The sequence below is a fragment of the Jezberella sp. genome, assembly GCF_964834465.1.
Window position 1 is genome coordinate 172292 of the sequence record NZ_CBAZRM010000002.1, and the last position, 56093, is coordinate 228384.

General features: G+C 53.9%; 60 protein-coding genes (2 of these 60 running past the window's edge). 31 read left to right on the forward strand and 29 right to left on the reverse strand.

Going from position 1 to position 56093, the window contains the following annotated elements; all coding sequences use genetic code 11:
* Positions 1-2591, reverse strand: the 5' portion of a protein-coding gene (locus AC1W8Y_RS02130) for a DUF3683 domain-containing protein (RefSeq protein ID WP_482012809.1). Its footprint begins 1348 nt before the window's first position; 2591 of the gene's 3939 nt are visible here — the first part of the coding sequence; its start codon is at positions 2589-2591; its stop codon lies off the left edge, out of view.
* Positions 2592-2743: 152 nt separating this feature from the next.
* Between AC1W8Y_RS02130 and ilvA the strand changes: the two genes are divergently transcribed.
* Positions 2744-4252, forward strand: coding sequence for a threonine ammonia-lyase, biosynthetic (ilvA, locus tag AC1W8Y_RS02135; protein WP_482012810.1), 1509 nt, complete (start codon positions 2744-2746; stop codon positions 4250-4252).
* A 3-nt stretch (positions 4253-4255) separates the two neighbouring features.
* On the opposite strand, the gene AC1W8Y_RS02140 is transcribed toward ilvA, so the two are convergent.
* Together AC1W8Y_RS02140 and purT are read right to left on the reverse strand one after the other, a co-directional pair.
* Positions 4256-4816 carry an adenine phosphoribosyltransferase gene (locus AC1W8Y_RS02140; RefSeq protein WP_482012811.1) on the reverse strand — a complete coding sequence of 187 codons (561 nt, stop codon included), beginning with the start codon at positions 4814-4816 and terminating at the stop codon, positions 4256-4258.
* Positions 4813-6054: a formate-dependent phosphoribosylglycinamide formyltransferase gene (gene purT, locus AC1W8Y_RS02145; protein WP_482012812.1), complete on the reverse strand. Its 1242-nt coding sequence runs from the start codon at positions 6052-6054 to the stop codon at positions 4813-4815. Before purT ends, AC1W8Y_RS02140 begins: the two co-directional genes overlap by 4 nt.
* Positions 6055-6184: 130 nt before the next feature.
* Here purT and AC1W8Y_RS02150 point away from each other — a divergent pair, with 130 nt between their 5' ends.
* The 6 genes from AC1W8Y_RS02150 to hpf all read left to right on the forward strand — a co-directional run bounded on the left by AC1W8Y_RS02150 (position 6185) and on the right by hpf (position 10291).
* A complete protein-coding gene (locus AC1W8Y_RS02150) occupies positions 6185-7171 on the forward strand; it encodes a KpsF/GutQ family sugar-phosphate isomerase (RefSeq protein ID WP_482012899.1) in 987 nt (328 codons plus the stop codon).
* Positions 7172-7177: 6 nt separating this feature from the next.
* Positions 7178-7777 carry a KdsC family phosphatase gene (locus AC1W8Y_RS02155; protein WP_482012813.1) on the forward strand — a complete coding sequence of 200 codons (600 nt, stop codon included), beginning with the start codon at positions 7178-7180 and terminating at the stop codon, positions 7775-7777.
* A gap of 3 nt (positions 7778-7780) precedes the next feature.
* The gene (gene lptC, locus AC1W8Y_RS02160) at positions 7781-8398 is read left to right on the forward strand and encodes an LPS export ABC transporter periplasmic protein LptC (RefSeq protein ID WP_482012814.1); all 618 of its coding nucleotides are present in this window, start codon (positions 7781-7783) and stop codon (positions 8396-8398) included.
* Positions 8395-9018, forward strand: coding sequence for a lipopolysaccharide transport periplasmic protein LptA (gene lptA, locus AC1W8Y_RS02165; protein WP_482012815.1), 624 nt, complete (start codon positions 8395-8397; stop codon positions 9016-9018). The genes lptC and lptA overlap by 4 nt, the downstream gene beginning before the upstream one ends.
* A gap of 8 nt (positions 9019-9026) precedes the next feature.
* The gene (lptB, locus tag AC1W8Y_RS02170; protein ID WP_482012816.1) at positions 9027-9818 is read left to right on the forward strand and encodes an LPS export ABC transporter ATP-binding protein; all 792 of its coding nucleotides are present in this window, start codon (positions 9027-9029) and stop codon (positions 9816-9818) included.
* A 146-nt stretch (positions 9819-9964) separates the two neighbouring features.
* Entirely contained in the window at positions 9965-10291 is a 327-nt protein-coding gene (gene hpf / locus AC1W8Y_RS02175; protein WP_482012817.1) for a ribosome hibernation-promoting factor, HPF/YfiA family, read from the forward strand.
* Between the two features lie 62 nt (positions 10292-10353).
* Here the strand turns inward: hpf and AC1W8Y_RS02180 are convergent, their stop codons facing one another.
* The 4 genes from AC1W8Y_RS02180 to AC1W8Y_RS02195 all read right to left on the reverse strand — a co-directional run bounded on the left by AC1W8Y_RS02180 (position 10354) and on the right by AC1W8Y_RS02195 (position 15550).
* Positions 10354-11109 carry a bestrophin-like domain gene (locus AC1W8Y_RS02180; RefSeq protein ID WP_482012818.1) on the reverse strand — a complete coding sequence of 252 codons (756 nt, stop codon included), beginning with the start codon at positions 11107-11109 and terminating at the stop codon, positions 10354-10356.
* A 28-nt stretch (positions 11110-11137) separates the two neighbouring features.
* Positions 11138-12976, reverse strand: a complete 1839-nt coding sequence (locus AC1W8Y_RS02185; RefSeq protein WP_482012819.1) for a hypothetical protein — start codon at positions 12974-12976, stop codon at positions 11138-11140.
* Positions 12916-13737, reverse strand: coding sequence for a two-partner secretion domain-containing protein (locus AC1W8Y_RS02190; RefSeq protein WP_482012820.1), 822 nt, complete (start codon positions 13735-13737; stop codon positions 12916-12918). Before AC1W8Y_RS02190 ends, AC1W8Y_RS02185 begins: the two co-directional genes overlap by 61 nt.
* A 103-nt stretch (positions 13738-13840) precedes the next feature.
* Positions 13841-15550, reverse strand: coding sequence for a ShlB/FhaC/HecB family hemolysin secretion/activation protein (locus AC1W8Y_RS02195; RefSeq protein ID WP_482012821.1), 1710 nt, complete (start codon positions 15548-15550; stop codon positions 13841-13843).
* 205 nt (positions 15551-15755) lie between these two features.
* On the opposite strand from AC1W8Y_RS02195, the gene AC1W8Y_RS02200 reads away from it, so the two are divergent.
* Genes AC1W8Y_RS02200 through AC1W8Y_RS02215 form a run of 4 tightly spaced genes read left to right on the forward strand, consistent with a single transcriptional unit; the run spans position 15756 to position 19106 of the window.
* Complete coding sequence (locus tag AC1W8Y_RS02200) at positions 15756-16211, forward strand: PTS sugar transporter subunit IIA (RefSeq protein WP_482012900.1); 456 nt, start codon at positions 15756-15758, stop codon at positions 16209-16211.
* Between the two features lie 36 nt (positions 16212-16247).
* Positions 16248-17177, forward strand: coding sequence for an HPr(Ser) kinase/phosphatase (gene hprK, locus AC1W8Y_RS02205; RefSeq protein ID WP_482012822.1), 930 nt, complete (start codon positions 16248-16250; stop codon positions 17175-17177).
* Positions 17174-18046 (forward strand): RNase adapter RapZ, encoded by an 873-nt coding sequence (gene rapZ, locus AC1W8Y_RS02210; protein WP_482012823.1) that lies wholly within the window; start codon positions 17174-17176, stop codon positions 18044-18046. Before hprK ends, rapZ begins: the two co-directional genes overlap by 4 nt.
* A gap of 1 nt (position 18047) precedes the next feature.
* The gene (locus AC1W8Y_RS02215) at positions 18048-19106 is read left to right on the forward strand and encodes a septal ring lytic transglycosylase RlpA family protein (protein WP_482012824.1); all 1059 of its coding nucleotides are present in this window, start codon (positions 18048-18050) and stop codon (positions 19104-19106) included.
* A gap of 25 nt (positions 19107-19131) precedes the next feature.
* Here AC1W8Y_RS02215 and rsmI read toward each other — a convergent pair whose 3' ends face one another.
* Positions 19132-20073, reverse strand: coding sequence for a 16S rRNA (cytidine(1402)-2'-O)-methyltransferase (gene rsmI, locus AC1W8Y_RS02220; protein WP_482012901.1), 942 nt, complete (start codon positions 20071-20073; stop codon positions 19132-19134).
* A 79-nt stretch (positions 20074-20152) separates the two neighbouring features.
* On the opposite strand from rsmI, the gene AC1W8Y_RS02225 reads away from it, so the two are divergent.
* The 7 genes from AC1W8Y_RS02225 to slmA are packed head-to-tail and all read left to right on the forward strand — an operon-like array spanning position 20153 to position 24809.
* Entirely contained in the window at positions 20153-20677 is a 525-nt protein-coding gene (locus tag AC1W8Y_RS02225; protein ID WP_482012825.1) for a YraN family protein, read from the forward strand.
* Positions 20678-20704: 27 nt separating this feature from the next.
* Positions 20705-21295, forward strand: a complete 591-nt coding sequence (locus tag AC1W8Y_RS02230; RefSeq protein ID WP_482012826.1) for a phosphoheptose isomerase — start codon at positions 20705-20707, stop codon at positions 21293-21295.
* The gene (locus AC1W8Y_RS02235) at positions 21295-22041 is read left to right on the forward strand and encodes a BON domain-containing protein (protein WP_482012827.1); all 747 of its coding nucleotides are present in this window, start codon (positions 21295-21297) and stop codon (positions 22039-22041) included. Before AC1W8Y_RS02230 ends, AC1W8Y_RS02235 begins: the two co-directional genes overlap by 1 nt.
* Positions 22038-22538 (forward strand): TlpA disulfide reductase family protein, encoded by a 501-nt coding sequence (locus AC1W8Y_RS02240; protein ID WP_482012828.1) that lies wholly within the window; start codon positions 22038-22040, stop codon positions 22536-22538. Before AC1W8Y_RS02235 ends, AC1W8Y_RS02240 begins: the two co-directional genes overlap by 4 nt.
* Before the next feature lie 19 nt (positions 22539-22557).
* Positions 22558-23454, forward strand: a complete 897-nt coding sequence (gene argB / locus AC1W8Y_RS02245; RefSeq protein ID WP_482012829.1) for an acetylglutamate kinase — start codon at positions 22558-22560, stop codon at positions 23452-23454.
* A gap of 5 nt (positions 23455-23459) precedes the next feature.
* Positions 23460-24206, forward strand: coding sequence for a pyrimidine 5'-nucleotidase (locus AC1W8Y_RS02250; RefSeq protein WP_482012830.1), 747 nt, complete (start codon positions 23460-23462; stop codon positions 24204-24206).
* A 3-nt stretch (positions 24207-24209) separates the two neighbouring features.
* Complete coding sequence (gene slmA, locus AC1W8Y_RS02255; RefSeq protein WP_482012831.1) at positions 24210-24809, forward strand: nucleoid occlusion factor SlmA; 600 nt, start codon at positions 24210-24212, stop codon at positions 24807-24809.
* A gap of 22 nt (positions 24810-24831) precedes the next feature.
* Here the strand turns inward: slmA and AC1W8Y_RS02260 are convergent, their stop codons facing one another.
* The 4 genes from AC1W8Y_RS02260 to gpmA form a co-directional block, all read right to left on the reverse strand.
* Positions 24832-25590: a HesA/MoeB/ThiF family protein gene (locus AC1W8Y_RS02260; RefSeq protein WP_482012832.1), complete on the reverse strand. Its 759-nt coding sequence runs from the start codon at positions 25588-25590 to the stop codon at positions 24832-24834.
* A complete protein-coding gene (locus tag AC1W8Y_RS02265) occupies positions 25587-27080 on the reverse strand; it encodes a S41 family peptidase (RefSeq protein WP_482012833.1) in 1494 nt (497 codons plus the stop codon). The genes AC1W8Y_RS02260 and AC1W8Y_RS02265 overlap by 4 nt, the downstream gene beginning before the upstream one ends.
* Positions 27081-27141: 61 nt before the next feature.
* Entirely contained in the window at positions 27142-28422 is a 1281-nt protein-coding gene (locus AC1W8Y_RS02270; protein ID WP_482012834.1) for a murein hydrolase activator EnvC family protein, read from the reverse strand.
* A 49-nt stretch (positions 28423-28471) separates the two neighbouring features.
* Complete coding sequence (gene gpmA / locus AC1W8Y_RS02275) at positions 28472-29224, reverse strand: 2,3-diphosphoglycerate-dependent phosphoglycerate mutase (RefSeq protein WP_482012835.1); 753 nt, start codon at positions 29222-29224, stop codon at positions 28472-28474.
* Positions 29225-29314: 90 nt separating this feature from the next.
* Here gpmA and AC1W8Y_RS02280 point away from each other — a divergent pair, with 90 nt between their 5' ends.
* From AC1W8Y_RS02280 to AC1W8Y_RS02300, 5 genes are read left to right on the forward strand one after another with little or no spacing between them, the layout of a single operon-like run.
* Positions 29315-29728 (forward strand): rhodanese-like domain-containing protein, encoded by a 414-nt coding sequence (locus AC1W8Y_RS02280; protein ID WP_482012836.1) that lies wholly within the window; start codon positions 29315-29317, stop codon positions 29726-29728.
* Positions 29729-29737: 9 nt separating this feature from the next.
* Positions 29738-30019 (forward strand): glutaredoxin 3, encoded by a 282-nt coding sequence (grxC, locus tag AC1W8Y_RS02285; RefSeq protein WP_482012837.1) that lies wholly within the window; start codon positions 29738-29740, stop codon positions 30017-30019.
* A 28-nt stretch (positions 30020-30047) separates the two neighbouring features.
* Entirely contained in the window at positions 30048-30563 is a 516-nt protein-coding gene (gene secB / locus AC1W8Y_RS02290; RefSeq protein ID WP_482012838.1) for a protein-export chaperone SecB, read from the forward strand.
* Positions 30564-30599: 36 nt separating this feature from the next.
* The gene (locus AC1W8Y_RS02295; RefSeq protein WP_482012839.1) at positions 30600-31652 is read left to right on the forward strand and encodes an NAD(P)H-dependent glycerol-3-phosphate dehydrogenase; all 1053 of its coding nucleotides are present in this window, start codon (positions 30600-30602) and stop codon (positions 31650-31652) included.
* A 20-nt stretch (positions 31653-31672) separates the two neighbouring features.
* The gene (locus AC1W8Y_RS02300; protein WP_482012902.1) at positions 31673-32635 is read left to right on the forward strand and encodes a Bug family tripartite tricarboxylate transporter substrate binding protein; all 963 of its coding nucleotides are present in this window, start codon (positions 31673-31675) and stop codon (positions 32633-32635) included.
* 14 nt (positions 32636-32649) lie between these two features.
* Here AC1W8Y_RS02300 and AC1W8Y_RS02305 read toward each other — a convergent pair whose 3' ends face one another.
* Positions 32650-33120, reverse strand: a complete 471-nt coding sequence (locus AC1W8Y_RS02305) for a tRNA (cytidine(34)-2'-O)-methyltransferase (protein ID WP_482012840.1) — start codon at positions 33118-33120, stop codon at positions 32650-32652.
* Positions 33113-33700, reverse strand: coding sequence for a ComF family protein (locus AC1W8Y_RS02310; protein ID WP_482012841.1), 588 nt, complete (start codon positions 33698-33700; stop codon positions 33113-33115). The genes AC1W8Y_RS02305 and AC1W8Y_RS02310 overlap by 8 nt, the downstream gene beginning before the upstream one ends.
* A gap of 244 nt (positions 33701-33944) precedes the next feature.
* Here AC1W8Y_RS02310 and AC1W8Y_RS02315 point away from each other — a divergent pair, with 244 nt between their 5' ends.
* Complete coding sequence (locus AC1W8Y_RS02315) at positions 33945-34859, forward strand: methyltransferase domain-containing protein (RefSeq protein ID WP_482012903.1); 915 nt, start codon at positions 33945-33947, stop codon at positions 34857-34859.
* Here AC1W8Y_RS02315 and AC1W8Y_RS02320 read toward each other — a convergent pair.
* Positions 34852-35667 carry a sulfite exporter TauE/SafE family protein gene (locus AC1W8Y_RS02320; protein ID WP_482012842.1) on the reverse strand — a complete coding sequence of 272 codons (816 nt, stop codon included), beginning with the start codon at positions 35665-35667 and terminating at the stop codon, positions 34852-34854. The two genes, AC1W8Y_RS02315 and AC1W8Y_RS02320, sit on opposite strands and share 8 nt — an antisense overlap.
* Before the next feature lie 93 nt (positions 35668-35760).
* Between AC1W8Y_RS02320 and AC1W8Y_RS02325 the strand changes: the two genes are divergently transcribed.
* The gene (locus tag AC1W8Y_RS02325; RefSeq protein ID WP_482012843.1) at positions 35761-36744 is read left to right on the forward strand and encodes an XdhC family protein; all 984 of its coding nucleotides are present in this window, start codon (positions 35761-35763) and stop codon (positions 36742-36744) included.
* Between the two features lie 24 nt (positions 36745-36768).
* On the opposite strand, the gene AC1W8Y_RS02330 is transcribed toward AC1W8Y_RS02325, so the two are convergent.
* The 4 genes from AC1W8Y_RS02330 to rsmB are packed head-to-tail and all read right to left on the reverse strand — an operon-like array spanning position 36769 to position 41727.
* On the reverse strand, positions 36769-37452 hold the full coding sequence (locus AC1W8Y_RS02330; RefSeq protein WP_482012844.1) for a response regulator: 684 nt from the start codon (positions 37450-37452) through the stop codon (positions 36769-36771).
* A gap of 38 nt (positions 37453-37490) precedes the next feature.
* Complete coding sequence (locus AC1W8Y_RS02335; RefSeq protein ID WP_482012845.1) at positions 37491-39773, reverse strand: sensor histidine kinase; 2283 nt, start codon at positions 39771-39773, stop codon at positions 37491-37493.
* A complete protein-coding gene (locus AC1W8Y_RS02340) occupies positions 39770-40381 on the reverse strand; it encodes a DUF4390 domain-containing protein (protein WP_482012846.1) in 612 nt (203 codons plus the stop codon). Before AC1W8Y_RS02340 ends, AC1W8Y_RS02335 begins: the two co-directional genes overlap by 4 nt.
* 14 nt (positions 40382-40395) lie before the next feature.
* Positions 40396-41727: a 16S rRNA (cytosine(967)-C(5))-methyltransferase RsmB gene (rsmB, locus tag AC1W8Y_RS02345; protein ID WP_482012847.1), complete on the reverse strand. Its 1332-nt coding sequence runs from the start codon at positions 41725-41727 to the stop codon at positions 40396-40398.
* 87 nt (positions 41728-41814) lie between these two features.
* On the opposite strand from rsmB, the gene rimO reads away from it, so the two are divergent.
* From rimO to AC1W8Y_RS02360, 3 genes are all read left to right on the forward strand, one after another.
* Complete coding sequence (gene rimO, locus AC1W8Y_RS02350) at positions 41815-43131, forward strand: 30S ribosomal protein S12 methylthiotransferase RimO (protein WP_482012848.1); 1317 nt, start codon at positions 41815-41817, stop codon at positions 43129-43131.
* 8 nt (positions 43132-43139) lie between these two features.
* Complete coding sequence (gene fmt / locus AC1W8Y_RS02355; RefSeq protein WP_482012849.1) at positions 43140-44087, forward strand: methionyl-tRNA formyltransferase; 948 nt, start codon at positions 43140-43142, stop codon at positions 44085-44087.
* A 146-nt stretch (positions 44088-44233) separates the two neighbouring features.
* Positions 44234-44947: a hypothetical protein gene (locus AC1W8Y_RS02360; RefSeq protein WP_482012850.1), complete on the forward strand. Its 714-nt coding sequence runs from the start codon at positions 44234-44236 to the stop codon at positions 44945-44947.
* Positions 44948-45005: 58 nt separating this feature from the next.
* Here the strand turns inward: AC1W8Y_RS02360 and AC1W8Y_RS02365 are convergent, their stop codons facing one another.
* Genes AC1W8Y_RS02365 through def form a run of 3 tightly spaced genes read right to left on the reverse strand, consistent with a single transcriptional unit; the run spans position 45006 to position 46295 of the window.
* The gene (locus AC1W8Y_RS02365; RefSeq protein ID WP_482012851.1) at positions 45006-45485 is read right to left on the reverse strand and encodes an N-acetyltransferase family protein; all 480 of its coding nucleotides are present in this window, start codon (positions 45483-45485) and stop codon (positions 45006-45008) included.
* Positions 45469-45783: a SemiSWEET family sugar transporter gene (locus AC1W8Y_RS02370; protein WP_482012852.1), complete on the reverse strand. Its 315-nt coding sequence runs from the start codon at positions 45781-45783 to the stop codon at positions 45469-45471. The genes AC1W8Y_RS02365 and AC1W8Y_RS02370 overlap by 17 nt, the downstream gene beginning before the upstream one ends.
* Complete coding sequence (gene def / locus AC1W8Y_RS02375) at positions 45783-46295, reverse strand: peptide deformylase (RefSeq protein WP_482012904.1); 513 nt, start codon at positions 46293-46295, stop codon at positions 45783-45785. Before def ends, AC1W8Y_RS02370 begins: the two co-directional genes overlap by 1 nt.
* Before the next feature lie 142 nt (positions 46296-46437).
* Here def and dprA point away from each other — a divergent pair, with 142 nt between their 5' ends.
* Genes dprA through azu form a run of 3 tightly spaced genes read left to right on the forward strand, consistent with a single transcriptional unit; the run spans position 46438 to position 48815 of the window.
* The gene (gene dprA, locus AC1W8Y_RS02380; protein WP_482012853.1) at positions 46438-47373 is read left to right on the forward strand and encodes a DNA-processing protein DprA; all 936 of its coding nucleotides are present in this window, start codon (positions 46438-46440) and stop codon (positions 47371-47373) included.
* 18 nt (positions 47374-47391) lie between these two features.
* Positions 47392-48300 carry a hydroxymethylglutaryl-CoA lyase gene (locus AC1W8Y_RS02385; protein ID WP_482012854.1) on the forward strand — a complete coding sequence of 303 codons (909 nt, stop codon included), beginning with the start codon at positions 47392-47394 and terminating at the stop codon, positions 48298-48300.
* Entirely contained in the window at positions 48300-48815 is a 516-nt protein-coding gene (azu, locus tag AC1W8Y_RS02390; RefSeq protein ID WP_482012855.1) for an azurin, read from the forward strand. Before AC1W8Y_RS02385 ends, azu begins: the two co-directional genes overlap by 1 nt.
* Before the next feature lie 26 nt (positions 48816-48841).
* Here azu and AC1W8Y_RS02395 read toward each other — a convergent pair whose 3' ends face one another.
* From AC1W8Y_RS02395 to AC1W8Y_RS02425, 7 genes are all read right to left on the reverse strand, one after another.
* The gene (locus AC1W8Y_RS02395) at positions 48842-50113 is read right to left on the reverse strand and encodes a phenylacetate--CoA ligase family protein (RefSeq protein ID WP_482012856.1); all 1272 of its coding nucleotides are present in this window, start codon (positions 50111-50113) and stop codon (positions 48842-48844) included.
* A gap of 61 nt (positions 50114-50174) precedes the next feature.
* Positions 50175-50993 (reverse strand): ABC transporter ATP-binding protein, encoded by an 819-nt coding sequence (locus tag AC1W8Y_RS02400; protein WP_482012905.1) that lies wholly within the window; start codon positions 50991-50993, stop codon positions 50175-50177.
* 77 nt (positions 50994-51070) lie between these two features.
* Positions 51071-52396, reverse strand: a complete 1326-nt coding sequence (locus tag AC1W8Y_RS02405) for an ABC transporter substrate-binding protein (protein WP_482012857.1) — start codon at positions 52394-52396, stop codon at positions 51071-51073.
* 70 nt (positions 52397-52466) lie between these two features.
* Positions 52467-53531, reverse strand: coding sequence for a branched-chain amino acid ABC transporter permease (locus AC1W8Y_RS02410; protein WP_482012858.1), 1065 nt, complete (start codon positions 53529-53531; stop codon positions 52467-52469).
* A gap of 19 nt (positions 53532-53550) precedes the next feature.
* On the reverse strand, positions 53551-54480 hold the full coding sequence (locus AC1W8Y_RS02415) for a branched-chain amino acid ABC transporter permease (protein WP_482012859.1): 930 nt from the start codon (positions 54478-54480) through the stop codon (positions 53551-53553).
* A 12-nt stretch (positions 54481-54492) separates the two neighbouring features.
* Positions 54493-55308, reverse strand: coding sequence for an ABC transporter ATP-binding protein (locus AC1W8Y_RS02420; RefSeq protein ID WP_482012860.1), 816 nt, complete (start codon positions 55306-55308; stop codon positions 54493-54495).
* Positions 55305-56093, reverse strand: the 3' portion of a protein-coding gene (locus tag AC1W8Y_RS02425) for an AMP-dependent synthetase/ligase (RefSeq protein WP_482012861.1). 1155 nt of this gene lie beyond the right edge of the window; 789 of the gene's 1944 nt are visible here — the last part of the coding sequence; the start codon falls outside the window, past its right edge — the gene reads right to left on this strand; the stop codon is at positions 55305-55307. The genes AC1W8Y_RS02420 and AC1W8Y_RS02425 overlap by 4 nt, the downstream gene beginning before the upstream one ends.

Below are 56093 nucleotides of genomic sequence, written 5' to 3' on the forward strand. Positions count from 1 at the left end.
CGAGGGACGTGCGTCGCACAAACGGGCTTGCACTTACCGCAACGCAAACAATCTTTGATCGAATGACTGATCGCCCCGATGTCGCTTTGCTGCATGATCAATGACTCATGCCCCATCAGACCGAAACTGGGCGTCCAGGCATGACGCAAGTCAGCCCCCGGCATTAACTTGCCCGCATTGAAATGATCGTCCGGATCAATGTCGCGTTTGTATTGCTGAAAGGGGTCGAGCTCTTCTTGCGTCAAGAATTCGTATTTGGTTAGGCCAATACCATGCTCGCCTGAAATGACGCCATCCAGCTTACGGGCAATCTGCATGATCCGCACAACCGTTTCGTTGGCCTCTTGCAACATTGCATAATCGTCAGAATTGACAGGGATATTGGTATGTACATTGCCATCGCCCGCATGCATATGCAGGGCGACGAACACGCGACTCTTCAACGTTTTTTCGTGCACCGCGTATAAATCGGTGAGTACCGGTGAGAAATCCGTGCCACCAAACAAACCCTCGAGTACGGTTTTGACCTCGAGTTTCCATGAAACACGGATCGTCCGGTCCTGGACCAGATCAAAAACTCGAGCATCGGGTTGCTGACTCAGGCGATCATGCAGCACGGGTAACAATGCTGCGTAGCCGACCTGCCCCAATGCCTCAGATGCCGTGTCCAGTGATTGATCCAGATGATCCAAGACCCATTGCCAGCGAATCCGCACGTTGCCCAACATATCAAGGGCGGCATCGCGTTTTTCGTTGAGCGCTTCTTCGATCGACACACCCTCTTCCGTCGCGCGATTGAGTTTCGCAATCGGCAAGTGACCCGACAGCGCCGCGCGCAAACCTTCGAGCAAGCGCAACTTATTTTTGACGGATAGTTCGATATTGATGCGTTCAATTTCGTCTGTGTACTCACCCATCCGATCCAAAGGAATAACGACGTCCTCATTGATTTTGAAGGCGTTGGTATGCCGCGCAATCGCCGCTGTGCGCGAACGATCCAACCAGAATTTCTTGCGTGCTTCGGCACTCACGGCAATAAAGCCTTCACCGTGGCGCGTGTTGGCTAGCCGTACCACTTCGCTTGTTGCCGCAGCGACCACTGACTCATCGTCGCCCACGATGTCGCCGAACAACACCATCTTGGGCAATAGCCCACGCTTGCTCTTGGTCGAGTAACCGACGGCTCGCAAATAGCGCTCATCCAAGTGCTCAAGACCGGCTAGTAAAGCGCCTTTCGCTCGACCTTCACCATCAAGGTAGTTTTTAATTTCAACAATCGATGGGATCGCATCTCGGGCTTGACCAAAGAACTCAAGACAGACAGTACGGGTATGACTGGGCATACGATGCAACACCCACGTCGCCGCCGTAATCAAACCATCACACCCTTCTTTTTGCACACCAGGCAATCCAGACAGAAACTTATCAGTGACGTCTTTACCCAGCCCCGCTTTACGAAACCGTGCGCCCTCTATCTCAAGGATTTTTGTTCGCAGCACTTTCTCGCCTGCCGGCCGCAATCCATCAGACCACTTCAGCTCAAAACGCACCATGGGCGCATCATGAATCTTCCCTAAGTTGTGCCCAAGGCGTGTGACATCGAGCCAATTGCCATCAGGGTCGACCATCCTCCACCAAGAGAGATTGTCGAGCGCGGTACCCCAAAGCACGGCCTTTTTACCGCCAGCGTTCATGGCGACGTTGCCACCCACACAAGAGGCCTCAGCAGAGGTAGGATCAACCGCAAACACAAAACCAGCCTGCTCTGCCGCCTCAGACACTCGCTTGGTGACGACGCCCGCGCCTGCTCTGACGGTCGCCACTTTGGTGTCGACCCCCGGGAAATCGCTCAGTTCGACCGTGCCCAATGTATCGAGCTTTTCAGTATTAATCACGGCTGACTTCCAGGTCAGCGGGATCGCGCCACCGGTGTACCCCGTCCCGCCGCCTCGGGGGACAATGGTCAGCCCGAGTTCGATACACCCACGCACAAGCCCAGCAATTTCAGCTTCTGTATCCGGCGTCAAGACCACAAAAGGATATTCAACTCGCCAGTCGGTCGCATCCGTGACATGCGACACGCGCGACAAGCCATCGAATTTGATGTTGTCGCGTGCGGTGAGCTTGCCCAACACTCGCTTGACCCGAGCCCGTAGCTCAGCCGTGCGGTCAAACTCTGCCTCGAAGGCCATCACCGCCTGCCGAGCTCGATCAAGGAGCGCGGCAACTTTATCGTCTCGCGCGCTGATGTCGAGATCACGACGCTTATCGATTTCAGCCAAACGATGTTGCATCGCCTGGATCAACAAGCCGCGCCGCTTGGGATTATCGAGCAAGTCATCTTGCAAGTAAGGATTGCGACGAACGACCCAGATATCCCCGAGCACCTCATAGAGCATGCGCGCGGATCGCCCAGTCCTTCGCTCACCGCGCAAATCAAACAGCAGTGCCCACGCATCTTCACCCAATAAACAACGAACCACTTCTTTATCGGAGAAAGAGGTGTAGTTGTAGGGGATTTCACGTAACCGTGCCTGTCCGTCAGACTCGGGGGACGCTATCAATAAATGGCTGGAAAGGGGGGCATTCATGCGCTGGGAAGCTCTTTTTTCTGGTGCAAACCCTAGTGTAAGTCATCCATCTACATTGCTAGAAATAACCCCATAGCGGGCTTGGCTGTTAGTACCCGCCTTGGGCGTGGGATAATCAGGACAACTCTTTCTTAGCACAGAAGCTTGCAGCCATGGCCTACGACTACCTCAAACGCATCCTGACCTCTAAGGTTTACGACGTTGCAATAGAAACCCCACTCGAAATTGCACCTCAAACGTCTCAGCGGTCCGGCAACACCATTCTCTTGAAGCGCGAAGATACGCAAGCCGTCTTCAGCTTCAAATTGCGAGGTGCCTACAACAAAATGGCACACCTGCCAGGCTCGACGATTGCCAAAGGGGTCATTGCAGCGTCAGCCGGCAACCACGCTCAAGGGGTCGCGCTCTCTGCCCAAAAGCTGGGCTGTAAAGCCGTTATCGTGATGCCAACAACGACCCCTCAAGTCAAAATCAATGCAGTCAGAGCGCTAGGCGCCGAAGTCATTCTCTGGGGAGATAGCTTTTCTGATGCGTACAGCCACGCCGTCACGCTAGAGAAAAAGCTTCAACTGACCTTTGTTCACCCGTTTGACGATCCAGATGTGATTGCCGGCCAAGGGACGATTGGCATGGAAATCCTACGTCAACACGCCGATCCGATCGATGCCATTTTTGTAGCGATTGGCGGTGGGGGTCTGATCAGCGGGATTGCCGCCTATGTCAAACAGTTACGTCCTGAAATCAAAATTATCGGTGTGCAAACCTTTGACTCAGACGCGATGATGCGAAGCGTGCAAGCGGGCAAGCGTGTTCATTTGAACGAAGTCGGGCTGTTTTCAGATGGCACTGCCGTCAAACTGGTGGGCGCTGAGACGTTTCGGCTGGCAAAGCTTTATGTCGATGACTATATCTGCGTTGACACAGATGCGATTTGCGCAGCCATCAAGGATGTTTTTCAGGATACGCGATGCGTGCTCGAGCCTGCCGGCGCATTGGCCCTCGCTGGCGCCAAGCAATATGCCATCGATCACAAAATGAAAGGCCGCACACTCGTCGCCATCGCTTGCGGTGCAAACATGAATTTCGACCGCTTGCGTTTCGTTGCCGAGCGGGCCGAGGTGGGTGAGGCTCGCGAGGCGGTTTTCGCAGTAACACTGCCTGAGCAGCCCGGCAGTTTTCGCGCCTTGTGCGAACTGGTCGGCAATCGTAACGTGACTGAGTTCAATTATCGAATGTCGGATACCAAGCAAGCCCATGTGTTTGTGGGTATTCACATCAACAACGCGTCAGAGCCAGACCGCATCGCGGCGAGTTTTCGCAAGCATGGTTTCGACACGATCGACTTGACCCAAGACGAAATGGCCAAAACGCACTTGCGCCATATGGTCGGCGGCAAATCTGGCTTATCGACCAATGAGGTGCTTTACCGGTTTGAGTTTCCCGAGCGACCCGGGGCTTTATTGAGATTTTTGAACTCAATGAAACCCAGCTGGAATATCAGCCTGTTTCACTATCGCAATCAGGGGGTGGATTTCGGGCAAGTGTTGGTCGGTATCCAATTACCGTTCGGCCAAAAGAAGGCCTTCAGACTCTTTCTAGAAGAGGTGGGCTACCCCTATTGCAACGAAACTGAAAACCCTGCTTATCGGCTTTTTCTGTAGCGGTTAGTCATGCGAGAACTGGCACACGCTATAAAACGGCGTACCCGTGTCAGCGATGGCGCGCGACCCGCCGAGCGCAGGTAGATCTACAATCGAACCAGCTTCAACGACGTTACTACCCAGTTTTTGCAGCAAATGAATAGCGGCCAACATGGTGCCACCCGTTGCGACCAAATCATCGAGCAGTAAAACTCGTTGGCCAGGTTTGACTGCATCGCGATGAATCTCAACCGTTGCCTGACCATATTCAAGACTGTAAGACTCGGTAAAGGTCTGGGCAGGCAGCTTACCTTGCTTACGCACAGGCACAAACCCCGCCCCTAGCGCATAGGCAAGCGCACTGGCAACAATAAAACCCCTCGCATCAATCCCAACCACCAAGTCAATGCGGCTACCCATATAACGATAAACAAACAGATCGATCAACACTCGGAATGCGTGAGCATCTTGTAAGAGCGGCGTAATGTCTCGAAACGTCACGCCTGGCTGAGGCCAGTCTGGGACCGCTCGAATCAATGAGCTCACCCGAACGACGGGCGATTGATCAAGCGACGCTTGGTTCATACGACCACCTTAACTGCGCGAGCGACAGCGCGAGCGCGGGTTCGCGCCAGTGCCACAGTTGGTGCATAGGCTAATCCGACACCCATACGCCGCTTCGTGAAAGACTCGGGTTTGCCAAACAAACGGATATCGGTACCCGGTTCAGCCAAGGCCTCTGCGACGCCCTCGAATTTAACCCCTTGGGCATCGACACCACCATAGATCACGCTGCTAGCAGCTGGGCTGCGCAAGGAAGCATCGACTGGCAACCCAAGCATGGCCCGTGCATGTAACTCAAACTCGCTTTGCATTTGCGAAACCAGTGTGACCAGACCCGTATCATGAGGTCGTGGGCTGACCTCTGAAAACCAGACATCGTCCCCCGACACAAATAACTCAACACCAAAAATACCCTGTCCGCCGAGATTATCCGTGACCTCAGCGGCAATTCGACGTGAACGCTCAAGCGCTAAGGGTGACATCTGCTGAGGCTGCCAACTTTCAACGTAGTCACCATCGACCTGAAGATGCCCGATGGGCGCACAGAAATGCGTCGCGATTTTGCCATCCGCGCCCACCGCACGCACGGTTAGCAGAGTGATTTCGTATTCAAACTGAATAAATCCCTCGACGATCACACGGTCGGCCCCGACTCGCCCACCTTGCTTGGCCTTGGCCCAGGCTGAATCTACATCTTCTGGGCCACGCAGCACAGACTGCCCTTTACCAGAGGATGACATCACTGGCTTGACCAAACAAGGATATTTGACGTGAGCCGCCGCCTCGCGCAATTGCTCAGGTGAGTCTGCAAAGCGATAGGGTGAGGTGGGTAGCCCAAGGGTTTCTGCTGCCAATCGCCGGATTCCCTCGCGGTTCATGGTGAGCTGCGCCGCTCGGGCCGTCGGCGTCACCCGGATCTTGCCCGCAGCTTCGAGCTCAACCAGCAGATCGGTGGCAATCGCCTCGATTTCTGGCACCACCAAATCCGGCTGCTCAAGTTCAATGATGCGCTTGAGTTCGTTGCGATCGGTCATCGCGATCACGTGCGCGCGATGAGCGACTTGCTGTCCGGGCGCGTCAGCGTATCTATCGACCGCGATCACTTCGACCCCAAGCCGTTGCAGGCAAATAATGACCTCTTTGCCAAGCTCACCCGAGCCCAGCAACATGACTTTCAGCGCGGACGGCGAGCCTGGGGTGCCCAGCACGGGCTTGAACACAGATGAATTGCTAGAAGAAGCGGCACTGGCAGCAGACATAATACTCTCGATAAATGAAGTCAAGATGAATTGCAACGAACCCTCGGGGGAGATTTCAAATCGCCCGATTCGATACTGTAGCCTGCCATTCATGGCTCGTCCGCTGATCAAAGGCTAAAATGGCCGAATGTTGCCATTTAACCCTGATCAATCAGCCAAAACGCTCGCCTGCGGCCTTCAAACGCTACAGCTCGAAGCGCAAGCCATTCTTGAGCTGCGAACCCGCTTGGGCCCGACCTTTGTCACCGCTGTAGAGACCTTACTCGGCTGTACCGGCCGCGTGGTGGTGTGTGGTTTGGGCAAAACTGGTCATATCGGCCGAAAAATTGCCGCAACACTTGCATCGACAGGGACTCGCGCCTTTTTTTTACATGCCGCAGAAGCCATTCATGGCGACATTGGGATGTTAGCTAACGATGATGTCCTGTTAACGGTGTCTTACTCTGGCGAAGGTCATGAGATTTTGACCATCTTGCCCGCGGCACATCGCCTTGGGGTGAAAGTGATCGCCATGACCGGCAATCCGCAATCAGAATTGGCGAGGCTCGCCGACATTCACTTAGATGCGTCGGTCAGTCAGGAAGCTTGTCCGTTGAATTTGGCACCGACCTCTAGCACCACAACAGCCTTGGCATTAGGTGATGCGCTGGCCGTTGCCTGCCTTGAGAGTCGCGGGTTTGATGCGGCCGATTTTGCGAGATCACATCCTGGCGGCGCCTTAGGTCGAAAGTTGCTCACGCGCGTTGCTGACGTGATGAGAACTGGGCCCGCCTTGCCGATCGTTCAAGAGAACGCGACAGTTTCTCAGGCACTTGAAGAGATGTCACACAAAGGCATGGGCATGGCCATTGTTTTAGACCACGCAGGCAAACCCGTTGGGGTTTTTACCGACGGCGATTTGCGTCGCCTCATCGAGCGAGCCGGCGACGTGAGGGGCCTACTTGTCAGCGCTGGGATGGGGAAAAATCCTCGACAGATCAAAGCCACCGCACTGGCTGTCGATGCCGCCGCCCTGATGGACAGTCAGCGGATTAGTCAAATGCTGGTAATAGACGACGCTGAACACCTGGTGGGGGCCATTCACATGCACGATTTAATGGCTGCTAAGGTAATCTAACTGCTTATGCCAATCAAAAAGCCCTTACCTCATCCTGCTGAATCCCTCGTTTTAGCGAAAATCGCGCCAGCGGTGCGCACCTGTTTAGCAAATTTGCGCTTGATGGCGTTCGATGTCGATGGTGTGTTAACCGACGGCAGCCTCTGGTATTCGGATCATGGCGAGGTCATGAAACGATTCAATGCGCTTGACGGTCATGGGCTTAAAATGCTGTCGACGAGCGGCATCGTGGTGGCCCTGATCACAGGCAGAGAAGGGCCTATCGTCGAACGACGTGCTGCTGAGCTGGGGATTGCAGAAGTCAAGCAGAACGTACGCGATAAGGGTGCGGCGCTCGTTGAAATTGCGACCAGACATGGCATTGCGCTCAGTCAAACTGGGTTCATGGGTGACGATCTGATTGATATCCCGGCGATGCAGCGTGCCGGCTTTGCCGCGACGGTTGCTGATGCGCCTGGTTATATTGCCCAGGCAGCTCATTGGGTATCGACCCGCTCGGGGGGGCAAGGGGCCGCTCGCGAATGCGCAGATTTGATCCTGGCGGCACAGCACAGACTCGGCGTTTATTTTCAACCTCACGGCCTCGGTGCCGGGACCATTCAGTAATCCATGAAAGAACGCTTCTCTACCCTTTTCTCTCTCGGGCTCATGATCGCCTTGGTGCTTGGCACTTGGTGGGCGTCCGAGTATGCTCAGAACGCAGTTCAAGTTGACCCGCCACCAAGATTGACGCACGAGCGTGACAACTGGTCTAAAAACTTTGTGATCTTGCGCACTGACGTTGACGGCATGGTGATTCACCGTTTCGAGGGGGACTTGATGGTTCACTACCCCGATGACTTGTCCTATGAAGTTACCACCCCCCGAGCCTACGGCTTACGTAAAAGCAACCCATTAACGGTGGCAACCGCGAAAAGAGCGACTATTTATGACGACGGCAACCGCATCGTCATGGATGGGGATGCGGTGTTGTTGCGACTGGCCGATCCGAAAAGACAGGCGCTCAACTTTATCAGCCAGCAAATCACCATGCTGGTCAAAGAAGATATCACCTACACCACGCTGCCCGCGGTGATGGTCAGTGGAAGATCACGAATGAATGGCATCGGAATGCGTTACAACAACAATACGCAACAGCTGGACGTGCTTAAATCCACCGATGTTGATATTGTTCCCAAAGACTCCCGAGACCGCTTAACGCCCGCTGAATCCAAGAAAAAACCATGACTACTACCTTGCCTTCACTTTCCCGTATTGTCCTTGCGCTTTCCCTCTGCGTCCTCTCTGGCCTGACCCATGCAGCGACGCTTAAAGAGGCGGCCTCAGGTAAACCCGGCGATCCACCAAAAGAAGATCCAAGCACGTTGATTGTGTCTGACACGCTGCATTACGATGACACCAAGAGCGAGAGCACCTTTACCGGTAATGTTGTCATGACCCGTGGCTTGCTGACCTTGAATTCAGACGTATTGAAAATGCACGAAGACAAAGATGGTTTTCAATTTGGTACGGCAACGGTCGATAAGGGCAAGCGTGTCTTTATCCGGCAAGAACGTCCCGAGACGTTCGAGGTGCTCGAGGGGATTGGTGACCGTGCTGAATACGATGGGAAAGAAGAAATATTCGATTTGATCGGCCACGCCATTGTGACGCGCTACATCTGTGGTGACCGTTTCGATACCATCAACGGGCAAAAGGTCAGATACCATCAGAAGACAGATATCTATGAAGCCTTTGCCGGCCCAGACGCAGGCACCAATGGTGGTCGCGTGAGATCTGTCGCACAACCACGATCTAAAGTTGACGCAGCCATTGCCGCTTGCAAAATCAAAAAAACAGCAAACTAGTCTCACACATGCAACAAAAAAATCGCTCGTCGACGTTTGAAAAAATAGCCCTTGATCGCCCTGGTAGCCTATTGGCGACCGGACTTCGTAAATCCTATGGGGGCAGGATGGTGGTGCAAGACGTCTCCATCTCAGTCGATAGTGGCGAGGTTGTCGGCCTACTCGGCCCCAATGGCGCCGGTAAAACCACCAGTTTTTATATGATTGTGGGCCTCGTCCCCGCTGATGCTGGTCGCATCGAGATCGATGGCACGACGATCACGACGATGCCCATCCATAAGCGTGCACATCGGGGGTTATCCTACCTGCCTCAAGACGCTTCGATTTTTAGACGACTCACTGCCGAACAAAATATTCGTGCTGTACTTGAACTGCAGATCGATGAAAAAGGTGAAAAGTTTTCCCGACGTCAAATTGAAGCGCAGCTTGATGTACTTTTGGATGAGTTGCAGATCACGCACATTCGAGGTAACGGGGCCTTATCCCTATCCGGCGGGGAACGCCGGCGGGTGGAAATTGCCCGTGCCTTGGCGACACGCCCGAGATTCATCCTGCTAGACGAGCCGTTCGCAGGGGTAGACCCTATTGCTGTGATCGAAATTCAACGGATTGTGCGTTTTTTGAAAAGCCGCGGGATCGGCGTTTTGATTACCGATCACAATGTTCGCGAGACACTTGGCATCTGTGATCGGGCCTATATCATCAACGAAGGGCGGGTGCTGATTACCGGCAGCCCAAAAGAGATCGTCGAAGATGCCGATGTTCGTAAGGTTTATCTGGGCGAGCACTTCAAGATGTAAGGAGTCGTGCCTCAGTATCAATAGGCGCTTGATTTTCTTATCCAAGTGGGTAAACTGGAACTGTCACAAAATTGCAAAGGAGCACTGACAGTACCAACACCGCGCAGCCGCGCAAAAAACCCACCATCTGTGCAGGAGTGCAGTCCATGAACATTAGCATCATTGGTCATCATCTCGAAGTCACACCTTCCATCCGGGAATACGTTCACACGAAAATGGCACGTGTGGCTCGTCACTTCCATCAACTCATTGATATACAAGTCATGCTTTCGGTCGAACCCCTAAAGCACCATGCAGAAGTCACCTTGCATGTCCCGGGTAAAGACATTCATTGCGAATCGAGTGAAGAGAATCTCTACAGCGCAATTGACATCGTCGTCGACAAAATCGATCGCAAGGTCATACAGCATAAAGACCGAACCCATCATCACGGCCATATGGCTGCTAAGCGACAGGCGCTAGAGGCAGCGTAAGCGCGAAGCGCAGACAGAACGGGGCTTTGGCATTGCTCACCGGCCGGGTCCCGTTCGTTGTCTCACCAACCGGGAATACTCCAGGGATCGACGGCGCTCTGCCCAACAAAGACACCCGCCGCCTGAATCAACAGCGTCAGTAAGACTGAAAATCCAGTGATTACCCCACCCGCATAGCCAACAAGGCGAGGCAACGGGGTTTCCAGCCACCCTAGTACGATCACCAGTATGAGCGCAAACGTAATGGCCTGCTGCAAATAATCTGGTAGTCTCACTTTCGCGGCTGCTAACCGTGCTTGCCTTGCATCCGTTAGCTGACTGATGGTGAGACCAATTTCGACTCGAGCCATTTGTTGCTTGGCGTTTTCGGGGGTTAATAGCCCGATTCCCTGCGTCAGGTCAGCCAAGAGGCTGGCCGTCACATCACTGGACTGTCCCTTTGCCATCAGTGGCCACTCATCTTTGGCGACGGAGTAGGTGTAATTTTTCAAATCTTCGACAGATTCTTCCGCATCCGGTCCACCAAAAACAGATAAAGCACCCGTTAGCTTCAGTGTCAGTGCGACCTCTTTCGCGGCGATATCCTCGGCATTTCGATGATCGCCTTGCACCCGTACCAACGAGACCGCAAACAATAAAAGCGTAATGGAAACGGCAATCTTGTATGCCTCAGCAGCCCCCTTGGAGAGCGGGTCGTTGGGTTGCAACTTAAATTTCCAGCGAATAAAAAACGGGATGACAACGGCTACCAGGAGACCCGAGGACATAATCACAAAGAAGAGCGCCACATTGGGTAGCGTGTGAAGATAGTCAAGCATATCCATATCCTATAAAAACCATGTCACTTTAAGGAGCCACTAAAACATTCAAGGTTGACATCAAATTCGTTGACTCAGTGCTTTCAAACGCACTTTGAGATCCACTTCCTTTTTTGTCGCTACCCGTTTTGACGTTACTGCCAGCGCCCGTTTCAATCGTCGAGCCAGACACTTGACCCGCAACCATCAACATCGCCGTTGAGTCGAGCCCACCCTTCACCTCAGGGACAGGAAGGGCTGGATTGAAGCCAGCACTGGTGAAAGCTCCGCCACTAAAGGTAATCACGTTAGCAGCATTCGGGTCTGTTCTTCCCACATATTTTTCTGCCCGACCGGCGACAGCAACCGCTGCAGCCGCGGTTCTCGGCGTTGCCGCTGCACCGTTACGTGCCCCACTGGCATATTTACCGGTGTATTTGGCAGAAGGTGCGTTGGCAGCGGTCGCTGCTTTGTTCGTCGTCGCCGTTGCCGCGCTCGTCACTCTTTTGCCATCTGCATCGGTGGCATATTTGCCCGTATATTTAGCCGATGGTGCGTTGGCAGCGGTCGGTTTGGCGGTTGTTGCCGTTGTCGGCGCTGCCAACCGTTTGCCGTCCGCACCGGTGGCGTATTTCCCAGTGTATTTTGCCGAAGGTGCGTTAGCAGCAGCAGGTTTGGCGCTCGTCGTTCCCGTCGTTGCCACTCGTTTGCCATCAGCCCCAGTTGCATACTTGCCCGCATATTTTGCGCTCGGGCCAGTGGTACTCGACGCACCCGACCTCGTGGCGCCGGCGCCAGCGTTAGGACCGGTCGCCGTACCGCCTGTGGTCGCCCCGGCATTGCCACCTGAGGCCGGTGTGCCGCCTGAACTCGCAGCGCCAGAGGTAGCTCCAGGCACAGTCGCATCAGACGCGGAAGAGGCACTGGTCGCGCCGCCGTCAGCGCTAGAGGTCGCCGCAGCTGCACTTGACGACGCGCTGGCCGTTGCACCATCGGTCGCAGGCGACGAGGCAGATCCGTCGCCTGCGTTGCTAGCAGCTGCATTGGCAGCAGTCCCGTTTGAGCCAGCGACTGATTCTCCCCCTGTGGGCGACGTTGTTTGACCAGCAGCAGTGGCAGTGCTAATGACGGCGTTCGTGACTGTCGACACGATATTTTGTGTGGTCGCGACAATTTGCGAGACCACAGGTATCACGGTGTTGACCGCCTGGACGCTGGTTGTCGTCGCCGCCACCAGTGTGGTAGGCGTCGCGGTCGTCGACACGGTGGTGGTTGAAGTAGTTGGTGTCGACGAACTCGTGTTGCTCGATGAGGCGCTGGATGAGGCAACGACAACACTCGACGTATCAGCCACGGGCAGTGCGTTGATCACGCCGGTCACTGAACTTGCCGTGGGAAGTACATAATTACTGGCCAAACCCACGCTGCCGGACGTCCCGTTACCTAAGGTCAGCCCCCCGAGCGTCGTAAACGCATACGATCCCACATTGGCGCTCGAACTCAAGGCTGAAAATGGCCCGTAAGTCGTCAGGCTCAACGTTTCACCATTGACACCGGCCGCGGTAAACATGGATGGCGTAAAGCTATTTGTGCCGTCATAAGTTTTGACCGCAGAGACGCTTGCCGTTGCGGGAATAATCATATAGTTCACCGAACTCGGCGTTGGCAATACGTAGTTGCTTGCCAAACCCATACTACCGATGGTGCCATTGCTCAGCGCGAGGCTACCCAACGACAAGAAGGTGTGCGATCCAGCATTCGCACTTGATCCCACCGCCAAAGACTCGCCGTTATTGACCAAGGTGAGTGTTTCGCCATTGACCCCAGCTACCGTGAACGCCGAGGCTGAAAAAGTACTGGTGGTGTCATACGTTTTGGCAGTCGACAAGAAGGCCGTGGCCGGTGTGATCGTATAACTGTGTGTGGTGCCAGACACAAAGACTGTATTTTCAAGGTGACTTTCTGACCTGACACAAGGGCAATCGCATTACTGCCAGACAACGTGGCACTGAGCACCCCCTCATTTTTAACCTCTGGCGCCATTAACGCAATGTAGCCATTGAGGCTGTTGATATTGATCTTGCCTTTGTTGACCACCTTGCCTGTGCCGTTACCGGAGTAACTCATGGTTCCATTCAAGTAGTCAGCGTCCCTGATGTCCATCGTGGTGGCTGTGATGGCCCCAGTGTTGATTTCTGCGCCTTTGCCGAACACCACGCCATTCGGATTGACGAAAATGATTTGACCATTTGAATTGACCGCCCCATTGATCATCGACTTGGTCGCGCTGTTCACGCGGTTCAAGGTTGAGGCGTTGGCATCGGGCTGATTAAAATTGACGGTCGCGTTTTTGCCGACGTCAAAACTATTCCAGCTGACAATCGCTTTGGACGTTGTTTGATTGATCGTTAACGTGTTGCCTGACTGCGTAATACTTGCCTGCCCAGCTTTGACCGTGCCACCCACCGGCAACGTATTGGGTGGTGGGGGTGCCGCGTGAGAGATGGTTGCCATCAGCAAGACCCAGACTGTGGCGATTGATTTGAGTGCCGCGATGAAGGCATATAAGCCTGCCTTCCGCTCAAGGCCATGACCGAGAGAGCGAAAATTGAAACCACTTGACCTGAAGATTTCAGTATTGAGCTTCAATCGGTGGTGCTACCCAACCATGCACATGCCCTCTACCTTACATAGAGCCAACCGATTGAGCTATGGGATAAATTCGCTTTTACGTGTAAGGTAAAAACCATTTTTAAAAGGCGTAGCTTGCTTTGACCCACAATTGCACCGTCTTGTAGGCATTGTCCGCATTGAGTTGTTCACCTGAAGCGTTATACAGCGGGTTGTTACCCAAGCGCAGCGCGAGCGCCCCGCTTATCTGCAATTTTTCGTACTCAAACTTAAGCGTGGGCCCCAAAGCCGCTAAAAAATAGGTGTTGTCAGCGTTCGTCAGCCCCTGCCAACTGCTGTAAAGGTTGACGTATTGCTGCACCAGACCGACGTCTACAAAGACCCCTACCACCCAATTTTCATTGAGACGATGTTGTAACTCGTTTGTAAAGATTGCCCCTTGCGACCCACCACCCTGTCCCGACGGGTAGGCTCTGACCCCATAGGCACCGCCCAGATAAATCTGTTCTGAACTGTTTAAGTTCGCATTGGCCAGTTGACCGTTCAAGGACATGAGCCAGGTCGTGCCCGGCAGCTGAGTGAGTGTGTCGGTGCGACTGATGTTGAGCCCCACCTTCTTGTACGTACCAGCAGTGCCGGGGCCGCCGGCATCTTGTCCTGCCTGTGTGGCATTGTTAATGACAAGATTGCCCAAGACGCCGGTTAGGCTGTAGCTCACCAACGAGTGGCTCGTGTCTGCATAGCTGCCATTGAACCCTGTCGAAAACGCGACGATCTGATAGTTGCTGATGTTGGTGCCTGACTGGCTGTTGCTGTATCCCCGACTCTCCAGATTGAGCCGCAAATTAACAGTGTTACCGGGCTCTCTCAATAATGGATAAGTCGCATTCACACCCACCGTATCTGCAATGCCCTCTGCTTGCGTTGAACTCCAGCCAGCAAGCGTTTGGTAGGTGAGCGCGTTGGCTTGCGCACCGAGGCGCCAGCCATCGTGCCCCACAGGGATTGAATAACCAACTTGACCGTAGGTCGAACCGAGAGATTGAATCGCATCAAGGGAGATTTGATCACCAAAGCCGAGAGGATCATTGACACTGAGGTTGGCGATGACTTGCCCGATGCCAGTGCTGGCCGACCCATAATTACTGGCCGCTACTTGTCCAGCGAACAGCGGGCCATCGTTTAATTTGACGCGAAAGTTACTTTCGCCCGGATTGGCGCCCGCTTCGAACCCGCCTGTGGCCTGAACACCTGGCAATTCGTTTAACAAGATCAATGCTCTGTTCAGTGGTCTGGTATCGATGTAGGGAGTTCCATCGCTTGCGCGACCGAAATACTGCTGTGCATGACCGATTTGCACTCTTAAGCCTTGGCCTTCGGTTGCAGGCTCAATCATTACTTGCCCGAGTTTGCCTTCAACTATTTTGATCAGGATGATACCGTCCCGAATTTCTTGTGGCGGCACCGTCGCCTGAACAACACGCCCCTCTTTAGCGTATAGATTTCGAATGGCCGTCGTCACGTCGCTGAGGTCGCTGAAACTAACTTGCGTGTTCGACCACGGTTTAACCACCTCCTGCAATTGTGACTCGGTCACCAGCGTGTTGCCTTCGAACTTAAAGCCTTTGACCTCTCGTTTCTGTTCAAGCGGCTTGAGTGGTTTAGGCGTTCGGGGAGATTCTGGTTGAGCGGGGGGGGAGGGATTGGACCGCTCGAGCTGTAATTGCAACTCGCGTTGCAATGTACCAGCATCTTGTGCATTGACTTGAGCAGCAGTCAATACCCCCGCCAAGCAAACTAAAAAAGCAAAAAAATGAATGAGGCTGCGCATAAAACCCTAGGTTTGAAGGCGGATCACTTCGGTGCGAATTTCGCACCAAGCGTAGCATTGTGATTTCAGTCAGACAATGGCAAGGACAAGAAAGTTGTTTAATGTGAGGCAATGTTGATCGAACGGGGTGGCTTAGCCCCTCGAAAACTAAGACTTTCATAGATTCGCCTTGTCAACGAACCAAACTTTCCGCAATAATGAATCCATGCCGCTTCTTGCCAAAACGCTCAAATTGAACAACGTTCTGCTCGCTTTACCTGCGACAAGCAAAAAGAGAGTCTTTGAACAAGCTGGCCTACTTTTTGAAAACAATCACGGTCTTGAATCGTCTGCGGTCTACCAAGCACTGTTCGAGAGAGAACGGCTCGGTTCGACCGGACTCGGCTACGGCATCGCCTTACCTCACGGTCGAGTCAAAGGCCTCAAAGAGCCGATTGCGGCCTTTCTGCGAATACCCCAGGCGATCCCGTTCGACGCGCCCGATGGTCAACTGGTCAACCAATTCTTGATTTTGCTGGTGCCAGAGACGGCGACGCAACAACATCTGGATATACTCGCAGAAATCGCTGAGCGACTGTCGAACGAAGCGCTTCGTATCAAGCTGAACCAAGTGGCCGATACTAAGATTGTTTTCAATCTTCTAACAACCGGCTCTCTTTGAGCCGCCTTCATATCTCCGGGCAAACGCGCTATGACCATGTTGACAGTAAAAGATCTCGTCGAAGATAACCGTGAAGATATTAAGTTTGTCTGGTTGGCTGGCGAGGCAGCCGCCGATCGAGTGATCCCTGACAATGGCATGGCAGCTGCTGATCTCATTGGTCATTTGAATTTGATCCATCCCACCCGCATACAAGTATTTGGTCAAGAAGAAATGGCTTATTACAGCCGTTTCGATCTGCGTCGGCGCGTCCATCATCTCGAAGAGCTACTGGCCGGTGGGGTGCCTGCGCTGATGGTGGCCGACGGGCTCTCCCCCACTGACGATCTGATTGAAAACTGTGAACGTAACCACGTCCCTTTACTTTCAACGGCCATGCCCACCGCAGAACTGATTGACCTGTTGCGCATCTATTTAGGTCGTCGACTTGCCCCTCGGACAACGGTGCATGGGGTATTTCTGGATGTGCTTGGACTCGGGGTACTGATTACCGGTGAGTCAGGGTTGGGCAAGAGTGAATTAGCGCTTGAATTGATCTCTCGAGGGCACGGTTTAGTCGCCGACGACGCCGTCGATTTGTCAAGAACAGCCCCAAATATGATCGAGGGAACATGCCCCACTTTGCTGCAAAACATGCTTGAGGTGCGCGGTTTAGGCCTGTTGAATATCCGAACGATTTTTGGAGAAACCTCAGTCCGCCGGAAAATGAAACTCAAACTCATCGTTCATTTGGTTCGAGCAACCGCACAAGACAAGTTTGAACGTCTGCCTCTACAAGAATTAACGCAAGATCTCATGGGCTGCCCAATTAGACGGGTGATGTTGCAAGTTGCTGCAGGCCGCAATCTCGCTGTGCTTGTCGAGGCGGCAGTGCGAAATACGATTTTGAAACTGCGCGGCATTGACACCTTAAATGAATTCCTTGAGCGGCAAGCACAGGCCATCGCGGAGGGCGACGTGAAATGAACTCGTTACGGGTTGTTTTGATCACGGGGATCTCTGGGTCGGGGAAGTCAGTTGCGTTGCGATTGCTCGAAGATTCGGGATACACCTGTGTCGACAACTTACCCGTCCGGTTTTTGACCGAATTTATTGCCTCGGTGAGAGACAGCGCGGTCAAACTTGTGGCCGTTGCTATCGATGTTCGAAGTCCCGACGAAATTGACGAGTTGCCTGGCGTGATCACCTCCTTACGCGCCATGGGCACGTCGCTGCGTGTCGTCTTTCTCGAAGCAGACGACGCTACGCTGATCGCTCGCTACTCGGAATCCCGCAGACGGCACCCCCTATCCGACCGCGTCACTGGGCAAAGCGTCACCGCCTCGCTCGAACAATGCATCGCCTTAGAGCGAGAACTGCTCGATGACCTGCGCAACCAGGAACATGTCATCGACACTTCGGGCCTTTCGCCGGGGCAACTGAGGGCCTGGGTGCGTGATCTGGTTCAGGCCGACCGAGCGCCACTATTGATCACCTTCGAATCGTTCGCTTTTAAGCAAGGCGTCCCTCGTGATGCAGACTTGATGTTCGATGTTCGTTGTCTGCCAAATCCCCACTACGACCCTGCCTTACGTCCGCTCACCGGTCGCGATAAGCCTGTGGCAGACTGGCTCGCCGACTTTGACGAAGTCGGCCAAATGATCGACGATATCGAAACGTTCATCCGAAAATGGTTGCCTTATTACACGGAGGATACGAGAAGCTACTTAACGATTGCTATCGGTTGCACCGGCGGCCAGCATCGATCCGTGTATGTTGTCGAATCACTGGCTAAGCGATTTATCGATCACGAGCATACGCTGATCCGGCATCGGAATCAGATCGAGGTGAAGTAGCATGTCTGCACGATGGCGCGCATGGCGCGTGACTTTGATTTGCCTCTTGATTGCTTTGTTAGCTGCTTGTTCGTCGACCAACTCTCGTCGAGGGGGTGGCTACTATCAAGATGATGGCCCAGAGGCCAATCCACCCAGCAATCTCGATGCAGTGCCCGATGCGGTGCCTAAAATCGAACCTTTTGCCAGTGGAGCCAGTAAACCGTACACGACCTTGGGTAAAAGCTATGTGCCGGATACCTCAGGCGGCCCGTATCGCGAGAAAGGGCTGGCATCATGGTACGGCAAAAAGTTTCACGGGCATCAAACCTCAACGGGCGAGCGCTATGACATGTATGGCATGACTGCCGCCCATAAAACCCTGCCCATCCCGAGCTACGTCAGAGTGACCCGGGTATCCAACGGAAAAACCGTGGTGCTTAGGGTCAATGATCGCGGCCCATTTCACGATGATCGCATCATCGATTTATCTTACGTGGCCGCGTACAAACTCGGGCTTTTATCGCCCGGTAGCGCCGAAGTCATCGTCGAACGAATTACACCAGACCAAATCCGCAATTGGGATCGCAATCAACCTAACGGTGCTGTCGCCCGCGCAGAGCCGGTGGACCCACCGCCTCCCCTGGCCCCGTTACCGCCAAGCAGAACGAGTGAGTCATGGCAAAGCGCAACCCAGAACGAATCACAACGCCCATCTAGCACGCTCTTGCAAGGCCGCCCTCTTGATCCAGCGCCAGGGCAAGTACCGCCACCGACAAGTCAGTCAGCGGCTCAGCCGAGCAGCGCGAATCAAAGCAATGCCTCAACAAAATCGTATCCCGCCGGGACGATGTTCTTGCAGGCCGGGGCGTTTGGCGATCAGGCCAAGGCTCAGGCACTTGCTGACAAAATCGGCGGGCAAATCACGGCAAGTCTGGGTCATCGCGTTTTTGTCGAACCGACAGCCAACCAACTCTATCGCGTCAGGATCGGACCTTTTTCAAATCGAACCGAGGCGAGCGCAGCGATCGCCCCCATCCAGGCAGCAACCGGTATGACGCCAAGTCTCACTGCCCCATGAATCAGTCGTCAGGCGAGTGGTCTGATCAGCCACCTTTACGCCCCAGTGCTCGAGCGTAAACGGCATCCCGTGCGAAGCCGGTCGCCTGAGCAACAATCTTGGCAATATCTCTGACCGATAGCATGGGCAGCATTGCATCGATCCATCTATCCATTGCCATCAAAGCCGCTGATTCATCGCCCGCCTGGTTTTCATTGACGAGCTGTGGATGCAGAATCACCACGTATTCGCCTTGCTCGCGGTGATCATCGGCCGCGATCCAGTCCGCGGTCTGCCCAAGGGGCATCGTGCACAGTTGTTCAAATCGCTTGGTCAACTCGCGCGCAAGGGTCACGTTTCGTTCAGCCCCCGCGATCTCAGCGAGCTCTTTCAAGCTCGCTGCAATTCGATGCGGTGTTTCGTAGAAAACCAACGTATGGGGTTGCGCTAGCCATCGTTTAAACCATTTTTGTCTTGCCAAGGATTTCGCTGGAGCAAACCCGGCAAATACGAATTCGGGGTGCATATCGTCGGTGACCCCCGCGGCCATCAGCGCGCAAATAAGCGCACTTGCCCCCGGCAGAGGGACAACGCGAAAGCCCGCCTCGATGACACTAGCGACTACGCGGGCGCCGGGATCACACACGGCTGGACTGCCCGCATCAGAGACGAGCGCCACCCGCTCACCAGCCCTCAGCCGTTCAACAATGGCGGCGGCTGCCTGCGCCTCATTATGGCGGTGTGATGCCATCAGCGGCGTTTGCACTCCCCAAGCATCCAACAAGACTCGGGTGGATCTGGTGTCCTCAGCGGCAATCACATCGGCTCGGCAGAGCGCTTGCCACGCTCGCAAGGTCAGATCCCCCAAGTTACCAATTGGCGTCGCGACCACGTATAGGCAGCCGGCAGGCCACGATTGAGCATCGACTCGGCTGACGAGGCGGGCCCAATCCGGTGTCGGGTCATCTAGATGGATATTTTCGTTCACAGCACGTCGCCAATGAGTGGAGATCATGGCAGTGTAGCCCCACCCTTGACTCACTCCCCACAAAATGAGGCGCAATACGATGCAAGCATTTGACGCCTACCGTTGCCATCTGGCTCAACAACAGGCACTGCGAAAGAGGCAACTCAAGTTGCGTCGGGCAAGACAGGCTGAGCGATCATCGCAGCCGCCTTCCACAAGTCACACGTCGCTGCCCAACAGCGCCCGCCCAACCTTTCAACAAACCACAGGATCACGATTCGAACAAACCGCAGAGGCGCTGCTGACCGAGCAAGGCCTGCAGATCTTGGCCCGCCGACTCACCTGCAAAACCGGTGAAGTCGATTTGGTTGCCAGGGACGCTGACGTACTGGCCTTCATCGAAGTTCGTCGGCGTGCGAGCAAGGCCTTCGGAGGCGCTGCTGCCAGTGTCGATCGTGCGAAACAAGCACGTTTAATCCGCACGGCGCAGTTCTACCTACCGATGCTGACTCGCTGCTACTTTGCAGGAAAAACACCGATCTGCCGCTTTGATGTCGTCGCGTTCGAACCCGACGAAATAAGGTGGCTGAAAAATACAATGCAGGATCGCCTATCAGTGCGATAATTATGTTACTTAACTCAGAAAACAGCCATGGATTTCACTGAAAAACTCAACGCACATTTTGAAGACCACATTGCCGCGACTCAACGCAGCATGGCGCTGGCTGAACCCCTGGGACAGGCGATAGAGCTGTGCTTTTCTGCGGTCACCAACAATGCCAAAATTCTGGCTTGCGGCAATGGGGGTTCAGCGGCCGACGCTCAGCACTTTATTGCTGAGTTAGTTGGCCGGTTTGAGCGTGATCGTTTGCCACTGGCAGGCATTACCCTGAATACCGACACCTCGATCCTCACGGCGGTGGGCAATGATTACAGTTTTGACCAAATTTTTTCTCGCCAAATCAGTGCGCTCGGTCAACCAGGCGATATTCTTGTCGCCATCTCGACCAGTGGCAATTCGATGAACGTTCAGCTCGCGATTCAAGCAGCCCATGAACGAGAAATGCGGGTCATTGCCTTGACTGGCAAGGGCGGCGGTCTTATCTCAGAATTACTCAAGCCAGACGATGTTCATTTGTGCGTCCCGCACGACCGAACCATGCGTATTCAAGAAGTTCACATCCTGCTTTTGCATATGTTGTGTGACGGCATTGACTCCTTACTCCTCGGGGATCCGGCCTAATGAGAGCGCGTACCGTCTTAGTGAAAAGTCTGCTGTGGATTGCGGTGGCGAGCACCACCTCGTTGCTGTTGCAGGCATGCGTCCCCTTGGTCGTTGGCGGGGTCGTCAAAGGCGTCTCACTCGTGAGAGATCGTCGAACCACCGGCCAGCAAGTGACCGATCAGGGCATCGAATTAAAAGCGGCTGGTAAATTTTCGGCCGAGTTCGAGTCAACAGCAAGCATTTCTACCAAAAGTTATCAGGGCAAAGTCTTGTTGACCGGCGAGGCACTGAGCGAAAAATCACGCCAGAAAGCTGCCGAGATCGCCAGCGGCATTGAAGGCGTGAAATCCGTCCTTAACGAGGTGACAGTCGGCCCGACGTCTTCCTTTGGCGACGTATCGCAAGATGCGTGGATCTCAAGTTCAGTGTTTACCTCCATGAGCACCGCCAATGGCGTTCCATCTAGAACCATCGAGACGGTTGTCAGAAAAGGCAACGTGTATCTCATGGGCCTGGTCACCGAGACAGAGGCCAATTTGGCCGCCACGGTTGCCTCCAGAGTCAATGGGGTCAAGAGCGTCAACAAGGTTTTTGACATCATCACCCCTCAGCAAGCCGCCAAGCTTGACGAGCTGTCTGGGTCTACTGCCTCGAGTAACAATGGTGCTAGTAACGGCAACGCCCCCATCAGAAATACTGATACCGCAACTAACCCAATGCCTGAAGGATCAAGCACTGGCGTACAAGTGATGCCGATCAAATGAAAAAACTGTTGGGCCTCGTTCTCGCTGTGGCGATCGCCGGCATCGCCTCGTGGCTGATCTTGAAGCCGGCCGCAGATGCGCCGTTAGTCACTTTCTCAACCATCACGGGCCAAAAAGTGACAACGCAGGGGTTGAAAGGCAAAGTCGTGCTGGTTAAGTTCTGGGCTACCAGCTGTGTGACGTGCGTTGCGCAAATGCCTCAAACCATCGAAACCTACAATCAATATCACGACCAAGGGTTTGAAACGGTTGCCGTCGCGATGCAGTATGACCCAGCGAGCTATGTCATCAATTACACCGAAACCAAGCAACTGCCCTTCACCGTTGCGCTAGACCCCATGGGAGATTTGGCCAAAGCGTTCGGTGACGTCAAATTAACGCCAACCGCTTTTTTGATAGATAAAAATGGCAAAATTATTAAACGCTACCTCGGCGATTATGATGTAGCCGATTTTCATCGCACGCTTGAAAAAGCGCTCTCCGTCCACCCTAGTTGATGTCCGCAAAATCACCAATATGACTACTCCCAACAGCCACGCTCTGCCTCTGGATCTCGTTGCACAAGTTCTGGCTGAAAGTTTGCCTTACATCAAACGTTTTCACGGTAAAACCATCGTCGTCAAATACGGCGGTAACGCGATGACCGAAGAGGTATTGCAACGCAGCTTTGCCCACGACGTGGTGCTACTGAAACTTTTTGGCCTCAACCCGGTCGTGGTGCATGGTGGCGGCCCGCAAATCGACGATGCGCTCAAACGGGTTGGCAAGGAAGGGACTTTTATTCAAGGCATGCGTGTCACCGACGAAGACACCATGGAGGTCGTCGAGTGGGTGTTGGGCGGCCAAGTACAGCAAGATATCGTGTTGATGATCAATGAGGCGGGCGGCAAAGCCGTGGGCCTCACCGGCAAGGATGGCAGCATGATTCAGGCCGTCAAAAAACTGATGCCGAACAAAGAAGATCCTAACTTGCCTATCGATATCGGTTTTGTAGGGGATATTGCCAAAATTGAGCCCGCCCTCGTCAAGGCATTACAAGACGATCAGTTTATTCCAGTGATTTCACCGATCGGCTATGGCGAAGACGGCTTGGCCTATAACATCAATGCCGATGTCGTTGCTGGCAAGATGGCCGAAGTGCTGGGTGCTGAAAAACTGTTGATGATGACCAACATCACGGGTGTTCTGGATCAAAACGGTACACTTTTGCGTGTGCTTTCAGCAAAAACCATTGATGCGCTGTTCGAAAACGGGACAATTTCCGGCGGGATGTTGCCGAAGATTTCCTCTGCCTTGGATGCCGCGCGCAATGGTGTCCAATCCGTTCATATCGTTGACGGCCGAGTGCCACACTGTTTGCTGCTTGAAATTCTGACCGATCGCGGTGTCGGTACGATGATCACGTCTGATTGATCGGCATGCAACGTTTGCAAAGCCCATCGGTTCGCAAACGTCGCACGAGATCGACCACCGGCGATCCTGCGCTGTGGATGTTCGATCTCGACAATACTTTGCACGACGCTTCTCATCAAATATTTGCGAAAATCAACGTCGGGATGACGGCCGCCGTGATGGAAACGCTTGGTGTTGACGAGCCGACTGCCAATCATTTGAGAACCAAGTACTGGAAACGTTACGGGGCGACCATGATTGGCATGGTCAAGCACCATCAGATCAGCCCGCAGCGTTTTTTACATCGTAGTCACGACTTTGACGTCAAGCCCCTGATTCGTGCTGAAAAAGGCCTCGCACACAAACTCTGGCGACTACCGGGCCGAAAGATACTAGTGACCAACGCCCCCCATCATTATGCACACGCGGTCATGAAACATTTGGGCATATTGCGCTGTTTTGATGGGGTCTGGGCCATCGAACACATGCGGTTGCACGGTCACTTTCACCCCAAGCCATCGGTCAAACTGATGAGACACATTCTCGCCCGCGAGGGGGTCAGTGCGCGGCGCGCCGTGTTGGTGGAGGACACCTTAGAAAACTTGCGCGGGGCACGTGCGGCGGGTCTGAAAACCGTTCATGTTTTTCACCCGGGCACGCCCTTCGCAAGGGGACGACGCGGTCGCCCGGATTTTGTGGATTTACGGATCAAATGCGTCGGTGACTTGCTAACGCAAAAACGTGGGGTTCGACACCACACCGTCGGAGGATGACAAATGGCGAGTCGTGCAGGTGAGCGTCGTATTGAGATCTTGCAAACCTTAGCGAGGATGCTTGAAAATCCGACCGCCGGGCGAGTCACGACGGCGGCACTTGCCGAACAGCTTGGCTTATCTGAAGCAGCGCTCTATCGGCATTTCGCCAGCAAAGCACAGATGTTTGAAGGATTGTTTGAATTTATTGAATCCACCATTTTTGGTTTGGTCAATCAGATTCAATCGAATGAAACGATGGGGATTGAGCGACTTCGTCAAACCACAGGGATGCTCTTATCTTTCGCCAAACGAAACCGAGGGATGACGCGTGTGCTGACGGGGGACGCCTTGGTCAATGAAGATCATCGGCTGCAAGAGCGCGTCAACCAGATCACGAGCCGAATAGAGGCAAACTTTAAACAACTGATCCGAGACGGGATCTTAGCGGAGCAGATTGCCGCCGAAACCGATGTCGTCACGATTGCGAGTCTCTTGACGCATTATGTGATGGGTCGATGGTTGAGATTTACGCAAAGCGGTTGGCAAGTCGACCCGACAGACAACATGCTGGCCAACATCAATCTGGTTTTAAGCGGCATTCAGTTGGACCGCAACGCTTGAAAACCGCTACCAGTAGCCGAGATCAATGACGACTATCGGTGCCACAGACGGGGCATGCCGTATCGCGATGAACACGAACACTGTGCCATTGCATAGCTAGGGCGTCGAGCAACAAGAGTCGCCCATTCAACGATGTCCCGATCTCTGCAATCAGTTTGATGGTTTCTGCGGCCTGCATGCTGCCAATGATGCCCACCAGCGGCGAGAACACCCCCGTTGATGCACACGTCAACGCCTCATGGTCTCCCGTTTGGGGGAACAAACAGCTGTAGCAAGGCGCACCTGGCAAACGTCGATCAAACACCGTGATTTGACCGTCAAAGCGGATGGCCGCGCCAGAGACTAAGGGTTTAGAAAGCTTCACACACGCCAGGTTGATCGCGTGCCGAGTTTCAAAATTATCCGTGCAATCCAGCACAACATCGACCCGCGCGACGATCTCGGCAAGTTGCTGTGCGTCAAGTCGCGATGCCAACGCTTGAACAACAATCTCAGGATTCAGGGCGAGCATGGCTGCTCTGCCTGACTCAGCTTTGAGCTCACCCAGTCGAGCCGTCGTATGCATGATTTGACGCTGCAGATTGCTTATCTCAACGGTATCGTCGTCAGCAAGCACAAGATGGCCAACCCCGGCGGATGCCAGATAAAGCGCCGCCGGTGAACCCAACCCACCGGCCCCTACGATCAGCACTTTTGCCGCTAACAGCTTCTCTTGGCCTTCTATGCCCAAGTCATCCAGAAGGATGTGTCGAGCATACCGGAGTAGTGCCGCATCGTTCATTTTGGCGTAACCACGCCTCCAGGCTGAGGCGCGGGCGCTGTGCCGTTCTTCTTGTTCGGCAAGGCCGGCTTCTCTGCCTTGTCTGCCTTGTCAGCCTTATCCGTTTTACCGTCTTTGTCTAACTTAGCGACGGTATTAGTCACCCCTTTCTGAATAGGCTTGCCTTCAAGGTAATTGATCGCTTGTTGCAACTGAAAATCATCAGGTGTGCCGAACTGAAACACCTTGGTTGAATCGGCCGGTGGCGGATCATCGGCGTTGCCTTTGACCTCGCCGTCTTTGGCTTGATCGTTACCCAGATGTCGTTGCAAATCAGCCTCACGAGGCACTCTGAACAGATCGCCTTGTGCGGTATCAGTCACCACTAAATCTGGTGCAATACCAGTCGCTTGAATCGAGCGGCCCAGTGGTGTGAAATAGCGTGAGGTCGTCAATTTGATCGCCGTCTCATCTGAGATCGGCAATATCACTTGAACCGACCCTTTGCCAAATGAGCGATTACCCAAAATTGTCGCGCGTTTGTGATCTTGCAAGGCACCAGCAACGATCTCAGAGGCCGATGCCGAACCCACGTTAATCAGCACCACCATGGGGACTGTCTTGATCCATCCTGGCAAATTCGCCAGATAATCGCCTTCGCCAGCGTCATAGTCCTTCGTCGCCGCCGTATATTTACGTTTTGCATCAGGTGTACGACCGTCAGTTGAGACCACCAGCGCGTTATTTGGCAAGAACGCACCAGCGACGCCAATCGCTGAATGCAACAACCCACCAGGATCGTTGCGCAGATCTAGAACAAAACCTTTTGGTATCCCTTGTGCACCAAGTTCATTGATCTGTTTGACGAGATCCGTCCCAGTTCTCTCTTGAAACTGCGCGATACGCACATACGCGATGCTGTTGTCCAACATTTTGCTTCTAACGCTCTTCACGTGGATCGTATCCCGCACAAGCGTGAGCACGAGCGGCTTATCCATCCCCTGGCGCACAATCGTTAACGTGATCGGGGTCTTCACCGGACCTCGCATTGATTTCACGGCCTCGGTGAGTGTCATGCCTTTCGTCGAAGCGTCATTGATTTTGGCAATCAGATCGCCTGCACGAATACCTGCCTTCGCGGCCGGGGTATCTTCAATCGGTGAAATCACTTTGACGGCGCCATCCTCAGCCCCGACTTCTATCCCGAGGCCACCGAACTCACCTTGCGTCGAACTCTGCATTTCTTTAAAGGCGTCAGCATCAAGATAGGCAGAATGTGGATCTAAATCCGCCAACATGCCGGCAATTGCACCATCAATCAGCTTCTTGTCAGTGACCGGCTCGACATAATTATTTTTAATGGTCGAAAAGACGCTGGAGAACTGTCTTAGTTCATCGAGCGGCAACGGGGATCCCCGTTGAGCCAACGCGCTCACCCCGAGACTCAACAAAACACCAGCCAACAAACCCGCCGACAGCAGCCCAACATGCCTTAATTTACTGGCGCTCATGCACAATCCCGGTAAGAAGATAGATCTCTGTTTCGACGCCCGAGCTGGCGCAGCGTTCAGCCTATTTTGTTAAAAAGAGAATAGGATCCACCGCGACGTTGCGACGTCTTATCTCGAAGTATAGGGCGGAATCCAGTTGCCCGCCGGTATTACCCACTGTCGCAATGGTGTCACCCGTGACAACGACATCCCCAATCTGCTTGAGCATGCTCTGCAGATAGGCGTAAATACTCAGGGATTGTTGACCATGATCAATAATCATGATGTTGCCAAAACCCCTCAGCCACGTGGCATAAACCACCGTGCCGTTTGCAATCACCTGAACCGGCGCCCCCTCGGCAGCAGCAATCAAGAGGCCACGCCACACACCACCCTCAGGTCTGTCGGTACCAAACCGCGCCATGACACGGCCACGAACAGGCCATTTGAGACCCGCTTTCAAGCCCTCCTGCGTCGTTTGTTGCGAAGAATCTGCATTTTTCTTATCGATCACAGCCTGCTGCCGAGCGGCATCCGCTTGCTCTGCCTCCTGCGCCCGACGTTTCGCCAAGACCTCTTGCTCGCGTCGTTTGGCGTCTGCCTGCGCCTCGGCACGCGCCTGAGCCTGCGCTTCTTGCTCTCTTCGGTTAGCTTCGGCCAGCCGCAGCGACATCGCAATCTGTTCGTCAAGGCTCGAAATGAGCTCGGTCAAGTGCTTTTCATCTCGATCGAGTTTGTCTGCCTGGGCTCGCTGAGCAAGCAGTTGACCCTCGATCTGAGCAAGCAGGGTCGTCCTCTCTTTTCTCTGCTTATCGAGGCTCGCTTTTTGATCTTTCTCTTGCTGCACCAGCCCAGCAATTTCACGTTGCTTTTCATCGGCACGCCGTTGCAGCGCTATCAATTCGGCCAGTACACCCTGAACTCGAGCCACCACGGCAGTGCGAGCTTTGGCGACATAGTCGAGGTAGGCTAAATTTCGCCCTAGCAATTGAGGATCAATGCCAGAGAGCCACGCAGACAGTGGTGACAAGCCGCTTTGATATTGTTGACGCAATTGCTCACTCAATAGGCGTCTGTTTTGATTGAGCAAACCTTGCTGCTTGGCAATCTGGACATTCAAATCGTCCAGATCGGTTTGAGCCCTTTTTTGCTGCGCGTCGAGCTCGTTGAGCTTGCGTGAGGAAACAGAAATGGCCAACTCAGAGGCTTTTAAAGCATCACTGGCTTCCTTTCTAGCACCTTCTTTCGCGTCAATTTCTTTTTGTACAGCGGTGATTTTCTCGAGAATTTCAGCCTGCTCGCGCTGTCGTTGCGCGAGCTTGGTGGCAGCATCCTGAGCGCCCGCTGGGACGGGCAGACCCAAGACCCACCCACAAAGCAAGCAAATCAGCCAGCGCCCCCGAAAATACACGTCATCCCTTTTTTGCTTTGCCTTGCGCTGCTACCGCGGCCATCGCGGCTTCAATCTCAGCAGGATCCCCCAGATAATAGTGTCGGATCGGGCGCAACTCATCATCCAGCTCATAGACCAGCGGCTGCCCAGTTGGGATATTCACCCCGATAATGTCTTCTTCTGATAGCTGGTCGAGGTGTTTGATCAATGCCCGCAAACTATTGCCGTGGGCAGCGACAAGCACCCGACGGCCAGCTTTAATTGCTGGGGCGATGGTTTCGGACCAGAAAGGCAACACCCGCGCGACCGTATCTTTCAGACACTCTGTCGCAGGCAACTGATCAGCAGGGATTCTGGCATAGCGCCTATCAAACTTGGGATGCCGCGGATCGTCCAAAGCGATCGGGTTTGGTGCGATGGCATAGGCGCGACGCCAGATCAACACCTGCTCATCACCGAACTTGGCAGCCGTTTCTGCTTTATTCAAGCCCTGCAGATCACCATAGTGCCGCTCGTTGAGCCGCCAGTTGCTGTGGACGGGAAGATACATCGTCTGCATTTCGTCAAGGGCAATCCAAAGCGTTCGAATGGCTCGCGTGAGCATCGAGGTACACGCTAAATCAAACTCGTAGCCCTTTTCTTTCAGTAATTTACCGGCTTGGCGGGCTTGCTCGCGCCCCGTCTCGGTCAAATCAACGTCATACCAACCGGTAAAACGGTTTTCGAGATTCCATTGGCTTTCGCCATGACGCATGAGAACAAGTTTATGCATGACAGACACAGGTTAAAGTTGCGAAAGACGACATTTTATAATTGTTATGTCTTTTGCCCCAATTTGGGCGTTAACCAACCTGGATTCACCGTGGATTTCTTTCTTGCCCCTATCAATCTTCTGCTGGTCGCCGTCGCACTCGGTTCTGGCCTGTTGCTCGCTTGGCCCTTACTTGCAACAGGGAAAACCGGAGGTGCGATCAGCACAACCCAGGCCGTTGTGATGATGAATCAACAGCACGCTGTCCTGGTCGATGTCAGAACCCCAGAATTATTCAATGCTGGTCATATCGCCCAAGCTCGCAACGTCCCCGCCAAAGACCTTGCGCAAAAAGCCAACAGTTTGCCAAAAAACAAGCCCTTGATCTTGGTCTGCGAACTTGGAAAATCGGCACTCTCAGCGGCTCTCGAGCTTAAAAAACTCGGATTTACCGAAGTTTCGATTCTCGACGGTGGCGTGAAAGCCTGGGGCGAAGCAGGTCTGCCCATTACTGCAAAAAAATAAGGAGTCATCGTGAATAAAGTGCTGATGTACAGTACCGGTTATTGCCCCTATTGCACCCGTGCAGAGATGCTGCTGAAGCAACGCGGGGTCACAGAAATCGAGAAAATTCGTATCGACGTCGACACCGAGCAGCGCGACGCCATGATGGCGCGCACTGGTCGTCGTACCGTGCCGCAAATCTATATCGGCGACACCCACGTCGGCGGTTTTGACGACTTGGCGGCTCTCGACAAGGCCGGCGAGCTCATCCCGTTACTAAATTCCCCTTTACCAAATTCCCCGTCACATTAATCCACCAACCCAAACACTGGAACCCTTCATGTCAGATCAAAACGCTCAGACCACCGCCGCGCCAAGTTTCAATTTGCAGCGTGTCTACATTAAAGATTTGTCACTTGAAATGCCGAACGCACCGAACATTTTTCTTGAACAAGACACGCCCAAAGTTGAAGTCAACATCAACGTCGGGGCCAACCCGCTGGCTGACACGATTTTTGAATCAACGATCACCATTACCGTCACGACGCGAATCAATGACAAGGTGCTGTATTTGATTGAGGCCACTCAAGGCGGCATTTTCGAAATGAGCAACATCCCGGAAGATCAAATCGATCCGCTGCTCGGCATTGTTTGCCCGACCATGCTTTATCCGTATCTGCGTGCCAATGTCGCCGATGCCATTACTCGGACGTCGATCCCTCCGTTGCACTTAGCTGAGGTCAACTTTCAGGCGCTTTACGAACAACGGATGAATGAGCTCGCCCAACAAACGAATGATGGCGACGCACCCTCTGACTCGGGCTTGATCTTGCCTGCCAGCGCAACACGTCAGTGACTCTCAGTGGCAACCCAACGTTGAGCGCGTCAGTTGATGACAAGGCCTGACGGATTCAAGCCGCCCGTGCTGGTGGTTGGGGCGGGTGCTTGGGGCAGTGCCTTGGCAATTGCAGCGTCAAGGCATGTCCCAACGCAACTCTGGGCAAGAGACGCCGGCCTGCTTGAACACATGGCGCTGGTGAGACAAAATCAGCGCTATCTGCCCGACATTGATTTGCCCCCCGCACTGAGCCTGACCAGCGATCTGTCTAGCGCGCTTCATACGGTTTGCTCAGGGCCTACCCCGGGATTAATTGTCATCGGCACCCCGATCGCTGGGTTGCGATGGATGTGCGAACAAATCGCGGTTTGGCATAACGGTAGGCAGGGGTTAAATCAATCGTTGCTTGGTGTTGTCTGGACATGTAAAGGTCTAGAGACGGCCAGCGGTGCTTTGCCGCACGAGATCGCTGCAAGTGTTTTTGCGACGGTCCCTCATCTTGCGACAGGGGTGCTTTCAGGGCCTTCTTTTGCCAGAGAAGTGGCGGCAGGTCTGCCAGTCGCGTTGACCGTCGCAAGCACTCAGCCGTTGCTGCGCGACGCGACGATACAAGCCCTACATGGGGGCCCAATGCGGGTTTATGCCAGCGATGATGTCGTGGGCGTTGAGGTTGGCGGGGCACTCAAAAACATCATGGCCATTGCCTGTGGCATCGCCGACGGACTTGGTCTAGGCACCAATGCTCGTGCCGCGCTCATTACCCGAGGGCTCGCAGAAATCTCACGCTTCGGGTGTGCCCTTGGTGCAAACGCGTCAACGTTCGCTGGCTTGACGGGCTTGGGCGATCTTGTCCTCACGGCGACAGGCGATCTGTCACGCAATCGGCAGGTCGGTCTGGCCATTGGCAAGGGACAGCCCGCCAAGCAAGTCTTGGCGCAAGGATTGACGGCCGAAGGCGCACGCTGCGCGCTGGCCGTCAAGCAGCGGTCAAACCAAATGGGCTTGTACCTACCCATCACTGAGGCCGTCTGCTCGGTGCTGTTTGACGGGATGACACCTCAACATGCGGTGAATCATTTGCTTTCTCGTGAGGCCACAACAGAGTGAAACGTTTTCTGAAGCGCGTCATGCGTTTGATTCTCAGTTTGATATTTGCCAGTGCCTCGGCATGCGCGCATGCTGCTTGGCCCCAAGACAAACCGATTCATTTGGTGGTTCCGTTTCCGCCTGGTTCTTCGCCGGATCTGCTCGCACGAACCATCGCAGAGCCGCTGAGTAAGGCATTGGCGCAAACGGTCATCGTCGAAAACAAGGTGGGCGCTGGTGGCAACATTGGCACAAGAGCCGTGGCGAAAGCCAATGCCGATGGCTATACCTTGCTCTACACCATCAACGGCCCGTTAGTCACCGCCCCAAAGTTATACAGCGCGAATTTGGGTTACGAGCCCTCGAAAGATTTGACACCCATCATGCTTGTTGCTACCAGCCCGAATATTTTGGTGGTCTCAAAGAAATTGTCTGTCACAAATTTGGGTGACTTGATTAAACTTGCCCGGCAGCAGCATGGTCAATTGAATTACGGATCCGTTGGTAACGGCAGTGCCTCGCACTTGGCCATGGAAATGCTCATGCAAGCTACTGGCGTAGAACTTAAAAACATTAGCTATCCAGGATTCAATCAAATCACGCTCGCCATGCTGGCAGGCGACATTCAGGCAGCTTTTATGGTGCCGTCGGGGGTGATGAATCAAATTAACGAGGGAAAACTCAACGCCCTTGCCATCAGCAGTCATGCCCGCAGTGATGTGTTGCCAGCGCTCGAACCTATCGCGCAGATGGGCTACCCGACGGTCGAAATGACCTCCTGGAACGCCCTACTTGCCCCTGCTGGGACACCCTCCGACATTATCGAGCGAGTCAACCATCATCTCGTTGACATCCTCGGACAAGAGGACATTCGCAACAAGTTCAAGTCGCAATACTTTTCTGTGGTGGCGTCGACCCCAGAGCAACTGAAACAAAAAATACGTGAAGAACGGATCAAATCCGAAGCCATGATTGAGCAACTGCATTTGTTGCCAGACCAGTGACAATCATGTTTAAGTCATGCACCGCCGACATAGCCTTGTTGTCGCCAGGCGTCAAAGACCACAACGGCTACTGCGTTCGATAAATTCAAACTACGTTGCTCTGGAAGCATGGGTAAGCGGATTCTCTGCGCTTCGCTGAACAATGCTCGTTGTTCAGGGGTTAGGCCGGCAGTTTCGCGACCAAAGACAAACACATCCCCAGGTCGAAACGCCACTTGACCCACCAGTTTGCTGGCCTTTGTCGTTAGGGCAAAACAACGGTCGGCGGGTGCACCCGTGGCAGCTATCGCCAGCTCGAGACTATCGTGGACTTTAACGGGTTGCCACTCGTGGTAATCGAGACCCGCTCGCCGCAGGCGCCTATCGTCGATTTCAAACCCCAAGGGACGAACCAAATGCAGCCTGGCACCGGTATTGGCGCACAAGCGAATCACGTTACCCGTATTCGGTGGGATTTCAGGCTGGACTAGGATGACATCAAACATGCTGCGTATTGTGCCAGACAAGTCTGGGGGTGCGCATCGCCGCTAGCGCAATGACCCCTGCGACCCCACGCTTTCGAAGTGCCAACGCAGCCTGGTGCATCGTGCTGCCCGTTGTCAACACATCGTCTACCAAGCCTACCCAGATGGGTGGCAAGTTTGGCGGCGCGTCGTAGGCGTGCAAGAGTGCTGTTTGACGGGCTTGCTCACTGAGGTGCTTCTGCAATCCAGCTGATTGATTTCGTCGTAGCCACGTCCTTTGGCATGGCAACCCCAACTCGAGAGCTACTGTGCGTGCAATTTCACCCGCTGGATTAAAACCTCGTCGTTTGATCGCTGTGTCACTGGAGGGAATGGGCACGATAGCAAGCAATGCTGGCAATTGTGCGGCCTGTTCGACAATAGCGTGGCCCAACATGCGCCCCATCATCGCAGCCAGAGGTAATCGCCCGCGCTCTTTCAAGTCGTGCATCAAGCCATCGGTGGGAAACGCATAGCGCATTGCAATCACCGAGCGTTCGAAGGCGGGGGCATGCCTTTCGCATCGATTGCAGTACCCTGGCGCAAGCGGCGACCACAGCATGATAGGGTCGGGTGACAGTTCGTCAGAACAGATATGACAACGAGGCCTTGATTGCACCCCAGCTTGAACATCGTGCAAACATTCAACACATAAATCACCCCCAAACGCCTTAAAACCGCAGAGCGGACAAGGGCTCGATAGGCTCAATCGCAAAAACTGGCTGATCGAGTAAAGTCTGCTTTGGCGTATTCGGTGTCTCATCGAGAGATTTTGAGCGACAATCGTGTTTCAACAGCGTGCTGCCATGACGGATTCATCCACCCACCCTCAGTTACCCATTTCAGCCACCGCGGTGCGAGCGCAATTCGCGCGGCGAGGTGACCTCAGCAGCGCACAGTTTTTATATGCTGAAGTTGCCGACCGCATGCTTGATCGCCTCAAGCTCATACGGCTGACCCCCAGTAGCATTCTTGACGCAGGTTGTGGGGCTGGCGCTGGCATCTCATCCTTGAAAAACCGTTATCCAGCCGCACACATCACAGGACAGGATTTCAACCTCAACGCGCTCGCGATGGCGAGAAAAAAACACCCTGAAGGCTGGTCAACGGTGTTCAATAGGTTGCGTGGTAAGGCGAGTGTGATGCGTTGGATTTCGACGGATCTCGCACAAACGGGTCTCGCACCTGAATCCACAGACTTGATTTGGTCGAACCTAGCGATACATTGGCACCCTGCGCCTCATGACGTTTTGCGCGAGTGGTCCAGAATCGTCAAACTCAACGGCTTGGTCTTTTTCTCATGCTTCGGGCCCGATACCTTGAAAGAAGTCAGGCAAGCATTAGCCAGTGCTCGTTTGGTAACGCAAACCCCCGCCTTTGTGGACATGCACGACTTTGGCGACCTGCTGGTTGAAAATGGTTTCGGCGACCCTGTGATGGACCAAGAGCGTTTGACGCTAACTTATCCTTCAGCGGAAACGCTGCTCAAAGACGTTCAGGCGCTAGGCGGCAATCCCAGCACGGGTAGACGGGCTGGGTTAGTGGGACGCAGTTGGCGCACTCGCCTTATTGAGGCACTGGAAAACCAGCGCCATCCAGATGGCACCATACACTTGAGCATCGAGGTTGCCTATGGACATGCGTGGCGCCTGGGACATCGCCGTCATAGCGACAGCGAAACCCGAATCAGCATCAGCGCTATTGGTCGAAAAACTACATAAACGCGCGATAGGCTTTGTAAGCCATGTAGGCCGCTAGCCCAAAGAGCAGATAGGCAAACACGCGCTTGAGGGCTTTGACCGGCAGCTTATGTGCCAAGCGAGCCCCTAGGGGGGCAGTCATCACACTACAAGCGGCCAACACCACTAAAGCGGGCCAATAGATATAGCCCAGCATGTGTGGCGGCAGCGCTTCGTGATGTATCCCTGACCAGATGTAACCAATCGTATTGATCAACGCGATGGGAAAACCCAGCGCAGCGGAGGTACCCACCGCCTGGTGCAGCGGGATATTGCACCAAGTCATGAAAGGTACCGAGACAAATCCGCCACCAGCACCCACGAGACCAGATAAAAACCCGATCCCAGACCCTGCCAAACCTGTGCCAATGGGCCCTGGCATTTGACGGGTTGGTTTCGGCTTTTTGTCGAGCAACATCTGCAAACCAGAATAGCCAACAAAAGCCGCGAAGAGCACGGCCAACCAGCCCGTCTTTAACATCGCAAAGACGCCAACACTTGCTAGCAGCCCACCCAGCACGATACCTGGGGTGAACGCGAGCACGAGCTTCCAGCGCACAGCACCTTTCTTATGGTGAGCAAGCACACTGGAGACTGAGGTAAAGACAATCGACGCCATCGAGGTGGCAATTGCCGCATGCACCACAAGCTCGGGATCGAGGCCCGCCCAGCCGAGTAAAAAGGTCAGAAAAGGCACCAGCAGCATGCCGCCACCAATGCCCAGTAGCCCCGCAGCTAAACCCGTGACGGCGCCAAGTGCCGCCAGACAGAGAATGAAGATTGGATCCATATAAAACCCGAAGATGACGTCAATAGAGCTGATCAGTATACTGATCGGCAGAGCCGGATGGCGCCAAAATCAAAACAATCACCCGAGATCAACATGAACTCACTAGACACTGAAGTACTGCGCCAAGCATTGGATTGGCTTACCGCAGGTCATACGGTGTATTTGGCGACCGTGGTTAAAACCTGGGGATCTGCGCCCAGACAGGCAGGCGCCATGGCCGCGATCCGAGGCGACGGACGACTGGTTGGATCGGTTTCAGGCGGATGCATTGAGGATGATCTCATCGTCAAAGCCCAGACAAACGAACTCCCCGCCCAACCCAAACTCGTGACCTATGGGATTACCCAAGATGAAGCAGCAAAGTTCGGCATGCCTTGCGGGGGCAGCCTGCGGTTGATCATTGAGGGCCTGAACCGAGACAGCTGGCTCGCGACCGTCGTGGCCGCGACTGAGTCTCAGCAACTGATCGCCCGTCTTGTCGACCTGAACACGGGCCACTCATCGCTGCAGCCCGCAAAACCGGGGCAAAAAACCGAGTTGACCGGCGAGACCTGCCAGTTTGTTTATGGTCCCCACTGGCGCCTACTGATTATTGGCGCGAATCAAACCGCTTTAGCTTTGGCGCAAGTCGCCAGCATGCTGGAGTTTCAAGTGATTGTGTGCGATCCCCGTGAGGAGTTCACCGCGGATTTCAATATGTCAGGTGTCGCACTAGAGCGTGGTATGCCAGATGATGTGGTGCTTTCCATTCGAACCGATACGAGAACGGCGATTGTGGCGCTCACGCATGATCCGAAGCTCGATGATATGGCTTTGCTGGAAGCGCTGAAATCAAGTGCTTTTTACGTCGGCGCGCTGGGTTCGGTTCGCAATCAGCGCAATCGGCGTGAACGGCTAAAACTGTTTGAATTAAACGATACGGACATCGATCGCTTACACGGCCCCGTCGGGTTGCAGATCGGGAGCAGAACACCGGCTGAAATCGCCGTGGCCGTTGCGGCTGAATTGGTGCAAGTCAGACGCCAATTAGACGATGAAAGGGTGTCGATGAGTGTTGCGCCTGCGGTTCAGGCGTAACGCAGACGTCCCAGCCCTGCTGACTTAGCTGCTACGCTTGCGAGACTCAATGCCCAATTGCTTGAGTTTGCGGTAAAGATGAGTACGCTCGAGACCTGTCTTATCGGATACCTTGGTCATGCTGTGGTTTTCTTTATTCAGGTGATATTCAAAATACACCCGTTCAAACGCATCGCGTGCATCCCGCAACGGTTGATCCAGTGAAATATCACCCAGCAAACTGCGATCGGGTTCAGGCTCTGCAATCACAACGGGGGGTTCTTCACGTTTAAACACCGACGAGGTGTCCAACGAGCGAGGGGGCGTCGCCGCTGCCATGCCTACCGATCGCTGTGCACTGAAACGCCCGCGCGCCAAGCCCGAAGCAATGGTTTTTAGCAAGCGCTGCAGCGTAATTGGCTTCTCAAGAAAATCAACCGCACCAATACGAGTCGCTTCTACCGCCGTGTCGATGGTCGCGTGCCCACTCATCATGATCACCGGCATATCCAGCAGCCCCTGTGACCCCCACTCTTTGAGCAAAGTCACCCCGTCTGTATCAGGCATCCAGATATCCAACAAGACAAGATCGGGGCGCATGCGCAAACGCGCCGCCCTCGCTTGAGCGGCGTTTTCAGCGAGCTCTACCGTGTGTCCCTCGTCATAGAGAATTTCAGACAGTAGCTCGCGAATCCCAACTTCGTCATCAACAACCAAAATTCTGGCCATATTTCTTTCACCCTTTGTGCCGTGCCATGATCACTGCATCATTTGTGCAATTCTACTCGCGCAACAAGTCGCGTAAATAACATCGAAATCCGGGCTCCACCGTCGCGACGGTTAGACACATCAATTCGCCCACCGTGCTCTTCGATGATCTTTCTGACAATCGCCAAACCAAGCCCGGTACCCTGCGCCTTGGTCGTCACATAAGGTTCAAAAACGCGCTGTAAAACGTGTGCTGGGAATCCCGGACCGCTATCCATCACAGTAAAGCGCACCGATTGGATAGAAGAGCCATCTTGTTGCGTTGCGTCTGCCAACTGCGTTGACACCATGATGGCGGCATCAGCCTGAGGCGCATCGGTCAGGGCATCACGCGCGTTGGCTAATAAATTATGGATCACTTGCCTCAGTTGGGTTGAGTCCCCTTCGATCAGCGGCAGATTAGGTGCCAGAGATACTTCGAGCCGCCAAGGTAGCGACTGTGCGTCTGAGGCTGCAGCGTCTGGCTCCCAGCCGTAAAGCGTCAAGACGTCATCCACGAGGGCATTCAAGTCAATGGGTAACAAGGCCGCCGTCGGCTTGCGAGCGTACTCTTTGAAGTCATCCACCATGTGCTTGAGCGACGTCACTTGATTCACAATCGTTGTCGTCGATCTTTCAAGCAATTGCGCGTCCGCCGGTTCAAGCTTATGGGCAAGCTTCATCAACAGCCGTTCGGCAGACAGCTGAATTGGGGTAAGTGGATTTTTAATTTCGTGCGCGAGGCGGCGGGCGACTTCGCCCCAAGCGACAGAGCGGTTTGCCGAGATCACTTCACTAATGTCATCAAAGACGACCATATAGCCATTGTTTTGACCATCCACGCTCAGATGAGTACCGCGCGCCAACACGGTCACGGTGTGTTGGCTATCGCGCACGCCCTTGGCCTCAATCATCAGTTCGAATTGCTCTTGCCAGTGGGTTCGTTCTGAGCCGACTGCGGTGTGTTCTGCAAAGGCCTGCCGAATCCGGTGTGCGAAATCCAGCATCCCATCTATCGTTTCAAGGGGGCGGCCGGGGCATGCTCTCAAATCAGCGCACAGAATCGTTTGTGCGCCGCTGTTAAAGGTCGTGACGCGAAACTGCTCGTCAAACACCAGCACCCCAGCTGACAAATTGGCCAACACGCTTTCTAGGTAAACATTGGATCGCACTAACTGCGTTCGGTTCGTTTCAACCAGCCGTCTGGCGTCATCCAACTGCTTTGTCATCGCATTAAACGAGCGGGTTAACTGACCCACTTCGTCACGCGACAGTGGCTCGGGTAAAGGGCGATAATCGCCAACAGTCACCGCGTGCGTACCCGCAGCGAGCGTCAGCAACGGGCTCACCAGCTTTTTGGACAAATACAAAGCAACGGCAATTGCGGCAAAGACGGCCAGAAGCAAGGCCAACGTTAAGGTGATCCCATACAAATTGCGCAGACTTCTGCGTGACAACGCGAGTTCTTGGTAGTCGAGGTTACCGGCTTGGACCTCGCTGGCATTGCGAGCAATTTTGTCCGGCAATGGTTGGATCAGTTGCAGCCACCGTGTCTCCGTATTGACCCCCAGCGAAACGTCTCCACGATCCAAGGAGCCCAGAGGAACAATCACGCGCAACTGCAACGGGGAGTCAAGCGCACCGCGGGCGACCTCATCAGTGGCCGCCGCAGCATAACCCCGCGTCATCCGTAGTTGGTTTAACACCGAGGCGGGCGGCATCGGGGGTAACAAGGTGCCGAGTTTGTCGGTTGAAAACGCAATCAGTCTGCCCGTGTTGGTAAACACCATGACATCATTGAGCCCGTTGGCCTCTCGTAATCGTGTAATGACCCCTGCCATCTCGGCATCGGGGGTCGAGGTGAGCTCGGGGCTCATGGCACGGGCCCGAGAATCCAGCTCGGTCAGTTGAGCATCAATGGCGGCGCGACCGAGTGCCAAGCCGGATTCAAGTGCCGTATCGACTCTGACGTTAAACCACGACTCAATCGAACGCGACATGAACTGGACAGACAAGGTGTAGATCAATGCACCAGGCAATACACCAATCAATGCAAACGCCAGCGCAAAACGGGCGGTCAAGCGCGCGCCAAATTGCCCGCGGCGAAGTTGCCCGAGTAAATTTGCGGTCAGCGCAACGACCCAGACAAATAGCGCCAACGCAAGTGCGCCATTGAGCCACAGCAAGAGGGTTTGGTACTCTGCAACGCGCGATGCGTTACCCGTTGACCAAGCCAACAACCCAAAGAGCGCAAAACCACTCACCACACCTACGATCATCGCCAATCGAAGTAAACGATTCATTTGGCGGGCTCGGTCGTGGTCACAGAAAAATCAAACGGGGCCCAGTCGCTTGCCAAGAGCCAAGCACCTCGATTCAGCGCATCGATCTGCAGCGGCCTGGCGAGCTGAGAGTTATCCAATCTGATCCTGACTTTACCGTCATAACGAACGCGAGCGTCAAAGCGATCAATCGGCGCAATCGGCCAGTCACGCAGTTGTCCCAGGGCGTTTAGCCCTTCTTTCAAACTGGTCATGGGAATCGCCAAATCACCAGCCGCGAGACGCCATTGCCGGGTTAAGGTGTTGTAGGTCAAGCGGCGAGTCAGAGACGCTTCAACGATTTTATGATCAAACCACCACCAGCGTGATTGTCCTATTTCGATATCCACGGTGAAATACAGTGGGACGCCGCGCTCGAGCGCCTCAATCATCACTCGATTGAGTTCGAGCGAAAAATTGGCATCGATATTGAGCTGACCCTGTGCGATTCTTGGTTCAATCAGGGTCACACGAGCTTCGGCCGCATCAGCTTTAACGCTAGCGAGCATCACAAAGAAGGCCACGGTCAGGCAATGCCAAAGGCTGACCGATTTTTGCTTTTTGTTCGATAACGATGCAAAGTCAATCATGCATACCCCGTGATTTAAGCACTGCGAGCAAAGAGCGCGTAAAAGAAACCATCGTGGTCGTGTTGACTGTGATCTGCCGATCGTGTGACCGGCAAGAGTTGCCCGGGTGCAGCTAATCTCATCGCGTCGCTGTGTTGCTCTGCAAACTCACTCGCCAGCAACTCGCCTTCTTGGGGAAACACTGAACACGTCACGAGCAACAACTTACCACCAGGCGCTAAAGTTTGCCAGAGTTGATGCAGGATTTCCCGTTGCTGCTTAGCCATACGGTCAATATCTTTTTCTTGCCTCAGCCAACGAATATCTGGATGTCTTCGCACAATGCCCGACGCCGTGCAAGGTACATCAGCCAGAATCACCTCAAACGGTTTCTTATCCCACCAGCTATCAATCAGGCTTGCATCCGCTACTTTGAGATGAACCTCAGTCGACAACAAACCCAAGCGCTTTAGATTTTGCTGCACCCGGTCTAATCGACTTTCATCGACATCCAAGGCGGTCAATTCGATGTTTGCCAGCTCTAGCAGGTGGGCGGTTTTGCCGCCCGGGGCGGCGCACGCATCCAGCACTCGCATGCCGTCCTTGACCTCAAGCAATCCTGCGGCGAGTTGCGCCCCTGCATCCTGCACCGACCACCAGCCCTCGTGATAGCCTGCCAACGAGGTAATGCCACGCGGTTGATCCACGATGAGACTATCCAAACCAATCACTGTACAAGTCAACCCCTGTGCAGCGAGAGCATCCACCACTGAAGTCACCGTCGCCCGTCGACGATTGATCCGCAGGGTCAAAGGGGGCGGGGTATTGGACACCTCAAAAATCCGCTGCCATTGATCCGGGTAGGCTCGGCGCAAACGATGTACCCACCAGGCAGGATGGTTGTAGCGCGCTTCCAAGTTTGAATTGAGTTTGGACAACAGGGCGTCGCGTTCACGTTGAAAGCGACGTAAAACCGCATTCACCATCCCTCGATAGGACACCAGATCGCGTTGCAACTGGGTTGCCGAGACACTCTGGTCTACCAGTGTATGCACAGCGTAAAGCGGTGTCCCCGAGGGTGTGCTGCCCTTGATCGCTTGAAGACTCGCCTCCAGCAGCACGAGACTCAAGCCGATCAACGCAGACACGACCGGATTGGGCGGCGCGCGTTGCACCAGCAAAGCGGTCAAGCCTTTGGCTAAGCCCCAATGTCGCATCGCGTAAAAAGCTAATGCTTGCGTCGATGGTCTGAGCTCTGTCGGGATGTGCGTGATCGCTTCGGTCAGGGAGCGACCACTTTCAACATCGGCTAGCACGTGTGCTGCGGCAACCAAAGTATCGGATAGTGCGGGTGCGTGATTCGTCATAGGACGGATTGTAGGCTGACTCGTCCATTCACACGCTAAAATCCACTTCTTTTCTGAATGTGGGCGCAAGCCCTCAAGGTGTCCTCCATGTCCTCCCCCAAAGTCGGTTTCGTCAGCCTCGGCTGTCCTAAAGCGCTGGTTGATTCTGAGCGAATTCTGACCCAGTTGCGTACCGAGGGCTACCAAATCGTGCCCGATTACGATGGTGCCGATGTCGTCGTCGTCAATACCTGTGGCTTTATCGATAGCGCGAAAGCCGAATCGCTTGACGCGATTGGTGAGGCAATTGCCGAGAATGGCCGCGTCATTGTGACCGGATGCATGGGGGTGGATGAGGCCGTGATTCGCGCTGTGCATCCGAGTGTGCTGGCGGTGACTGGCCCACAGCAATATGAGCAGGTCGTGCGGGCAGTTCACGACGCGGCCCCCCCTGACTTGTCACATGACCCTTTTGTCGATTTAGTGCCCCCTCAAGGGATCAAGCTCACCCCTCGTCACTTCGCTTATTTGAAGATTTCTGAAGGCTGCAACCATCGTTGCAGTTTTTGCATCATCCCCTCAATGCGCGGCGATCTGGTGAGTCGGCCTGTCGGCGATGTGCTTGATGAGGCGCAGCGCTTGGTCAATGCAGGCGTCAAAGAGGTCTTGGTCATTTCCCAGGACACCAGCGCCTATGGTGTTGACATCAAGTATCGCAGTGGTTTTTGGGGCGGCCGCCCTGTCAAGACCCGCATGACTGAACTGTGCGAAGCACTCGGTGAACTGGGGGTTTGGGTTCGCCTGCACTACGTCTATCCATACCCAAGCGTTGACGAAGTGATCCCTTTAATGGCGCAAGGCAAGATCCTGCCCTACTTAGATATCCCGTTTCAACACGCCAGCCCCCGCATACTGAAGTTGATGAAGCGACCTGCCTTTGAAGACAAGACACTTGCGCGCATCAAAAAATGGCGCGAACAATGCCCAGACTTAACCATCCGATCCACTTTTATTGTGGGGTTTCCTGGCGAAACGGAAGAAGATTTTGAATATTTGCTCAACTGGATGACTGAGGCACAGCTCGATCGCGTAGGTTGTTTTCAATATTCACCGGTCGACGGCGCGCCTGCCAACGAACTCGCAGACCCAGTCCCTGATGATGTCAAGCAAGACCGCTGGGAGCGCTTCATGGCGCATCAGCAGGCAATATCCACCGCTCGGCTGGCGCGCAAAGTGGGCACAGAAATCGACGTGTTGATTGATGAAGTCGATGAGGATGGCGCCATCGGCAGATCAAGCGCCGATGCCCCCGAAATTGACGGCTGCGTTTATGTCGATAGCGAACAAGTGCTCAAGCCGGGCGATATCGTTCGCGTTCGCGTGACCGAATCCGACGAATACGATTTATGGGGTGACACTGTTTGAGTCAGTCGATGGCTTTACGTGTTGGCTTTGCGGGCACACCTGCATTCTCGCAGCTCGCTTTGCGAGCCATTGTCGAGGCTGGGTTTACCGTGCCACTCGTGATGACTCAGCCTGATCGACCCGCTGGGCGGGGGTTGAAATTACACCCAAGTCCGGTCAAAGCCGAGGCGGTTGAACGATCCATCCCCGTTATCCAACCTCGCAGCCTGCGACTTGATGGCAAATACCCCGAAGAGGCGCTAGTCGCACAACAGGCGTTGCTTGACGCCAAACTGGATGTCTTAGTGGTCGCTGCTTACGGGCTGATCTTGCCGCGCTGGGTTCTCGATCTGCCTCCATTCGGTTGCCTCAATATCCACGCAAGTTTGTTACCACGCTGGCGCGGGGCCGCCCCGATTCAACGCGCGATTGAGGCAGGTGATCGCGAGACAGGCGTCACCATCATGCAGATGGACGAGGGGCTGGATACGGGGGATATGTTGCTCGTTGAAGCAACCCCGATCACAGAAATGACCACGGCGGCCAGCCTGCATGACACGCTAGCCACCATGGGCGCGCGCTTGATCATTCAGGCGCTCGAGGGGCTCGATGTGCTCACCTCGTTGCGCACGCAACAGCCTTCAGTGGGCGTCACCTACGCCAGCAAACTCGATAAGGCCGAAGCGATGCTTGATTTATCACGGCCAGCAACTGAACTGGCTCGTCGTATTCGTGCCTTCAATCCCGTGCCAGGTGCGACGCTAACCCTGCCTGGCATGACTGACCCGATCAAGGTGTGGGATGCTGTCGCGGTTTCAGACTCGTCGTCGCGACCACCAGGTACGCTCGTCAATGCCAGCTCGCAAGGCATCGACCTGGCAACCGGCGACGGGATATTGCGACTACTTGAGTTGCAGCGAGCTGGGGGTAAGCGCCAGACCGTGTCAGTTTTCGTGCAGGGCTGGATGACCACCTAACCGACGTCGTTGTTGAGCAGCTGGCGCTGGTGTCGCAATGATCGGCACGATGATCGAATGACAGACGCACTTTAAAGCCCTATCGATACCTAATTAATGCTTAACATCTCACAGAAAATGACTTATCCTTGCAACCTTGCAATCCAATGCTTATGTCGTTGGTTGGGCACGTCAATTTATTCGAGGATGCTATGCGTTTTGCGGGGTTGTTATTCGTCGTTTTTTTAGCAGGATGTTCGATCACCCAACCTATCGAGAACGCACCGATTACGCCCTTGACGACATTTACGCTGGCTCAAAGCCCTTGCCAACAAGACGCGATCGGCACTGACGCTTCTCATGCACCGTCACCAGGCCATGTTGAAACCGCGTCGACAGAGTGCCCGAATGTGCACGACGCGACCGCCACCGAACCGTTAAACGCTGATACCCCAAGCCCGCAAACTCGCAACCACGCGATCAAAGACGCGGTTAATCGCTTGATGTCTCAGCGTGCCGCTATCTGTTTAGATAAGACGTATGCAGCTATCTGTGCAAAAACCACCGCTTTCGGTCTCGAAGTCACGGACTCAAAAATGGTCGACAAATCCACCATTACAGCGGCTGAAAAAGAACATTTCGTCGGCTTCTTTTCAACGATCGACAGATTAAATCTCGATGCGATCCGCTTGCTTAAGGGCTCGGAAAATCAAAAGGATGCGGACGTTATCAAATACATGGAATCCATAGAAAGACCCGCCATTCTAAAAAACCGCGGAGATCTCTATGAGGGCCGACAAACTTGGGGAGAATACAACCGCAGGCGTAAGCAGATCAGCGACGCCGAACTGGCTGAGCGCAGAGCAATTCTGGCTCGTTAACAGGTTCGAATAACTCATTCTGTGCGTTCAGGGCGGTATACCTCGCCTCAATCTGCGATCAGGACAGCGGATGGGTGTAAACAATAAAACCGCTGTTCTGAGCGACTTTGTCATACAGCATTCGCCCAGCTGCATTAGTCTCATGCGTCAACCAGAAGACGCGGCCATAGCCATTTTCTCGAGCGGTGGTGTACACCGCCTCGATCAGTCGACGGCCAACACCTTTACCTCTCAAGGTTTCTTTGGTGAAAAGATCTTGCAAATAACAATCTTGCAGACGAGAGGTACTACGAAGAAAAATGTAATGAACTAGCCCAACCAGTTGACCCTCAAACACGGCAACCAAGGCATTGACAGGTTCATCGGGATCGAAGAAGCGAGCCCAGGTCGTTTGCGTAATATGGGGGTCGAGTGCAGTAGCCCCGTGGCGTCCGTAAAAAGCGTTATACCCCTCCCAGAGCGGCAGCCAAGCTTGGTAGTCTTCTTTCTCAACCGGTCTGACGTGAACAAGGTTAGACATACTATGTTTCGCTTTCATCGGTCTCTTGTCTGTGCTGATCAGCCAACCGAGGTCGGGCGATCTCTTTTATTTTTAAAAGCAAGATAGTGCTTGAAAAAACAATGGTAATCAAATTTGCCACGACCACCGGCACTGACTCGATCATGACGCCGTAAGCCAGCCAGAAAAAGACACCCGCAGTAAACAGGATGTACATCGTCAATGAGATCGATTGGGTATCTCGCGTTTTAATCACTTTAATGGTTTGAGGCAAAAAAGCAGAAGTGGTCAGTGTGGCCCCGATATAACCAACCACTTCAACGTTGATGCCAGGCATCACGCTTTGAGCGCTTCGCGTTCGGCTTTTCGCAGTTTGGCTTTAAGACGCGTTTGTTTCAGCATCGATAGATGCTGAACAAATACCTTACCATTCAAGTGATCGATTTCGTGTTGTACGCATACCGCCAACAAGCCCTCCGCATCAAATTCAAAGGGCTCGCCCGACAAATCTAACGCACGCACACGAACGGTCGCTGGGCGTTCAACCTCGTCATAGACATCTGGGACTGAAAGACAGCCTTCTTCGTAGACTTTTTTCTCGTCAGACTTGTCAAGAATCTCGGGATTGATCAAGACGCGAAGTTCGTTTTTCTCTTCGCTGACGTCAATCACGACAACCCGCTGATGCACGTTTACCTGCGTTGCCGCCAATCCGACGCCTGGTGCGTCATACATGGTTTCAGCCATGTTTTTGACCAGCTCGCGAATATGATCGTCGACGGCCATCACCGGTTTGGCCACTTTGTGCAAACGCGGATCTGGGTAATGCAGAATTTCTAGCAGTGCCATGGTCGTCATTAAAAACGCCACTTTGACGCAGCGTGTATAGAGGTAAGTCCTTATTTTAATTGATTTCGTCAGCGTTAGATAGAGGGATTTTTTTAACCATCAGTGCCGCAGCCATTGAGTAGACCATGACAAAATCAACGCGATGAACCTATCAAAAATTGCCCAAAAAGTCGTGACCTTTCACGACCCCCAGTACCCCGAACCGTTACGACAGATCAGTCGTGCCCCCAAGGCCTTTTTTACGTGTGGCAATCTAGCGCTCCTGCAAAGACGTAAGTTGGCAATCGTCGGCGCCCGACATCCGACGCCAGATGGCCGCGATAATGCCTATGCATTTGCCAAATACCTGGCTGAAAGCGGATTTTGCATCGTGAGTGGCCTTGCTCTAGGGATTGATGGGGCAAGTCATGAAGGCGCTTTAACGGCAGGCCGTCAGGGGGGTGGCACGATCGCCGTCTTAGGCAACGGTCTGGATGTCATCTACCCACCATGCCATGCCTCGCTCGCACAGCGCATTCTGGATGAAAACGGTTTGCTCCTGTCTGAGTTTCCTTTGGGGACACCGCCGTTGCGGCGTCACTTCCCAACACGTAATCGTCTGGTGGCGGGACTATCGCTCGGCGTTATCGTGGTTGAGGCCGCCAGTAAAAGCGGTTCGCTCATTACCGCGAGGCTAGCCAATGACATGGGCCGCGAGGTGTTTGCTATCCCTGGCTCTATTCACTCACCCCTGTCGCGCGGGCCGCACGCATTGATTCAGCAGGGGGCCAAACTGGTCGAGTGCGCTGCAGACATTTTGTCTGAACTCGCGCCCAACTCGATCTCACCCCAAGGGGCAAACTTGCCCTTTGGGCCGGCTCCCTTTTTGCCGCTCGAAGGCACCAGTGAACCCTCATCGCCACTGCTTCGCGTAATCGGCTACGATCCAGTGTCAGAAGATGTCTTGTTGCGTCGGTCAAACATGTCTTTGAGCCAACTCAGCGCAGAACTGCTTAACCTAGAGTTGCGAGGCCTTATTTCTCGTTGCGCTGACGGCAGAATTGCCAAAGTTCGCAGCAAGCACGGTCACGTTGCTTAATTCGAGAGATTTACGATCATGTCATTGCCCCAATCCGTCAAAGTCGTCGAGGTGTCCCCTCGCGACGGTTTGCAGAACGAAAAAACGTTTATCGATACCGCCATCAAAGTAGCGCTGGTGAATCGCCTGAGCGACGCTGGCTTTGTCAATGTTGAGGCGGCCTCCTTTGTGTCACCAAAATGGACACCTCAAATGGCAGACGCCACCGAGGTCATGCAACAAATCAGACGCCGGCCTGGTACGATTTATTCGGCGCTCACCCCAAATATGAAAGGGTTTGAAGCGGCTCACGCGGCTTCTGTCGATGAAGTCGTGATTTTTGGTGCCGCCAGCGAATCTTTTTCACAGAAAAACATCAATTGCTCGATTGCCGAATCACTCGAACGTTTTGAGCCAGTTGCCCAAGCAGCCCTTGCGTCCGGACGACGCCTTCGTGCCGCCGTGAGCTGTGCGCTCGGGTGTCCCTATGAGGGCGCTGTTTCTATTGATCAAGTCGTGGCCGTTGCCAAAAAATTTGATCAAATGGGTTGCCACGAAATTGATATTGCAGACACCATCGGGGTGGCGACCCCTGCACTCGTGAGACAAGTCATGGGCGCAGTCGGTCAAGTTGTCGACCCTCGCAAACTCTCGGGGCACTTTCACGACACCTACGGGCAAGCGGTTGGCAACATCATGGCCGCCCTTGAGGCGGGCATCACCATTTTTCACAGCTCTGTTTCTGGCCTTGGGGGTTGTCCTTACGCAAAAGGGGCCACTGGCAACGTGGCGACCGAAGATGTGTTGTATCTCTTGCGCGGTTTAAACATCGACACCGGGGTTGATTTTGATGAAGTGGTCGATATTGGTCAGTGGATATCAGCCCACCTGAACCGCGCCGGGGGAAGTCGCGCCGGCAACGCCAGTTTCGCGAAACGGGCGGCCTGATGTCAACGATCAAGCTCTGCGCACTATCAGCCGTGAAAGCCCTCAACGTCACTGCGTTTTTTGTTGGGTTATGCCTCGCTGGGTCGTTAGTGCAAGCGGCGACAGACTCGCCAACAAAAGTGATCTGCTCAGCGACCATCCATGCAGACGACGCATATCACTTTACGCCTGAGCATCTCGAGATCCCTGCGTCTTGCCGCGACTTCACGGTGACACTCAAGCATGTCGGTCGCCTACCCAAAGCAGCCATGGGCCACAACTGGGTGTTAACCAGTACCACCGACGCCCCGCGGGTAGCCAGAGACGGTTTGATTGCTGGTCTGGATAACAACTTCGTCACCCCTGGTGATAAACGCGTGATCGCGTTCACCCGAGTGATCGGTGGCGACGATAGCGCAACGGTCACGTTCTCGACACTCGCGCTCAAGCCCGGAGAGCGCTACGCTTTTCAATGCACCTTCGGGGGTCACTCTGCGCTGATGCAAGGCAGCTTGCGGATCAACGACGCTAAGTGAGTCGTCATCGCCTGGCCACTGCTTGACTAGTCGTACTTGCGGAGATCCTCGATGACTTTGCCGTCGTTGGGCAACGCGGTCGGTGCAAGCACCTCGACTTCAGCCCTTAACTTTGTCACATCTCGCACCACTTGTTCAAGCCGGGAGACCCAGTCGGGAGCTGTCACTGGGCACTCAACCTTGAGCGTCATTTGATCGGATCCCATACTGCCGCTGACGACGAGTCGTGCTTTGATGATTTCGGGAAACTTAGCAATCACCTGCGCAACCTGCGCAGGATGCACAAACAGGCCTCTTACTTTAGTCGTTTGATCGGCGCGCCCCATCCAACCACGAATGCGGGTGTTGGTTCGACCGCAGGGCGAGAGCCCCGGCAAGATCGCTGACAAGTCGCCCGTCCCGAATCTGACCAGCGGGTAAGTCGCATTCAATGTCGTCACGACGACCTCACCGACTTCCCCTTCTGGCACCACCTCATTGGTACCCGGCCTGACGATCTCCAGAATGATATCTTCACTGAGCACAAGTCCCTCTCGGGCTGGCGTTTCGTAGGCAATCATCCCCAGATCGGCAGTGCCATAGGTCTGGTAGACGTCAACCCCACGCGCCAAGAACCAGTCACGTAACGATGGTGGCAACGCCTCGCCAGACATCAGTGCGCGCTTCAGTGATGGCAGCGTCATGCCGAGCTCATCGCCTTTTTCAAGGATGATTTTCAGAAAGCTCGGCGTACCGGTATAGCCACTCGGTTGCAAATCGGCAATCGCCTGCGCCTGTAGCTCGGTTTGCCCCACCCCAGCCGGGAAAACCGAGCAGCCCACCGCGTGAGCCGCTGTCTCAAACATCGATCCAGCAGGGGTGAAATGATACGAAAAACAGTTGTGAACCAAATCTCCGGCTCGAAAACCTGCCGCATACAGGGCACGAGCGAATCGCCAGTAATCAGGCACCGAACCTTCAGGCTCGTAAAGCGGCCCAGGTGACGCAAACACACGAGGCATGCGCTTGCCCCAGCCGACTGCCGAGAACCCACCGAACACCTTCGCTGCGGCCGTCACGTCGGTCTGAGCAGAGCGGGCTTCGCTTTGTAGGATCAACAAATCAGATTTTCGAACGACAGGCAATCTGCCTAACGCATCCCGTGTATGGATATCAAGAGGATCGACGCCCTCGAGTTGACGTGCGATTGCAGGCGCGTTGGCCACGGCATGCCTTAAAGCATGGGGTAAGGCGAGCAACAGTGCCTGCTCTCGCTCTGCGATATGCCGCGTTTCGGCGACGTCATAAAAAGCAGTCATCTTAAATCTCACGTTGCTTGCACTGACTTCAGTCAAAAAGAGACACGAGCGCTGGTCAGTGTTATGCCAGCCATCGTTTGCGACGACGATAAAACTTCGTGTCTTTGAAGCTCTTTCGCGCACCGCTAGCAATGCCGAGGTAAAACTCTTTCACGTCTTCGTTGGCGGCAAGGCTCTCAGCGGTCCCGTCCATCATGACACGACCATTTTCAAGAATATATCCATAATCAGCATAACGAAGCGCAACGTTGGTGTTTTGTTCAGCGAGTAAAAAACTCACCCCCTCTCGTTGATTCAAATCTTTCACGATTTCAAAAATTTCTTCAACAATTTGCGGCGCCAAACCCATTGATGGCTCATCCAGCAGGATCATCTTGGGTTGCGACATCAAGGCGCGTCCAATCGCACACATCTGTTGCTCTCCCCCCGACGTGTAGCCAGCTTGGCTAGAGCGCCGCTGCTTCAGTCTGGGGAAGTATTCATAGACTCGCTCAAGCGCGCGGGCCAAATCAACTCGAGATAACTTGCGCGTATAAGCACCCGTTAACAAATTATCTTCAATCGTGAGGTGCGCAAAGCAGTGCCGACCCTCCATCACCTGCACAACGCCGCGCTTGACCAGCTCAGCCGGAGAGAGACTTTCGATCCGCTCGCCTCGGTAGGTGATATCGCCCTTGGTCACATGGCCTCGTTCGGCACTCAGCAAGTTTGAAATGGCGCGCAAGGTCGTCGTCTTGCCGGCGCCATTGGCACCGAGCAAAGCAACGACCTTGCCCTCAGGCACAACGAGTGACACCCCTTTGAGCACCAGGATGACGTGGTTATAAATCACTTCGATCCCATTGATATCCAACAGCACCGACGTCGAAGGTTCACCCATCACCGCGCCAGGTTGGGTCGGAACAGACAGCAACGCAGCAGTGGTTGCCGTGGTCATCTCGTCTGCCATGGCTCGCCTTAGTTCTCGCAGGTCACTGGCGTGACATTTTTGTCTTTGGCATATTTGGCCGCGGCTTCCTTGATTAACGGCTCAATCACGTTTTTATCAGACCGGTACCAATCCGATACGAGTTGAAACTTGGCACCGTCCCACTGAACGATCCGCGCCCAATCATCACCGGTGTGGTTCGAACACGACGTCTTAACCGGCCGCATGATGTCGGTAAAACCGATTTCATCCAAACGAGCCTGCGTCAGGTCAAGATGCTCAAGTCCCCAACGTACTTGTTCAGGCGTTACCGATTTGCCTTTACCGAACTTTTCTTGTGCGGTACGAATGGCTTCGACCGTCAGCATCGAGATCATCATGCCACGAGTATGCGCCAGCGTACCGACCGTATTGCCTGCAGTATCAGTGCCCTCGCCTTTGTCATAGACTTTTGCTTTGAGCTCATCATGCACCTTGCCCTTGGCAACACTATTGGCAATGGTAATCACGTTGTAGCCTTTCGCCACCGCACCTAAATCTTTTACGTCGCCTTCTGAACCGGCCCACCAGATGCCATACATTTTTTCGCGCGGATAACCAACACCCTGAGCTTCACGCAATGCCGTTGGCGTCATGATGCCAGCGCTCCAGAGCAACAAGTAGTCGGGCTTGGTCTGGCGAATCTGCAACCAGGTCGACTTCTGCTCAACACCTGGTGCCGTGACAGGGTAGGGTAAAAACTCGAAACCAAGCAGTTGTGCGCGCTTCTGCAGCAGGGGGATTGGCTCTTTGCCATAAGGCGAGTCGTGGTAGACGAGCGCGATTTTCTTGCCTTTCAGTTTATCCAGGCCACCTTCCTTTTTAGCGATATCCTGAATCATGATGTCGGCCGCAGTCCAATAGGTGCCAAGCAGCGGGAAATTCCAGGGAAATACCGAACCGTCCGTGGATTGCGACAAACCATAGCCTACCGTCAGGATGGGTTCTTTATCCCCTGGTGCCTTGTCACTGACGGCAAACGTGATCCCCGTCGATTGAGGATCGTAAGCAGACGCGCCAGTCGGTGCGTGCCCCTTGAGGCGTTCATAGCACTCTACCCCGCGGTCTGTCGCATAGGCAGTTTCACACTCTTCGAAAACAAGCTTCACGCCATTGATGCCGCCGCGCGCGTTGACGAGTTTAAGATAATCCATTTTGCCGTCCGCCCACGGAATCCCGAGAGGCGCAAACGACCCTGTGCGATAGGTCAATAATGGCACGAACTGCTCGTCTGCCAAGGCGGGGGCCGAGAGCGCGACTAGGCCGCCCGCAACCACCAACCCTGCAACTAACGATTTTATGTTGTTGACTGTCATTTCTATCTCCGTTTGATGCTCGAAAACATCGTGTTGAATGGAACCGATCTTCGCCGGATAAATTAAATAATCAATGTGGAAAAGGCCAAATACGAAGTTTCTCTTTTCCGATACTCCACAGCCTCGCTAAGCCATGTGGCTCAGCAATTAAAAAGAATACGATCAATGCCCCAAAAATCATTTGTTCAATATGCGTCGCAATATCGACGGGGATGGAAAGCCCAAACCAAGTGGGAATGCGGTTCAAAAAGACGGGTACCAGCACAATGAAAGCGGCGCCATAAAAGCTTCCTAGTATTGAGCCTAGACCACCGATGATGACCATGAACAGTAATTGAAAGGATCGATTCAAATCAAACGCAAGAGGCTCCCATGCCCCAAGGTGCAAAAACCCCCAGAGTGCCCCTGCGACCCCCACAATAAAAGAGCTGACGGCAAAGGCAGTGAGCTTTGCGTGCATCGGTCGAATACCGATCACCGTTGCCGCCACATCCATATCTCGAATCGCCATCCACTCGCGACCGATCGCACCACGAACCAAATTCTTGGCGACGAACGCAAAGAGGACCACGAACGATAGAACGAACAGGTATTTAGACGGCGCACTCTGCAACGACACACCAAACGTCGACAATGCCTGTACCGATACGCTGCCAGAGGATGAATAATTGGTAAAAAACGGAATTCTCAAGAAGGCCCAGTCAACAAAAAACTGCGCCGCCAAGGTAGCCACGGCTAGATATAAACCACGAATTCTCAAGCTCGGAACACCAAAAATCACCCCAATGACGGTTGCGAAGCACCCACCAATCAAAATCTGCAAAACCAGCGGCACGGCAGGCAGTCGCACCGAAATATTCCAGGCGGCGTAAGCGCCCACAGCCATAAATGCCCCACTGCCTAGCGATATTTGCCCGCAGTAGCCAACCAGAATATTGAGCCCGATTGCCGCGAGCGCCAAGATCAAGAAGGGGATGAGGATCGCTTTCAAGAAGTAATCTGACGCAAAGACAGGCACGACTAAAAATGCGATCAACAAAAGGCCGAACATCAACACCCGGTCTTGACGAATGGGGAAGATTTGCTGATCAGACCGATAGGTCGTTTTGAACTGACCATTTTCGCGATAGAACATGTACGCTTATCCTTGATCCTTAGACTCGATCGATGATTTTTTCGCCGAATAATCCCTGCGGCCTGAACAACAAAAAAACCAACGCCAAGACGTAGGCAAACCAAATCTCGATCCCGCCACCTACCATGGGGCCTATGTAAACCTCTGACAGCTTTTCTCCGACACCGATCAACAACCCCCCGATAATGGCCCCTGGCACAGACGTCAAACCGCCTAGAATGACGACGGGCAGTGCTCTGAGCGTGGCTGTCGCGAGCGTGAACTGCACGCCAAACTTAGACCCCCAGATGATGCCAGCGACAAGCGCGACAAGACCCGCTACTGTCCAGACAATGACCCATATCTTGTTTAAAGGGATGCCAATCGACTGTGCTGCTTGATGGTCGTCGGCGACCGCTCTCAAGGCTCTGCCAGTGGCAGTCACTTGAAAAAACAAAGCCAGGCCTGCCACGAGCAAGGCAGAAATCAAGGCCGCGGTGAGGTCTTCAAGGTTGATCAGCAATCCCCCTTGAAACACCGACTCAAGAATAAATGCAGGGTCTTTAGGCATACCAACGTTGATGCTGTAGACCGATGAGCCGAATGCGATCTGGCCGGCCCCTTCCAGAAAATAGGCGATGCCCAAGGTCGCCATCAGCAGCGTGGTGGCCTCTTGGTTAACGAGATGACGCAACACGAGCCGTTCGATGCCAACGGCCATCAGCCACATGACCCCTGCGCTGAGCACGAAAGCGAAGATATTCGCCCAGATGAGGTTGTCAAACCCAAACCACTGCGGCAACCAAACCGAAAAGCGCGCCATCGATAAGGCAGCGACAAGCACCATCGCACCTTGCGCGAAATTAAAGACCCCTGATGCTTTGAAAATGAGCACGAAACCCAACCCGATCAACGAGTAAAGCATCCCGCTCATCAAACCACCAAATAGCGTTTCAAGAAAAAAAGACATATCGGCCCGACCTTAATGTGCAACGCCAAGATAGGCTCGAATGACGTCTTCGCTTTGACGCACTTCATCCGGAGTGCCATCACCTATTTTCTTGCCATAATCAAGGACAACCACCCGATCCGAGATATCCATCACCACCCCCATGTCATGTTCAATCAGGACAATGGTCATGCCAAACTCGTCGTTCACATCCAGAATGAAGCGACTCATGTCTTGCTTCTCTTCGATGTTCATGCCTGCCATCGGCTCGTCCAACAACAACAGACGGGGTTGCATGGCCAGCGCTCGGCCCAAATCCACACGCTTTTGTAACCCGTAGGACAGGCGCCCGACAGGTGTCTTGCGGTAGGCTTGAATTTCTAGAAAATCAATGAGGTTTTCAACATACTCACGATGCGCAATTTCTTCGCGCTCTGCGGGGCCCAGTCTGAGCGCTTGGGCAAAAATACCTGATTTCATCCTGAGATTTCGGCCAGTCATGATGTTATCGAGCACACTCATTCCCTTAAACAGGGCAAGATTCTGGAAGGTTCTTGCAACGCCCATTTCGGCTGCTCGACGAGGATTCATCTTTGCGAACACGGTGCCATCTAAGCTAACTTGTCCTTGTTGCGGGCTATAGACGCCATTGATGACATTGAGCATCGAGCTTTTACCGGCACCATTGGGGCCGATGATTGCGCGGATTTCGTGCTCGCGAACATCGAAAGAAATATCCGTTAAGGCCTTGACGCCACCGAACGACAAGGAAATATGCTGCAGCTCAAGGATGACGTCACCGATTTGTCGAACCACCCCAGGCCCCCGCTGATCGTTCGCTATCATCATGCCGCCTGCCCCAGCGCATTGCGCACACGCGCACACGCTTTGATCTTGAGGTCTGCGGCAATCATGCCTTTACGTCCGTCCTCGAATTTGACCTCGGTTTCAATATATTGGTGAGACAAGCCCTTAAATAGGGCATCAACAAGCGTGGCGTATTTTTCAGCGATGAACGATCTTCGAACTTTGCGCGTGCGGGTTAGCTCGTCATCATCGGGGTCGAGCTCTTTGTGCAAAATAAGGAATCGACTGACTTGCGAACCGGCGAGTTTCTTATCGTTGGCTAAATCGCGGTTGATTTGTTCGACGCACGCTAGGATCAATTGATAAACCTCCTCACGTTGCGCTAAATCCGCGTAGCCCGCATATGCCAGACCTCTGCGCTCAGCCCAATTGCCAACGGCGTCTAGGTCAATGTTAATAAAGGCGCACACTTCATCTCGGTCGGCACCGAAAGCGACAGCCTCTTTGATGTAGGGGAAAAATTTCAGCTTGTTTTCAATATACTTTGGCGCAAACAATGCACCGTTAGCCAACTTGCCGACATCTTTCGCTCGATCGATGATCTTCAGATGCCCTATGTCATCCAGATAGCCGGCATCCCCCGTGCGAAACCAACCGTCAAGCGTAAAAGCTTCTTGCGTTGCCGCTTCATTGCGGTAATACGCTTTGAAGAGCCCAGGGCTTTTGAGCATGATCTCGCCGTTTTCAGCGACGAGAATCTCAACCCCTTGAATGGGTGGGCCAACCGTATCGGCTTTCACCTGCCCATCGGGTTGGACGCAAACAAA

Coding starts and splice junctions, on each gene's coding strand:
- ilvA (WP_482012810.1), top strand. CDS start 2,744: ATGGCCTACGACTACCTCAAACGCATCCTGACCTCTAAGGTTTACGAC.
- AC1W8Y_RS02140 (WP_482012811.1), bottom strand. CDS start 4,816: ATGAACCAAGCGTCGCTTGATCAATCGCCCGTCGTTCGGGTGAGCTCA.
- purT (WP_482012812.1), bottom strand. CDS start 6,054: ATGTCTGCTGCCAGTGCCGCTTCTTCTAGCAATTCATCTGTGTTCAAG.
- AC1W8Y_RS02155 (WP_482012813.1), top strand. CDS start 7,178: ATGCCAATCAAAAAGCCCTTACCTCATCCTGCTGAATCCCTCGTTTTA.
- lptC (WP_482012814.1), top strand. CDS start 7,781: ATGAAAGAACGCTTCTCTACCCTTTTCTCTCTCGGGCTCATGATCGCC.
- lptA (WP_482012815.1), top strand. CDS start 8,395: ATGACTACTACCTTGCCTTCACTTTCCCGTATTGTCCTTGCGCTTTCC.
- lptB (WP_482012816.1), top strand. CDS start 9,027: ATGCAACAAAAAAATCGCTCGTCGACGTTTGAAAAAATAGCCCTTGAT.
- hpf (WP_482012817.1), top strand. CDS start 9,965: ATGAACATTAGCATCATTGGTCATCATCTCGAAGTCACACCTTCCATC.
- AC1W8Y_RS02180 (WP_482012818.1), bottom strand. CDS start 11,109: ATGCTTGACTATCTTCACACGCTACCCAATGTGGCGCTCTTCTTTGTG.
- AC1W8Y_RS02195 (WP_482012821.1), bottom strand. CDS start 15,550: ATGCGCAGCCTCATTCATTTTTTTGCTTTTTTAGTTTGCTTGGCGGGG.
- AC1W8Y_RS02200 (WP_482012900.1), top strand. CDS start 15,756: ATGCCGCTTCTTGCCAAAACGCTCAAATTGAACAACGTTCTGCTCGCT.
- hprK (WP_482012822.1), top strand. CDS start 16,248: ATGTTGACAGTAAAAGATCTCGTCGAAGATAACCGTGAAGATATTAAG.
- rapZ (WP_482012823.1), top strand. CDS start 17,174: ATGAACTCGTTACGGGTTGTTTTGATCACGGGGATCTCTGGGTCGGGG.
- AC1W8Y_RS02215 (WP_482012824.1), top strand. CDS start 18,048: ATGTCTGCACGATGGCGCGCATGGCGCGTGACTTTGATTTGCCTCTTG.
- AC1W8Y_RS02225 (WP_482012825.1), top strand. CDS start 20,153: ATGCAAGCATTTGACGCCTACCGTTGCCATCTGGCTCAACAACAGGCA.
- AC1W8Y_RS02230 (WP_482012826.1), top strand. CDS start 20,705: ATGGATTTCACTGAAAAACTCAACGCACATTTTGAAGACCACATTGCC.
- AC1W8Y_RS02235 (WP_482012827.1), top strand. CDS start 21,295: ATGAGAGCGCGTACCGTCTTAGTGAAAAGTCTGCTGTGGATTGCGGTG.
- AC1W8Y_RS02240 (WP_482012828.1), top strand. CDS start 22,038: ATGAAAAAACTGTTGGGCCTCGTTCTCGCTGTGGCGATCGCCGGCATC.
- argB (WP_482012829.1), top strand. CDS start 22,558: ATGACTACTCCCAACAGCCACGCTCTGCCTCTGGATCTCGTTGCACAA.
- AC1W8Y_RS02250 (WP_482012830.1), top strand. CDS start 23,460: ATGCAACGTTTGCAAAGCCCATCGGTTCGCAAACGTCGCACGAGATCG.
- slmA (WP_482012831.1), top strand. CDS start 24,210: ATGGCGAGTCGTGCAGGTGAGCGTCGTATTGAGATCTTGCAAACCTTA.
- AC1W8Y_RS02260 (WP_482012832.1), bottom strand. CDS start 25,590: ATGAACGATGCGGCACTACTCCGGTATGCTCGACACATCCTTCTGGAT.
- AC1W8Y_RS02265 (WP_482012833.1), bottom strand. CDS start 27,080: ATGAGCGCCAGTAAATTAAGGCATGTTGGGCTGCTGTCGGCGGGTTTG.
- gpmA (WP_482012835.1), bottom strand. CDS start 29,224: ATGCATAAACTTGTTCTCATGCGTCATGGCGAAAGCCAATGGAATCTC.
- secB (WP_482012838.1), top strand. CDS start 30,048: ATGTCAGATCAAAACGCTCAGACCACCGCCGCGCCAAGTTTCAATTTG.
- AC1W8Y_RS02295 (WP_482012839.1), top strand. CDS start 30,600: ATGACAAGGCCTGACGGATTCAAGCCGCCCGTGCTGGTGGTTGGGGCG.
- AC1W8Y_RS02300 (WP_482012902.1), top strand. CDS start 31,673: ATGCGTTTGATTCTCAGTTTGATATTTGCCAGTGCCTCGGCATGCGCG.
- AC1W8Y_RS02305 (WP_482012840.1), bottom strand. CDS start 33,120: ATGTTTGATGTCATCCTAGTCCAGCCTGAAATCCCACCGAATACGGGT.
- AC1W8Y_RS02310 (WP_482012841.1), bottom strand. CDS start 33,700: ATGCTGTGGTCGCCGCTTGCGCCAGGGTACTGCAATCGATGCGAAAGG.
- AC1W8Y_RS02315 (WP_482012903.1), top strand. CDS start 33,945: ATGACGGATTCATCCACCCACCCTCAGTTACCCATTTCAGCCACCGCG.
- AC1W8Y_RS02320 (WP_482012842.1), bottom strand. CDS start 35,667: ATGGATCCAATCTTCATTCTCTGTCTGGCGGCACTTGGCGCCGTCACG.
- AC1W8Y_RS02325 (WP_482012843.1), top strand. CDS start 35,761: ATGAACTCACTAGACACTGAAGTACTGCGCCAAGCATTGGATTGGCTT.
- AC1W8Y_RS02330 (WP_482012844.1), bottom strand. CDS start 37,452: ATGGCCAGAATTTTGGTTGTTGATGACGAAGTTGGGATTCGCGAGCTA.
- AC1W8Y_RS02335 (WP_482012845.1), bottom strand. CDS start 39,773: ATGAATCGTTTACTTCGATTGGCGATGATCGTAGGTGTGGTGAGTGGT.
- AC1W8Y_RS02340 (WP_482012846.1), bottom strand. CDS start 40,381: ATGATTGACTTTGCATCGTTATCGAACAAAAAGCAAAAATCGGTCAGC.
- rsmB (WP_482012847.1), bottom strand. CDS start 41,727: ATGACGAATCACGCACCCGCACTATCCGATACTTTGGTTGCCGCAGCA.
- rimO (WP_482012848.1), top strand. CDS start 41,815: ATGTCCTCCCCCAAAGTCGGTTTCGTCAGCCTCGGCTGTCCTAAAGCG.
- fmt (WP_482012849.1), top strand. CDS start 43,140: ATGGCTTTACGTGTTGGCTTTGCGGGCACACCTGCATTCTCGCAGCTC.
- AC1W8Y_RS02360 (WP_482012850.1), top strand. CDS start 44,234: ATGCTTATGTCGTTGGTTGGGCACGTCAATTTATTCGAGGATGCTATG.
- AC1W8Y_RS02365 (WP_482012851.1), bottom strand. CDS start 45,485: ATGAAAGCGAAACATAGTATGTCTAACCTTGTTCACGTCAGACCGGTT.
- AC1W8Y_RS02370 (WP_482012852.1), bottom strand. CDS start 45,783: ATGCCTGGCATCAACGTTGAAGTGGTTGGTTATATCGGGGCCACACTG.
- def (WP_482012904.1), bottom strand. CDS start 46,295: ATGGCACTGCTAGAAATTCTGCATTACCCAGATCCGCGTTTGCACAAA.
- dprA (WP_482012853.1), top strand. CDS start 46,438: ATGAACCTATCAAAAATTGCCCAAAAAGTCGTGACCTTTCACGACCCC.
- AC1W8Y_RS02385 (WP_482012854.1), top strand. CDS start 47,392: ATGTCATTGCCCCAATCCGTCAAAGTCGTCGAGGTGTCCCCTCGCGAC.
- azu (WP_482012855.1), top strand. CDS start 48,300: ATGTCAACGATCAAGCTCTGCGCACTATCAGCCGTGAAAGCCCTCAAC.
- AC1W8Y_RS02395 (WP_482012856.1), bottom strand. CDS start 50,113: ATGACTGCTTTTTATGACGTCGCCGAAACGCGGCATATCGCAGAGCGA.
- AC1W8Y_RS02400 (WP_482012905.1), bottom strand. CDS start 50,993: ATGGGTGAACCTTCGACGTCGGTGCTGTTGGATATCAATGGGATCGAA.
- AC1W8Y_RS02405 (WP_482012857.1), bottom strand. CDS start 52,396: ATGACAGTCAACAACATAAAATCGTTAGTTGCAGGGTTGGTGGTTGCG.
- AC1W8Y_RS02410 (WP_482012858.1), bottom strand. CDS start 53,531: ATGTTCTATCGCGAAAATGGTCAGTTCAAAACGACCTATCGGTCTGAT.
- AC1W8Y_RS02415 (WP_482012859.1), bottom strand. CDS start 54,480: ATGTCTTTTTTTCTTGAAACGCTATTTGGTGGTTTGATGAGCGGGATG.
- AC1W8Y_RS02420 (WP_482012860.1), bottom strand. CDS start 55,308: ATGATGATAGCGAACGATCAGCGGGGGCCTGGGGTGGTTCGACAAATC.